This is a genomic window from Archangium sp. Cb G35 (assembly GCF_001896145.1).
GTDB classification, from domain to species: Bacteria; Myxococcota; Myxococcia; order Myxococcales; family Myxococcaceae; genus Archangium; species Archangium violaceum.
Map to the genome: position 1 here is coordinate 113,253 of NZ_MPOI01000023.1, position 53,110 is coordinate 166,362.

Here is a 53,110-nt window from a genome sequence, read left to right on the forward strand (position 1 = left end):
TGGCCATCGAGGTGAGGGATACGGGCTCGGGAATTTCCAAGGAGAACCTGGAGCGGCTGTTCGAGCCGTTCTTCACGACCAAGCCCGTGGGTGTGGGAACGGGGCTCGGCCTGCCCATCTGTCAGGACATCGTCACCAGCTTCGGTGGACGGATGGAGGTGGAGAGCGAGGTCGGCAAGGGGAGCACCTTCCGCGTCATCCTCCGCGCCGCCAACGTCGTGCGCCCGAGCCAGGCGCCGAAGGAGGCCGTGGCGCCGGTGGCGTCCCGGCGCGGCCGCATCCTGGTGGTGGACGACGAGCCGATGATCGGCATGGCCATCCGCCGGACGCTGCAGCGGGAGCACGAGGTCATCGCGCTGACGAGCGCGCGGGAGGCCCAGGCGCGGCTCACCAGCGGGGAGCGCTTCGACCTCATCCTGTGCGACCTGATGATGCCGGAGATGACCGGGATGGAGCTGCACCAGGCGGTCGCGAGCCACTCGCCCGGGCTGGCCGGGAGGATGGTGTTCCTCACCGGAGGCGCCTTCACGGCCAATGCCCGCGACTTCCTGAACCAGGTGCCCAACCACCGCGTGGAGAAGCCCTTCTCCACCCAGGAACTGCGCGGCCTGGTGCAGTCGCTGCTGGCCGCGGCTTCGTGACGGCTCCCTCTCCCTCTGGGAGAGGGGACACCCTACGACGCGTCCGCGAGCCGCGTGCTGCTGCTGCGCCGCTTGATGACGAGCATGATGAGCGGGATGGCCGCCAGCACCAGCTGCGGGACGAACGTGAGGGCATCCGGGAAGATGCCGAGCGGCTCGAAGGTGAAGAGCGGGATGGGGCTGAGCGGCACCATGCCCACCTCCTGCAGGGCGCGCAGTCCCTTGCCCAGCAGGATGACGGCGGTGACGACCAGCAGCACCGTGGACGCCTTGAAGAGCGTCTTCATGGGCAGCTTGTAGCCCATGCGGTTGATGAAGAGCACCAGCACGGTGAGCGCCACGGCGCCCGCGGCGCAACCCCAGGCCACGCCGGATGCCGAGTCGAGGGAGAGGCCCTGCAGGAAGATGGCCGTCTCCACGCTCTCGCGCAGCGCGGCGGAAAACGCGATGGCGAACAGGCCGGTGGCGCTGCCCTTGCCGAGCGCGCCCTTCATCTTCTCGCGCAGCTCGCCCATGAACTGGCTCATGTTGGCGCGCGCGTTGAGCCACAGGGCCGCGTACAGCAGCATCACCACGGCGGCGAGCGCGGCCACGCCCTCGAGCATCTCGCGGTTGGCCCCGCCCAGCAGGTGCCGGCCGAAGATGAAGAGGAGGGCGCCCACCACCAGCGCGGAGATCCATCCGGCGTGCACCACGCGGGCGTACGTCGTCGCCTCCATCTTGCGCAGCATGGCGAGCAGCGCGGCGACGATGACCGTGGCCTCGAAGCCCTCGCGCAGGAGGATGAGCACGGTGAGCCACAGCACCGACACGAAGCCCGCGGTGGTGCCACTGCCGCGCCGCGCCTCGTCCAACAGGGACAGGAGGATGCGGCCCTCGTCCTGGAGGTGCGGGCTCTTCTTCTCGGCGGCGAGCCGCGTGTCCAGGAAGGCCTTCTCCAGCTTCAGCACCAGGTCCGGACTGCGGGCCCGCAGGGTCGACTCCACCGGCTCGAGCCCGTTCAGATAGGCGTCCAGCAGCGCGTTGCGCGCCCCGAGCGAGTCCCCGGCGGCGCCCATCTTCAGCGCCTGCTCCACGTGGTTCCGCGCCGCCAGCAGGCCGCGCTCCTCGTCCACGTCGGGCATCTTGCGGCGCAGGCACGCGAGGTGCTCCTGCCCATGGGACTGGACGAGCTCGGGGTCCGTGGTGTTGGCGAGCTTCTCCAGCGACACGCGCGGCGGGTTGCCCTCGCACGCGGGCTGGCGCAGCGTGTGGACGTAGAAGGCGACGGCCCAGCGCTCATCCTCGGTGAGGGTGGGGAAGCCGGGCATGGCCGTACCGGGCACGCCGAAGCCCACGGTGTTGAAGGCCTTGTACGGGGTGAGCCCGGCCATGATGTCCGGATCATGGAAGTTGGCCGGCATGGGCTCCATCGTCTCGGCGATGGGCACGTCCGCGTGTCCGTCCTTCCCGTGGCACGCCACGCAGTTCTGCTGGAACACCCGGGCGCCCAGCTCGAGGTCCGGAGGGGTGCGCGGGCTGCGCGCCAGGCCTCCGGCGAGCACCAGGTCTTCCACCAGATCGCCGCAGTCGCGGCTGACGCCCTCGGGATCCGCGGCCTTGTCCACGCGGGTCTGGATCTCCTTCAGGCGCGGCAGGAACCCCTGGCCCTGGGCTCCCAGCTCTCCGGCCGCCTCGACCGCCTCGGCGATGAAGCTGCGCTGCTCGGCCAGCTCGAAGTCCGACTTCGACTCCACCGCCATCGGGTAGTCGGCCTGGAGGTACTGGAGGATGCCCACCAGACGGTGCCAGGTGCGTCCCTCGGACGCGCCCTCATCGGCCGCGGCCAGGGGCGCCGCGAGTAGCAGGGACAGGATCAGGAGGCCGGTGCGCTTCACGCTCGCTGGTGTACCAGCCCTCCACCCTTTTTTTCAATTTTGAGAATCAAAATCAATTCATTTTGAGAGGGTGCCCTCATCGTTTCCAACAGAGGGGGTCGCCCGTTAGCGTCCTCGCATGAGCACGGACGGCGGCGGGCACCTGAAGATGTACATCCTCATCCGCGAGAGCGTGCCCACGGGCTTCGCGGTGCTGGCGGCGGCGCACGCGTCCCTGGCGGCGTACCTGAAGTTCCGGGACGCGCCGGAGGTGGCGCAGTGGCTGTCGGGGCCCTTCTACAAGGCCGTGTGCAAGGTGACGGACGAGGAGTTCGAGCGGGCCAAGGCCTTCGAGGACCACGTGGTCCTCACCGAGTCGGCGCTGGGAGGCCAGGAGGTGGCCATCGCCTTCAAGCCCCGCGCCGAGTGGCCCAAGGCCTTCCGCTTCTACCGCCTCTACCGCTCGTAGGTGAGGAAGGAGAAGGGCGGCTCGGTGGCGGTGGCCGGGTGGTGCTCCTCGGTGACGAGCTTCCAGCCGGACAGGTCCACCTCGGGGAAGAAGGTGTCGCCCTCGTAGTCGCGGCCGATGCGCGTGAGGTGCAGCCGCCGCACGTGCGGCATGGCCTGCCGGTAGAGGTCCGCGCCACCCGCGATGAAGACCTCGTCGCCGCGCGCCAGCTCCAGCGCCTGCTCCAGCGAGTGCGCCACCTGCACGCCCTCGGGCGCGTAGTCCCGCTGGCGCGTCACCACCACCATGGTCCTGCCCGGCAGCGGCCGGCCGATGGACTCGTACGTCTTGCGGCCCATGACGAGCGTGTGGCCCATCGTGAGCTGCTTGAAGCGCTTGAGGTCCGCCGGCAGCCGCCAGGGCAGGGTGTTGTCCCGGCCGATGCACCGGTTGGTGGCCATCGCCACGATGGCGGAGACGGTCCTCATACGGCCACGGGCGCCTTGATGGCGGGGTGCGGGTCGTAGCCGCTCAGCGTGAAGTCCTCGTACTTGAACCCGTAGAGCGAGCGGACGTCGGGGTTGAGCGTCATCTTCGGCAGCGGACGAGGCTCGCGCTTCAGCTGCTCGCGGGCCTGCTCCACGTGGTTGAGGTACAGGTGCGCGTCGCCCGTGGTGTGGATGAACTCGTGGGCCTGGAGCCCCGTCACCTGCGCCACCATCATCGTCAGCAGCGCGTAGGAGGCGATGTTGAAGGGCAGCCCGAGGAAGATGTCCGCGCTGCGCTGGTAGAGCTGGCAGGAGAGCTTCCCGTCCGCCACGTAGAACTGGAAGAGGATGTGGCAGGGCGGCAGCTTCATCGCGTCCAGGTCCGCCACGTTCCACGCGCTGATGATGTGCCGGCGCGAGTCGGGGTTCTTGCGCAGCTGCTCGACGAGCTGGCTCATCTGATCGATGGAGCCGCCGCCGGGCTTGGGCCACGAGCGCCACTGGTGCCCGTAGATGGGGCCGAGGTTGCCCTCCGCGTCCGCCCACTCGTCCCAGATGGTGACGCCGTGCTTCTGCAGGTCGCGCACGTTGGTGCCGCCCGCGAGCATCCACAGCAGCTCGTGGATGATGGACTTGAGGTGCAGCTTCTTCGTCGTCACCAGCGGGAACCCCTGCGTGAGGTCGAACCGCATCTGGTGGCCGAAGATGCTCAGCGTCCCGGTCCCGGTCCGGTCGCTCTTCTTCGTTCCGTGGTGGAGGACGTGCTCGAGCAGGGCGAGGTACTGTTTCATGGTTGGATCGATCACCCGCCCCTTGCCAGACGCAAAGGGGGGACGGGCTTGTAGCCCAGGCGCTGTGGAACGCGCGACATTCGGGCACACGGGGGATGCCGGATCCACAACGAAGGCACCCGGTACGAGCCCGCCGTACACACTGGGGGCTCCTTCCGGTGGCGGTGACGCACTGGAAACCATTAGAAGGGCGCGGCCATGAAGATCTACACGAAGACCGGGGATACGGGAGAGACGGGTCTGTTCGGCGGAGGCCGGGTGCGCAAGGACAGCGTGCGCGTGGACGCCTATGGCGAGGTGGATGAGCTGAACGCCTCGTTGGGGCTGGCGCGCTCGCTGTCCATGCCCTCGGATCTGGATGCGCTGCTGCTGCGGTTGCAGGACCAGCTCTTCACCGTGGGTGCGGTGCTGGCCACGCCGGTGGGCACCAAGGCCTCCGAGCACATCCCCCAGCTCAAGGCCGAGTGGGTGACGGACATGGAGAAGGCCATCGACGCCTTCGAGACGGAGCTGTCGCCCATGACGCACTTCATCCTTCCGGGAGGCAGCGTGGCGGCCGCCGCGTTGCACCTCTCCCGTACCGTGTGCCGCCGCGCCGAGCGCCGGGTCGTCGCCGCCCTGCGCGAGGGCGAGGCCCAGCAGGAGGCCGTCGTCTACCTCAACCGCCTCTCGGACCTGCTCTTCGTCATGGCTCGCATCGCCAACCACCGGGCGGGCATCCAGGACGTGAAGTGGATACCGGAGAAGTCCTCGAAGTAGCGGTTATGTAAGGGGACCGTGACTCCGCTGCCCACCGCCCACCTCCGCCAGCTCTCCGAACAGGCCGGCTTCGACCTGGTGGGATTCGCGCGCGCCGAGCCCATCCCTCCCGAGTACCTCTTCGGCTGGCTGGAGTCCGGCTGTGCGGCGGACATGGACTGGATGGGCTCGCGGGCGGCCGAGCGGCTGGATGTCTCCAAGCTGCTCCCCGGTGCGCGCACCGTCATCGCCTTCGCCACCAACTACTACCGGGATGAGCCCCGGGCGGAGGATTCGCCCATCGCCCGCTACGCGCGCAGCCGGGACTACCACTCCACCCTGCGCGACAAGCTGAAGGCCTATCGTAAGCTGTTCTCGGACGCGTACCCCGGCGTGCAGCACTACGGCAGCGTGGACTCGGGCCCGCTGATGGAGAAGGTGTGGGCCGCGCGCGCGGGTCTCGGCTACGTGGGCAGGAATGGGTGCTTCATCACCGAGCCCTTTGGCTCGTGGGTGCTGCTGTCCGCGCTCATCCTGGACGCCGAGGTGGATGCGTACGCGGGCGGTCCCGCCAGTGACCGCTGCGGCCACTGCCGCAAGTGCCTCATGTCCTGTCCCACGGGCGCGCTGCTGGGCCAGGGACGCGTGGACGCGCGGGCCTGCCTCTCCTACCAGACCATCGAGAACCGCCACGCCGAGGTGCCCGAGTCCTTCCGCGTGGAGATGGACAACATCGTCTTTGGCTGCGACATCTGCCAGGACGTCTGCCCCCTCAACCGCAGCCCCGTGTTCACGCCCAACGAGCGTTTCTCGCCCCGGGCCGTGGCGGAGCTCGGCGTGATGGAGCTGGCCGCGCTCACCCCGGAGCAGTACGAGCAGCTCATCCCCGGGACGCCGCTCGCGCGGGCCAAGTACGACGGCCTGCGCCGCAATGCCGTGTATGCCCTGGGCGCCATGAAGCAGGCCGAGGCCCGCTCCCTGCTGGAGACGCTGAGCCAGGACCCGAGCGAGCAGGTGCGCCACGCCGCGCAGTGGGCGCTCCGGCACCTGGACGCGTAGCTGCCTCGTTCCGGCTCGTGGTACGGGAGGAGCATGAGCTCCACGTCCGAGACTCCCGCGTCCTCCTCCGTGTCCCCTGGCCGCCCGCGCCGGCGCTGGCTGCGGCGCCTGTTGTGGACGGGCCTCGGGTTCGCCGTGCTGTTGGTCATCGGTTCGGTGTACCAGGCCGTGTCCGCGGCGGCGGATGCGCGCGACTTTCCGCCTCCGGGGAAGATGGTGGATGTGGGCGGCCACCGTCTGCACCTGAACTGCACTGGAGAGGGGCACCCCACCGTGGTGCTGGAATCGGGAGCCAGCACCATGTCCTCCGGCTGGGCCTGGGTGCAGTCCGAGGTGGCGAAAACCACGCGCGTCTGCTCGTACGACCGGGCGGGCACCGCCTGGAGCGAGCCGAGCCAGGGTCCTCACGACGCGGCCCATGTCGCCGCGCAGCTCCACACCCTGCTCGTCAACGCGGGGGAGTCCGGTCCCTTCGTCCTCGTGGGGCACTCGCTGGGCGGGCTCTTCGTGCGTGTCTACGCGGACCGCTACCCGGGCGAGGCCGCCGGCATGGTGCTGCTGGATGCCTCGCACCCGGACCAGCTGGAGCGGCTGCCGGAGTCCGTCCGGAAGCAGTTCGAGGCGGGCATCAAGGTGATGGCCGTCGCGCCCGTGCTCGTCCATGTGGGCCTGGTCCGCGCCACGGGCCTCTTCGACCAGATGGGGCGCGGGCTGCCCGAGCGCGCCTTCGCGGAGGTCTCGGCCTTCGGCTCCACGGTCCGGCCCCTGGAGGCCGCGCATGCCGAGATGCGGGCCTGGGCGGACACCACGGCCCAGGTGCGCGCCTCCCGGGAGCTTGGGGAGATGCCCCTGCTGGTGGTGAGCGCGGGCTCCGCCATGTCCCCGGCGGCAGCGGATTTCCTCCCTGGATTCCAGGCCCTGCACCGCGAGCTGGCCTCGCTCTCCTCCCGCGGTCAGTTCCGCCTCATCCCCGAAGCCAATCACCTCTCGCTCGTCACGGATGAGTCACATGCCCGGCAGACGAGCGCCGCCATTCTCGACGTGGTGCGGCAGGTGCGCGCCACGCGGATGTCCGGAGCGGCCTCGCCCTAGCCGTTCCGCACCTCGGGACTCGCCTCGCGCGGACTCGCGGTGTGCCGGTGACTCGCTATCGGACAGATGCGGCGCGTCACCCGCTCGCAGTGCCCGGTGCTGTTCCGGGCCACCGGGCAATCTGGTACGGGGTGCTTGGCGATGCGCGCATCCTCCTTTGAAGCCGTCTCTCCTCGTCAGGCGCCGCTCGGCCCCGTCTACGCCGCGCTGCTCGTCCAGGTGTTGATCAACACGGGCACGTACCTCGCCGGCAAGCGCGCCATGGAGGAACTGCCTCCCGTCACCGTCGTGCTCTGGCGCTTCCTCCTCAGCGCCTTCGTCTTCTGCCTGCTGCTCCTCTTCACGCCCGGCCCCAAGGTGCCGCCTCGCTCCGAGTGGCGCCGCGTTCTGATGCTCGGCCTGCTCGCGGGGCCCATCAACCAGATGCTGTTCTTCTACGGGTTGTCGCAGTCCACCGCCGCCCATGCGGCCCTGCTCTATGCGCTCACGCCGCTCGGCGTGTACCTGATGAGTCTCGCTCGCGGGCACGAGCCGCCTTCCCTTCGCGCCTCGCTCGGCATCCTCACCGCGCTCGCGGGGGTCGTGGTGCTGCTGCTCGGCCGTGGACTGGCCTCGGCTCGCGGCTCGCTCGTGGGCGATGTGCTCATCCTCGCCGCCGTGAGCGCCTGGGTCGTCTACACCACCGAGGGCAAGCCCTTCGCCGCCGCGCATGGTCCCCTTCGCTCCACCGCCTGGAGCATGGTCGCCGCCGCCGTGCTGCTGCTTCCCGTGACTCCCTTCGCGCTGGCTCCCGTCCGCACCTTCTCCGCCAGTCCTTCAGCGCTCGGCAGCATCGCGTACCTCGCCGTCCTCACGTCCGTCGTCGCGTACCTCATCTGGTACTACGCCCTGTCCAGGGTGCCCGCCTCCCGCGTCGCCGTCTTCTCCAACCTCCAGCCCGCTACCACCGCACTCGCCGCCTGGGTGTTGCTCGGTGAGTCCCTTCACTGGGGCCTGGCTCTGGGTGGCGGGTTGGTGATTGCGGGTGTCCGGTTGACGCAGAGTGCTCCCCTCGTGCCCGTGCCTCGGCGCGAGGTGGAGGTGGTGGGGGAGGCGTAGGTTCCACGGCCGGTAGACCCTCACCCCGACCCCCTCCCGGGGGGAGAGGGGAAATGGGCTCAGCGCTCGTTGGGATCCCAGTCCGCGATGTCCTTCTTCTTCGGTTCCGGCGGCGGTGCCGGACGCGGCGGCGGCTCCACCCGCTTCGGTGCCGGCTTCGGCGCCGGTTCCGGTTCCGGCTCGGCCTCGGCTTCGGCGTCGTCATCGCCGAAGATGCGCATGTCACCGCTCTTCGCCGACGCCTTCTTCACCTCGTTCTTCTGCTTCGGCTCGGGCCGGACCTCGGGCTCCGCTCTCGGCGCCGGTTCCGGCTCCGCCATCGGCTCGGGCTCCGGCTCCTTCGTCACGGCCGGCTCCGCCTCGGGCGCCGGTTCCGATTCCTCGGTCCGGTACACCCCCCGGCGCACCCCGTCCCGCGGTGTCTCCGGACGCCGGGCGGGCTCCTCGGTGTCTCTCTCGGGCATGTCATAGCCCGTGTCCCGCAGTGAGTAGTGCCGGGTGGTGCACTCCGACTGATCCTCCGCACAGCCCTGAAGGCACGTGCGGAGCTGGCGGTACTTCGTCGTGCTGCCACCGTAATCGATGGTGCAGTCCTCACGGCAGGTCTCGAAATCCTCACGGCACCCCACGGGCACGGTGCGGTCGGATCCTGCGGCGAGCGTCAGAAGGACGACGAGGGGGAACGGAAGCATGGTGGAGGGAAAGGCTAGCAGGTCCAGGGCAGGGACGTGGATGGCGAGGGCTTGCCTGGTCTCTTGCTGCACGAAGGCCCACCCGTCCCCACCTTCGATGCTTCAATCCGCGTCAGTGCGGGGGAGGCCATGCCGTTCCGAAAGCCCAGGCACCTGACATGGCGCGAGCTCGCCCGGCGCCTCTGGGTGGAGCTCGAAGAGGACGCCGTCACCGAGTGCGCCGCCCAGCTCGCCTTCTACTTCCTCTTCGCCCTCTTTCCCTTCCTCTTCTTCCTCGTGACGCTCGCGGCGTATCTGCCGTTCGCCCCGGGCGCCGTGGAAGCCATGATGGAGCGGCTCGGCCCCCTCATGCCCGCCGAGGCCCTTCAAGTCGTCCAGGGCCACCTCCAATCGCTCGTCCAGGACAGCCAGCCCCGCCTCATCACGATTGGTTTCCTCGTGGCGCTCTGGAGCGCCTCGCGGGGCGTGGACGCGTTCCGCCGCGCGCTCAACCTCGCCTACGACGTCCCCGAGTACCGGCCCTTCTGGAAGACCCAGGGGCTCGCCATCCTCATGACCGTGGCGGGCTCCCTGCTCATCCCCCTCGCCTTCGCCCTCTTCCTGCTGGGCGGTCAGGTGGGTGAGTGGATCGCCGGGCGTCTCCACTTCCTCAACGTCTACCACGCCGTCTGGTCCTGGCTGCGCTGGCCCTTCACCGCGTGCCTCGTCATGCTGGCCCTGGCCCTGTGCTACTGGCGCCTGCCCGCCGTCCGGCACCGTTACAATTTCCTCTCTCCCGGCGCGGTGCTCGCCACCGTCCTGTGGCTCCTCACCACCTGGGGCTTCACGCAGTACGTCGAGCACTTCGGCCGCTACAACGTCACCTATGGCTCCATCGGTGGTGTCGTCGTGCTGCTGCTGTGGCTCTACCTCACCGGCCTCATCTTCATCCTCGGCGGCGAGGTGAATGCCGTCCTCGAGTACGCCGAGGCCGAGGCCGCCCAGGCGGAAGGAAAGCCTCCACCCATCGAGGCGCCCCACCTCCAGGGCGCTCCCCGAGGGCCCCGCTCGGGCCGGGAGCGGCTGGCCTTCTGGCGCTGGCGCCGGCGCATGGCCGAGCGCGCCGCTCCCGAGGTCCTTCCCCCCGCCGAGGTCCAGGAGGACTCCGGCGAGGGCTCGCCCCGGCGGGAGGAGCCGGATCAGCACTCCCCCCTGCATTGAGGGCCTACTTCTTCAGGATCGCCTTGATGGCGGCCAGACGATCCGTTCCCACGTTCGAGCCCGTGAGGTTGTTCTTCGCGATGTAGCTGTTGAGGTGCTGCACGCGGTCCGCGCTGGGCGGGTGCGTGCTCAGCCACTTCATGAAGCCCGGCGTCTTGCTCTCGGCCGACGCCAGCTTCTGGAAGAAGGACACCAGCCCGCGCGGGTCATAGCCCGCCGCCGAGGTGTACTTCGCGCCCAGCTCGTCCGCCTCCGTCTCGTTGCCCCGGCTGAAGGCCAGCCCCGTGCCGGTGCCCGCCAGGCTCGCGGCGATCTGCGCCGCCGTCCCCGGGTTCTTCCCGAGCGCCACTCCGATGAGCGCCTCCTGGCCATACTGGAGCATCAGGGCCTGCGCCGAGTGCCGGCCCGTCACGTGGGCGGCCTCGTGTCCGAGCACTCCGGCCAGCTCCGCCTCGTTGTCCGCCGCCAGCAGCAGGCCCGTGTACACGTACAGGTAGCCGCCCGGCGTGGCGAACGCGTTCACCATCTTCGGGTCATCGATGACGTGCAGCTTCCACTTCACGTTCGCCCGGTCCCGGTTCGCCGCCTGGAGGATGGGCTTGGCCACGGTGTTCACGTACTCCACCACCGCCGGATCCTCGACGTACTTGATCTTCTCCTTCGTCTCGAGCTCCTGCTTCACCTGCTTGCCCAGCTGCGCCTCCTGCTCGTCGGAGATGAACAAGGACGCCGCCGTGCGCCCCACGTTGACCTTCTTGCCCGCCGCGCAACCGGTCGTGAACCCCATGGCCAGCGAGAGGGCCATGACCACCGAGAGAATCCGCTTCATGTGTCGCCTTCCTTGTTCTGGGTGCTGCCGGAATGACCCGGGGGTCGTACTCAGCGTCCCGGGGGCTCGGCAAGCGTCCGTTGCCGGGTGTCTTCTCGTGAGACGGCGGCCTGTGGACGGAGATGCAATGTGCGAGGCAGCCGTCCCTGCGGGCCCCCGGCCGTGAGCGCGGAGTGCCTTGCCGCTCTTCCGGACACTACGGACTTTAGGAGACGGCGCCCCTGCGGGTGCCAGGGAGGCCCCACATGTCTCGTCCCGTCTGGACCGGCGCCCTCGGTTTCGGGCACATGCACGTCCCGGTGCGGCTCTACGGCGCCGTGTCGCCCCGGCAGGTGCAGTTCCATCTCCTGCACGACGCGGAGGGTGCCCGCATCCAGCAGAAGCGCGTGTGCTCGGCGGATGGCGGGGAGGTGCCTTTCGAGCACGTGGTGAAGGGCTATGAGATCCGCCCCGGCCGCTACGTGGAGGTGACGCGCGGCGAGCTCGAGGCGTTCGATCCACAGTCCAGCCGCACCGTGGACCTGGAGGACTTCATCGAGCTGTCGGCGATCGACCCCATCCTCTTCGACACCACCTACCATGTGATGCCGGGGGAGAAGGCATTGAAGCCCTATGCCACCCTGGCCATGGCGCTGCGGGCCTCGGGCCGTGCCGGCATCGGGCGGCTGGTGATGCACCTCAAGGGGCACCTGTGCGTGGTGTGGCCGCATGAGCGGGGCCTCGTCCTCTCCACGCTGCACTACGCGGACGAGCTCATCCCCCAGGACAGTTACCCCGAGCTGTCCCTGCCGGCTCCCCGCCCCAACGAGACGGAGGTGGAGGCCGTGCTGCGCGCCGTCGAGGCCCGCACCGTGGACTTCGAGCCCCAGCGCTACCAGGACACGCACCGCGAGCGGCTGCTCGGCTTCCTCGAGCGGCGGGCCCGGACGCATGGTGTCCGCGAGGTGCCTCCCGAGGCTCCGGCACCCGTGGAGGAAGAGGTGCCGCGCATCGGCCGGGAGGGCAGGGGAGCCCGGCGCGGCGAGGTGCGGGAGCCCGCCACCCACGGCTCGCTGCGGGTGCGTTCTCAGGCCGCTCGCGAGGCGCGGGAACGCACCGGGCGCCAGAAGCCGGTGGGAACCACCGCGAGGACCCGCGGCAAGGGCGGCTCCGGTACAGGGAAGAAGAAGAAGGCCTGACCTCTACTTCTCAAGTAAGCAATGCGTGGGACGTGCCCATGGTGTTATGCCGCACACCCGCATGCCCGAGCTTCCGGAAGTCGAAATCGCCCGGCGCAACCTCGTCCATTGGCTGGACGGCCGCCGCGTGGTGCGGGCCGAGGCGGACGACTCGCGCGTCTTCCGCGGGGCCCGCCACGAGGACTTCGCCTCCCTGCGCGGCCGTCTGGTGTCGCTGGAGCGGCGCGGCAAGTACCTCCTCTTCACCTTCGAGGGCGGCCGGGGACTGATGGCCCACCTGGGCATGACGGGCCGCTTCGTCCGCCGCCCCGAGGGCGTCTCCGTCCCCTACAGCCGCGCCCGCTTCCACCTGGACTCCGGTGACGTCATCCACTTCGCCGACTCGCGCCTCTTCGGCCGCATGGAGCCGTGCGCCGCCTCGCGCCTGTACGAGCTGGACGCGGTGAAGGAGCTGGGGCGGGATCCCCTCGCCGATGGCCTCACCGCCGGGCAGCTCCAGGAGGCGGTGGGCCCGTCCAAGCAGGAGCTCAAGGTGGCCCTGATGGATCAAGGCCGGGTGACGGGGCTGGGCAACATCCATGCCGCCGAGGCCCTCTACCGGGCGGGCCTGCACCCGGCGCGCAAGCCCGGCTCCCTCACGCCCGGGGAGTGGCAGCGGCTGGCGGACGCCATCCACGCCTCCATCACCTTCGGCCTCGAGGAGCAGCAGGGCGAGGAGCCCGCGTACCTGGAGGACGGGGCGGAGAACCGTTTCCTGGTCTACGGCCGCGCCGGGACGGCTTGTGCCCGGTGTGGGACGACCGTGGAATCCTTCCCCCAGGGAGGCCGCACCACCCATTGCTGTCCGCAGTGCCAACCGAAGCACCCTGGCCGTAAACCCCCGGACGGACGAAGGAAGACAACCGCTCGCCGTCGTTGACACCCCTGGCCGGGTCCGCTTGACTCGCCCGCCCTTTGCACCCGCCGCACTCGCGCGGCCCCGGAGAAGAATCCCCTATGTCGTCCAACGCCCTGCTGGCGGCACTGCTCGTCGCCTCCGCCACGGCCACCGCCCAGACTCCCGCGCCCCAGTCCGGGACGCCGGCTCCCGCCCAGGAGAACGCCGCTCCCGCCGCCACCCCGGAGGCCGCTGACTCCCTCGAGGAGCGCATCCGCCAGGAAGTGGACAAGCGCGTGGAGGCCGCCCGGCAGGAGATGCGCGAGGAGATCCGCGCCCAGCTCGCCACCCAGTCGCTCGCCACCGACTGGCAGGAGGAGTGGGTCGAGGAGAAGCGCAAGCTGGAGATCTTCACCCTCGACGGCTACTACCGGATGCGCCCCAACCTGTACTACCAGTTCAGCTTGGGCAAGCCTCTGGGCAGCGAGCTCTTCCCCCGGCCCCGGCCCACGGAGAACACGCAGGCCTTCGCCGACATGCGCCTGCGCCTGGAGCCCACCTTCAACATCTCCGAGGAGGTGCGGGTGAAGCTCCAGCTGGACGCCCTGGACAATGTGATCCTCGGCTCCTCGCCGTTGAGCGGGGTGGACCGCAACTTCTACCTCTTCGACATCTTCAATGATGGGCAGGTGTCTCCGCGCTCGGCCATCAACAGCCTGAAGGACTCGCTGATGCTGCGCGAGGCCTACGGCGAGGTGTCCACGCCGGTGGGTCTGCTGCGCTTCGGCCGCATGACGGCGCACTGGGGCCTGGGCGTGCTGCGCAACGACGGCAACTGCCTGGAGTGTGACTTCGGCGACGTGGTGGACCGCGTCATGTTCGTCACGGAGCCCTTCGACGGCTTCTACGTGACGCCCATGTTCGAGTTCAACGACGAGGGCATCTACGCCTACCCCAACGGCGAGCAGGGCCAGCCGGTGGACATCACCGGCGCGGATGACAGCCACAGCTGGGTGCTGGCCGTGGCGCGCCGGGACACCCCGCAGCAGGTGCGGGCCAAGCTGGACAACAACCAGGGCGTGCTCAACTACGGCCTGCACTTCAGCTGGCGGACGCAGCGCTACAGCCCGGCGCGTGACGAGAGTGGGCAGGTGCAGCCGGGCCAGTTCGTCCCGCGCGGCGCGTCGCTCTACATCCCGGACGTGTGGCTGCGTTACGAGGAGCGCAACTTCCGCGTGGAGCTGGAGCTGGCGGCCTACCTCGGGCAGATCAACGGCCTGGCGCAGACGGCGGCCCAGGCGAACGACCCCAGCTTCAACCAGACGCTGGACGTGATGGCCTTCGGCGGCGCGGCGGTGGGCGAGTACCGGCTGCTCAACGGGCAGCTCAACCTCCAGATGGAGCTGGGCTTCGCCTCGGGTGACCGGGCGCCGGGCTTCGGGGCCTACCCGGGCATTCCGGGCACGGGGGAGAACGGCGCCACCCAGCCGGGCAACGTGGAGGGCCCGCAGTTCCGCTGCGGCACCGGCGGCTGCAGCGACAACACCATCCGCAACTTCCGCTTCAACCGCGCCTACCGCGTGGACAGCATCCTCTGGCGCGAGCTGGTGGGCACTGTCACCGACGCCGTCTACGTGAAGCCCACCATCCGCTACACGCTGACGCAGGGCTTCGACGTCTTCGGCAGCGCCATCTACTCGCAGTCCATCTACTCCGAGTCCACGCCCTCGAGCACCGAGCGGATGCTGGGCATCGAGACGAACCTGGGCGCCCGCTACGAGACGGAGGACGGCTTCGTGGCGCGCGTGGACTGGTCCGTGCTCTTCCCGCTCAACGGCCTGAACGAGACGAACGTGAACTCGCGGGTGGAGCTGGGGACGGCCCACGCCGTGCGCGGCACGCTGGGCATCCGCTTCTAGCCGCGCGCCATGCCTGGGCCGCGCGGTCTCATCCTGTTGCTCGCGGTGCTGGCCGGGGCGGCCTGCGGTATCAAGGGGCCGCCGCGTCCACCAGCCCGTGCTCCGGAGGCGCAGCCGCAGCCTCCGGCGAATTCCTCCCCTGACGCTGGGAAGCCGTGAATCACTTCAGCTATCGCAAGCGTGTCCTGCACGCCGAGGACGTGCCCCTGCCGGCCATCGCCGGCGCGGTGGGCACCCCCGTGTATGTCTACTCCACCGCCACGTTGCGCCGGCACTTCCGGGTGGTGACGGAGGCCTTCGGCAAGCACCCTCACCTGGTGTGCTACGCGATGAAGGCCAACTCCACCCTCGCGGTGCTGCGGCTGCTGGCGGAGGAGGGCAGTGGCTTCGACATCGTCTCCGGCGGTGAGCTGGCGCGGGTGAAGGCCGCGGGTGGCCAGCCCGGCAAGACGGTGTTCGCCGGCGTGGGGAAGACGGCCGACGAGATGGCCCAGGCCCTCTCCGCCGGCATCCTCTTCTTCAACGTGGAGAGCCCCGAGGAGCTGGAGCTGCTCGACGCCGTGGGCCGCGCCCAGGGCAAGCGCGCGCCCTTCGCCCTGCGTGTGAACCCCAACGTGGACGCACGCACCCATCGTCACATCTCCACCGGCCTGAAGACGTCCAAGTTCGGCGTCCCCTTCGAGGACACGGTGGCGCTCTACGCCAGGGCCAAGAAGATGAAGGGCCTGCGGGCGGTGGCGGTGGACTGCCACATCGGCTCGCAGATTACCCGCACCGCGCCCTTCAAGGCCGCGCTCACCAGGATGGCCGGGCTCTACAAGGAGCTGAAGGCCCAGGGGCACGCGCTGCAGTACCTGGACATCGGCGGTGGCCTGGGCATCACCTACACCGAGGAGACGCCCCCCACGCCCGCCGAGTACGCGCGCACCGCCATCGCCGCCACGGGCGATACCGGCGCCACCCTCGTCTTCGAGCCGGGCCGCCTGCTGGTGGGCAACGCCGGGGTGCTCGTCACCCGGGTGCTCTTCCGCAAGAAGACGCCGGCCCGCCAGTTCGTGGTGGTGGACGCGGGCATGAACGACCTGATGCGCCCCGCCCTCTACGACGCCCACCACGGGCTGCAGCCGCTCGTGCAGCGGCGCGGCAAGGAGGTGGAGGTGGACGTGGTTGGGCCGGTGTGCGAGTCCACCGACGTGTTGGCCCGTCAACGCAAGCTGGTGCTGCCCCAGGCGGGCGAGCTGTACGCGCTGATGACGGCCGGGGCCTACGGCATGAGCATGGCCTCCAACTACAACTCGCGGCCCCGGCCGGCCGAGGTCCTGGTGGACGGGGACGCCTGGCGGGTGGTGCGCGAGCGGGAGAGCGTCGAGGATCTCTGGCGCGGCGAGCGGCCCTGAACATATAAGCCGCAGCATGAGGACCTTCGAAGGCTCGATGACCGCGCTCGCCACCCCCTTCCGGGAGGGAGCGTTCGATGAGGCTTCCTTCCGTGCGCTCGTCCGGCAGCAGATCACCGGAGGGACGAACGTGCTCATCCCCATGGGCACCACGGGTGAGGCGGTGACGATGTCCGCCGAGGAGCGCTTCCGCGCCATCCGCGTGGCGGTGGAGGAGGCGGCGGGCCGGGTGCCGGTGGTGGCCGGCGCGGGCTCCAACGGCACGGCGGAGACGGTGGCGAACGTGAAGAGCGCCCGCGAGGCAGGCGCGACGGGCACGCTCATCGTCACGCCCTACTACAACAAGCCCACGCAGGCGGGCCTGGTGGAGCACTTCCGCGCGGTGGCGAAGGCGCACCCCGGCTTCCCCATCATCGCCTACAACGTGCCGGGCCGGACGGGCGTGGACCTGCTGCCGGAGACGGCGCTGCGCCTGTGCGACGAGGTGCCCGAGGTGGTGGCCATCAAGGAGGCCACGGGCAACATGGCCCGCGCGGTGGACCTGGTGGAGAAGTGCGGCGACCGGCTGACGCTCCTGTCCGGCGATGACTTCACCGTGCTGCCGTTCATCGCCTGCGGCGGCAAGGGGGTCATCTCGGTGTCCTCCAACGTGGCCCCGCGGATGATGGCGGACCTGGTGGCCGCCGCTCGCGCCGGTGAGCTGGCGAAGGCGCGGGAGCTCCAGGTGCGGATGAACGAGCTGCACCGGCTGTTGTTCATCGAGTCCAATCCGATTCCCGTGAAGTGGGCGCTGCACAAGATGGGACTGTTCGGACCGGAGCTGCGCCTGCCCCTGGTTCCCATGTCCGAGCCCAACGCGAAGAAGCTGGAGGCCGAGCTGCGCAAGCTGGGCCTCGTCCAGGGTTGAACCCGGGATGCGTGGCACCCTCACCCCGTCCCTCTCCCGAGGGGAGAGGGGAGTGGCGCGAGGGTGCGACGCGCTGTGAATCGAGCACTGTGAATCGAGCGCTGTGAATCGAGCGCTGTGAACCGCCCACTGTGAACCGAGCACCGTGGACAGAGGGCCAACACATCCCCTCTCCCTCCGGGAGAGGGACGGGGTGAGGGTATTGAGGACACCATGATCCGCACCGTCATCACTGGAGTCACTGGCCGCATGGGCGGCACCCTGCTGCGGCTCGTCCGTGAGTCCAAGGACCTGGAGCTGGCCGGAGCCACCACGCGCCAGACCTCACGCCTGGAGCAGCTCGGTGTCTCCGGGGGCGATGACCTCGGCCGGGTGCTCGACACGGCGCGGGCGCAGGTGGTCATCGACTTCACCAGCGCGGAGGCCAGCGTTGCCCACGCGCGCCAGTGCGCCGAGCGCGGTGTCGCCATGGTCATCGGCTCCACGGGCTTCACCCCGGAGTCCCGTGCCGAGCTCGCCGCGAGCGCGAAGTCCATCCCCGTGGTGCTGGCCCCCAACACGTCGGTGGGCGTGAACGTGGTCATCCGCATGGCCGCCGAGCTGGCCCGCGTGCTGGGCGAGGGCTACGACGTGGAGGTGCTCGAGGCGCACCACCGCATGAAGAAGGACGCGCCCTCGGGTACGGCGCTCAAGCTGGCCGAGGTGCTCGCCTCGGCGCTGGGCCGGAGCCAGGACGACCTGACGTTCGCCCGGCACGGGCAGATTGGCGCGCGCCCGAAGCAGGAGATCGGGGTGCAGACGCTGCGCGGCGGAGACGTCGTGGGCGAGCACACCGTGTACTACTTTGGCGAGGGCGAGCGCATCGAGCTCACCCATCGGGCCACCAACCGGGACCAGTTCGGCCTCGGGGCGCTGAGGGCGGCGCGCTGGGTGACGGGCCGTTCGCCGGGGCTCTACGACATGGCCGACGTGCTCGGCTTCCAGAGGACGTCATGACGACGCGTTATTGCCGTTTCCAACACGAGGGCGGTGCGCACCACGGCCGCATCGAGGGTGAAGAGGTGGTGGTGCTCTCCGGCGCGCCCTGGGCCGGCGGAAAGGACACCGGCCGGCGCGTGGCGCTGAGCGCGGTCCAGCTGCTGGTGCCCTCCGAGGCCTCCAAGGTGGTCTGCATCGGGCAGAACTACCGCAAGCACGCCGAGGAGATGGGCAAGCCCGTCCCGGCCGAGCCCCTCATCTTCATCAAGCCCTCCACCGCGCTCAACGCGCACCGCTCGCCCATCCAGATTCCTCCGGTGAGCCAGGAGGTGCACTACGAGGCGGAGCTGGGGCTCGTCATCGGCGAGCGCCTGAAGAACGCCGACGAGACCACCGCCGCTCGCGCCATCTGGGGTCTCACCTGCATCAACGACGTGACGGCCCGCGACGTCCAGCGCCGGGAAATCCAGCACACCCGCGCCAAGGGCTACGACACCTTCGCGTGCGCCGGGCCTTGGATCGTCACCGGCCTGTCTCCGGCGGACCTCCAGATTCTCTGCCGGGTGAATGGACAGGTGCGACAGGACAGCCGGACGTCCGACATGGTCTTCAGCCCCGCCAGGCTGGTGTCCTTCATCTCCCACATCATGACCCTCCTGCCGGGCGACCTGGTGAGCACGGGGACGCCCTCGGGGGTGGGCCGGCTGGTGGCCGGGGACGTGGTGGAAGTGGAGCTGGAGGGAATCGGGACCCTGGCCAACCCTGTTGAGATGGGGCCTTGAGCGCCACCGTCTATGTAGGGCTGGGCTCCAACGAGGGAGACCGCGAAGCCCAACTCGTCTCCGCCCTGGAGGCGATGTCCCGTATCGATGCAGTGGCGGTCCTTCGCTGCTCGTCTCTCTTCGAGAGTGCGCCCGTGGGTCCGCCCCAGCCGCACTACCTCAACGCCGTGGTGGCCCTGGAGTGCGGCCTGCCGCCGCAGCGGCTGCTGTGCATCCTCAAGCAGATTGAGCGCGACCTGGGCCGCGAGCCCGGAGGACCGCGCTGGGGACCCCGGCCCATCGACCTGGACATCCTCCTGTGGGAGGGTGAGGTGGTGGCGGATCCCAACCTCCAGGTGCCCCACCTGGAACTGCACAAGCGCCGATTCGCCCTGGAGCCGCTCGCCGAGCTTGCTCCCCAGGCGGAGCACCCGGTGCTCTGCATGACGGTGGTGGAGCTGCTTTCCCAGCTGGCGCCCCAGGATGTGCGCCGGTGCGAGGCCACCCAGTGGCCCGAAACCCTTCTCCCGGTAACCGAGTGATGACCCTCTCCCTCGCCCTGACCGCCGCGGCCCTGCTCGCGGCCGAGCCCACCAACCTGCCCGCCGGTCACCCGCCCCTCGGCTCGGACTCCCAGCGTCCGGCCGCCTCCCAGGGCCTGCCCGAGGGCCACCCCAACTTCGGTTCGAGCCCTTCGGGCGCCGCCGCCACGGGCGCCATGCCGGAGGGCCACCCGCCGATGACGGGCCGGGCGCCTCCCTCCGCGGCGGAGCTGCTCCAGCAGCTGGACAGCATGCAGGGGCTGCGCGAGCGGGAGAAGACGTTCGAGATCGCCTCGTCGCTGGGCAAGCTCTACTACACAAACGGCCGCGCGGCGGACGCCATCCCCTACTTCATGCAGGCGGAGGAGAAGGGGAAGGCGGCGCGCGAGCTCTTCCTGGCGCAGCGCAAGAAGCTGGGCAAGGCGGCGGTGCAGAGCCCCACGGAGGCGAAGTGCGGCTTCTCGCCGGCAACGCCGGTGGAGGAGATGGCGGCGGTGGCGGCGGAGCGTGCGAAGAAGGGCGACACCGCGGGAGCGGCGGCCTGCGCGCGCGCGGCGCTGGAGCCGGTGCTGGACGTGGAGTCGATGCGCGCCAACGCGCACTTCCTCTCGGGAGACGCGGCGGGGGCGCTGAAGACGTACGAGCGGGTGCTGGAGGTGGAGCCCACGTCGGCGGAAGCGCTCTTCGGGCGCTCGGCGCTGCTGTACGAGACGAAGGGCGAGAGCCTGAACTCCCTGCGGACGGCGTACGAGGGCTTCGAGGCCTTCCTGGCGGCGCACCCGGACTCGCCGCGGGCGGCGCTGGCGCGCAAGCTGGCCCGAATGACGGACGAGGCGGTGAAGGCCGGAGGCATGGCGAAGTGGCAGGCCACGCGGGCCGAGGACCGGCGCATCCGGGCCTCGAAGCTGGACCTGAGGCCTGGCGGGCCGATGATGGCGCAGGGGCCGATGGCGGGCGGTGGCCTCCGGGGCGGCGGCGCGGCCGGGCCGATGGCGGGTGGCGGTGACAACACGGCGGCGCCGACGATCTCGCAAGAGACGGTGCAGGCGATGCAGAACGTGGAGCGCACGCCGGAACTCGAGGCCCAGCTGACGCAGACGGTGGAGCAGGGCGAGGAGTTGCTGGCGAAGGGGCGCTACGACGAGGCGCTGGCGGCGTACCGGCAGGTGATGCCGCTGCGGCCGGATGGGCGGGTGAAGGCGGGCCTGGCGTGGACGCTGGTGGGGCTGGGCAAGCCCACGGCGGACCGGGTGTGGGGCGTGGCGGTGGGCTCGGACCCGGCGGCGGTGGACCAGCTGGGCGAGACGCTCAAGGCCAAGGGCGACATGAAGGGCGCGAAGGCGCTCTGGACGAAGCTGGCGGCCTCGGCGCCGGACTACGCGGCCCAGGCCTCGCTGCAGGCCAAGCTGAGCCAATAGCCCCGGAAACCCATACAGCTGCAAGAAGTCCAAGAACCCCCGGCAGCCAAGAACCCCTCTCCCTCCGGGAGAGGGACGGGGTGAGGGTGCCACGGACCCCAGGTTGAATCCGTGGCGCGTGGCACCCGAGTTGAAGAAGTGCATTGCGACGGTGCCCGGCCGCGCGGGTTGGGTAAAACACACGCGAGCACCTTGCTGAACAATGGGACCGCCTCCACATCATGGCTCCCATGAATCGCGCGGCCCCCTTCACCTTCGATGATTCTCTCTGGCCCCTGCTGGGCGTGCGTCTCACCGGCGAGCTCTCTCGCCAGGAGTTCGAGGCCTACCTCGACAGGTCCACTCAATATTTGCAGCGGGGAGAGCAGCACGTCTGCATCTTCGACTTGAGCGCCCTGTGGCTCCTGTCGAGCGAGCAGCGGCAGCGGCACGCGTTGTGGCTCGAGAAGAACGCGGCGTTGATGCGCCGGACGCTGCTGGGGCTGGCGTACGTCATCACCTCGCCCACGGTGGTGCTGACGATGAGTGTCATCTTCCACTTCCGGCCGCCGCCGGTGCCCTACACCCTGGTGACCCGCCTGGACGCGGCGAGGGCCTGGGCGGCGTGGCACCTCGACGAGGCGGGACTGCGGGCCCAGGCCGAGCGCGTGCGGAGCCAGCTGTACGAAGGCACTTTCGTGGGGACGGGGTCCGGCCGCGGCCCCGCGCAGCTGTCCGGGCCGTGTTAGATCCTCCCACGGGAGGCTCTTCACATGCAGACCCTGACGCAGCCCGATTTCAAGTCGCAGCGCTTCAAGGCCAACCCGTATCCCCTCTACGCGCGCTTGCGCGAGGAGGCGCCGGTCTTCCGCATCCAGGCCCCCGGCAACGAGGTGGGCTGGCTGGTGACACGCTACGAGGACGTGGCCCAGGTGTTGAAGCACGGAGGCATCAGCAAGGATCGCCTCGGCAGCATGAACGAGGAGCAGCGGGCGAAGATGCCCTGGTTCTTCAAGTTCTTCACGCCGCTCGTGCAGAACATGCTGAGCCGGGATCCGCCGGACCACACCCGGCTGCGCGCGCTCGTGCACAAGGCCTTCACGCCGAAGTACGTCGAGCGGCTGCGCTTGCGCGTCCAGGCCCTGTCGGACAGCCTGTTGGACGCGGCCGCGCGCAAGGGCTCCATGGACCTCGTCGAGGAGTTCGCGTTCCTGCTGCCCGTGACCATCATCGCCGAGATGCTGGGCGTGCCCCCGGGCGACTACCGGAAGTTCCAGCACTGGTCCAACCGGCTCGTCTCGAATACGGACATGACGGACGTGCTGCTCTCCGTCCCGAGCGTGGTGATGTTCACGCGCTACCTGCGCAAGCTCATCGCGCAGCGGCGCACGTCGCTGGGAGACGACCTGCTCTCGGCGCTCATCCAGGCGGAGGAGGCGGGTGACAAGCTGACCCCGGACGAGCTGGTCAGCATGGCGTTCCTCCTGCTCGTGGCGGGGCACGAGACCACGGTGAACCTGATCTCCGGAGGCACACTCGCCCTGCTGCAGAACCCCGAGCAGTTGGATCGGCTGAGGAAGGAGCCGGAGCTCATCGGGCCGGCGGTCGAGGAACTCCTGCGCTACGCGAGCCCGGTGGAGGTCTCCACGGAGCGCGTCACGCGAGAGGACATCACCGTGGGCGGGGTGACGATTCCGCGCGGGGACCTGGTCTTCGCGGTGCTCGCGTCGGCGAACCGGGACGAGCGCCAGTTCAAGGACCCGAACACGCTGGACCTGGGGCGGGAGCCGAACAAGCACGTGTCCTTCGGGCTGGGCATCCACTACTGCCTGGGGGCACCGCTCGCGCGGCTGGAGGGACAGATCGCCATCCAGACGCTGGTGAACCGGTTCCCGAACCTGCGCCTGTCCAAGCCGGCCGAGTCACTGAAGTGGCGCACGGGCGTCCTCATGCGCGGGCCGAAGCAGCTGCCGGTCAAACTGTAGCGCCCGGCTCTGGCCGCGCGCCTACCCGCGTCCCTGGCGGGAGCGCCGGGGCTGTGAACGTCTCTTGGGCCCGCGCTCACCCGCGGGCTCCTCGAACAGGGTCGGGCCGAGCAGATCGAGGTACTCGGCGAGAACCTCACCCGGGTCACGCTTCCTCCCCGCGGAGGATGGCTGCTCCAGCGCGAGGCGTCCCGCGGTGACCAGGACGGCTCCGGTCAGGCGCGCCCGCTGCGAGTCCGGGGAGAGCCCCAGCCGCTCGGCGGCGGCGTGCGCGAGAGCGATCTCCGCGTTGGTGAGGATCTGCAGCCACACCGCGCGGAGACTGTCCGTCTCGTTCAGCACGGAGAGGAGGTTCTCCCAGTTCATGGCGTTCTCCTCCGTGAGGGACCGGCTGAGCGCCTCCACCATCGCCTCGCGCAGGGTCTTGCCGCGAGGGACGGCGCGCATGTCGGAGACGATGCGCGCGAGCGATGCATCCACGGCTGGGCGGATGGCGTCCTCCTTCCGGGGGAAGTACCGGTAGAAGGTCCGCTCGGAGAGGCCCGCGTGGGCCGCGAGCTCCTTGACGGAGAAGTCGCTCGTGCGCTCCCTCAGGAACAGGGTGATGACGGCAAGCGAGGCCTCGAGCATCGCCTGGTCGCGCCCCTCGCGCGGGGCAAGGGTGAGGGGCGGCTCCTGGTCCGCACCCGTGGCTGGCCTTTCCTGGGGGGGGCGGCGCACTCGCTGGGGCATGGCGCGGAGCCTAACAATCCGTGGCAGGAACTGTCACACCCCGGAGCATGTGGCGGTTTCTGCCAGTTCCGTGGCATAAACTGCCACGGTCCTGGTGCCCCCCCACCCACGGAGAACCGAGATGAGCTTCAGCTCACCCACCGCACGCATCGAAGACGGCCTTTTCCTGCCCGAAGGTGCATCCCTGTTCACACGGCTGCGTGTGGCCGTCCGGGCCTTGAAGGTCCTCGAGAAGCGCCCCGATGACGGCATCGCGGCGCCGCTGTTCAACGCGAGCCTCGACGGCGATGTCTTCAAGCGGCACTGCACGGAGCTGGCGAAGAGCGAGGATGGCCGGGAGCTGCTCACCCAACGCCCCAGCCTCCAGCGCAGCAACATCGACCTCGCGACGCTCGGCCAGCTCCCTGAAGGGACGCTCGGGAACGCGTTCGCCCGCTACTTCTCGGACAACGGCATCAGTCCGTTCGAGAGCCCATACGAGGTCCGCAACGAGGTGGACTACCTCGTCAAGTGGTACCGGGAGACGCACGACCTCCACCACGTGGTGACTGGTTACAAGACGGACTCGCTCGGCGAAATGGAGCTCCAGGCCTTCGTGGCCGGCAACATGGGACTCCGCACGAGCGTCCTCATCCTCCTGTTCGCCGCGCTGCTCCGGCCGCATGGCCTCCCTCCCATCTGGAAGTACGCGCGGAAGCTGCGCGCGGCGTACCGGCGGGGCCGGCAGTCCGAGAAGCTCGTCCGCCTCCGGTACGAGCGCTTCTGGGAGGCGACGGTCGAGACGGTGCGCCAGCAGCTCAGGATTCCCCCTCCGACCCCGGCTTGATCCAGGACTCCACGACCATGACTACAGCCCCCTCCATCGACAGGCTCCGTACCCTGACGGAGTACGCCCCCTCCACCCTCGAGCTGCTCACGGCGACCCGGCGAGAGGGGTTCCTCGGCTGGCTGATGAGCACCTGGCGCAAGCACGGGGATCTGATCCGCATCCAGATGGGCTCGCGGTCGCTCCTGATGGTGACCCACCCGGACCACGTGCGCCACGTCAACGTCACGGGCCGCGAGCACTACGACAAGGGCGAGAGCTACGACTCCCTCCGCGAGCTGCTGCTCGGCCATGGCATCGTCACCGCCACCGGAGAGGACTGGCGCCGGCAGCGCAGGCTCATGGCGCCGTTCTTCACCCCTCGCGGCGTGGAGAAGTTCTTCCCCATCTTCACCTCCGACACGCAGAAGCTCATCGAGCACTGGCAGTCCAAGCACCAGGGCTCTGGCCGCCCCGTCGAGATGCTCGACGAGATGATGCAGGTCACCGCCGCCGTCATCCTCCACTCGGTCTTCAGCACCGAGTCGGGCGACACCCTGATGCGCGTCAAGAACTCGATCGAGACGATGGTCTCCCACATCTCGAACAAGCAGATGCGTCCCATCCAGGTGCCCATGTGGATGCCCACCCCCGGGAACCTGCGGTTCAACCGGGCCAAGAAGCTGGTGACGGCCTACATCCAGGAGCTCATCGCGGGGCGCCGGGCTCTCCCCGCCGAGCAGTGGCCGGATGATCTGCTGACGAAGATGATGACGACGAAGGACGAGGAGTCGGGGACGTTCATGGCCGAGCAGCTCCTCGTGGACAACGGCCTGACCATGTTCGCCGCGGGGCATGAGACCACGGCCCGGACGCTCTCGTTCTTGTGGTACGCGCTGTCCCAGAACCCGGAGGTGGAGCGGCGGCTGCATGCCGAGCTGGACTCTGTGCTGGTGGGAGATGGGCCTCCGACGATCAACGAATTGAAGAGGCTCCCGTACACCCTCCAGGTCGTGAAGGAGGTCCTCCGGCTCTATCCGGCCGCGCCGATGTACGCCCGTGACGCCGTTGCCGATGACGAGCTGGATGGCATCCGCATCCCGGCCGGCACGAGAACGATTGTCTTCAGCTACGCCACCCACCGGCACCCGGAGTTCTGGGAGGATCCGGAGCGCTTCGATCCCGACCGCTGGTTGCCCGAGCGCGAGGCGGCACGCCATGCGCACGCCTACCACCCGTTCGCCATCGGGCCGCGCATCTGCCTGGGCAACAACTTCTCCCTGCTGGAGACGCACGTGATGACGGCGATGCTCGCACGCCGCTTCAAGCTGCGCATGAAGCCCGGCCACGTGCCGAGGTTCGACATGTTCGGCACCCTCGGCTCGGCCAACGGCTTGCCGATGCTGATCGAGGCGCGGTGAACCCCTTCATCCTGATTCTGGTGAAACACCCATGGCGAAAATCAAATTCATCGAGGCGAGCGGGGCGGAGCACGAAGTCGAGGCGCGAGAGGGACAGTCCGTCATGCAGGCGGCGATGGACAACCTCGTGCCAGGAATCATCGCCGAGTGCGGGGGCTTCGCCAGCTGCGCGACCTGCCACGGCTACGTCGATGAGGGCTGGTTGAAGAAGCTCCCTCCTCCCGAGGCGGCCGAGGAGTCGATGATCTCGAGTGCCTTCCACGTGCGGCCCAACAGCCGGCTGACCTGTCAGATCAAGGTGACGCCCGCGCTGGAGGGTCTGGTGGTCCGTCTTCCCGTCTCGCAGACGGAAGAGTGAGGAAGGGAGGCTCGAACATGCACGCCGACAGCGGAAGCCAGAAGTTGGACAAGATTCCCGCGCACGTCCCGCCGGAGCTGGTCTACGAGTTCGACATCGCCAGGGATCCGCGGATGCTCGAGGACCCGCACGCCCGGATGCGCTCCCTCCTCTTCGAGGCCCCACCCATCTTCTACTCCCCGAGTAATGGTGGCCAGTGGATGGTGACCCGGAAGCAGACCATCGTGGACATGACGATGAAGCCGGAGGTCTTCAGCAACGGCAGCGCGGGGGAAAAGAAGGATGCGACGGGAGGGTTGACGCTGCTGCCCATCTCGGTGGATCCGCCGCAGCACACGATGTATCGGATCCCTCTCAACCAGTCGCTGTCGGCCAAATCCGTTGCCGGACTGGAGCCGTCGATCCGGGCCATGACGAACGAGCTCATCGACAAGGTGCTCGCCGCGGGACGCTGCGACTTCCTCTCGGACATCGCCGAGCCGCTGCCCGTCACGTTGTTCCTGAAGCTGGCCGGCATGCCGACCAACCGCCTGACGGAGTTCCGTGAGCTGGCCCTGCGGGCCTCGTCCGCCACGGTGGAGCCCGCGACCCGCGCGGAGACGTTCAAACACATCGCGGGAATCCTGGCGGAGACCATCATGGCCCGGCAGCAGAAGCGCGAGGATGATCTGATCAGCAGGCTGCTCGACGCGAACCTCGACGGCCGCAACCCCAACTTCCAGGAGATGATGGGCTACAGCATCCTCCTGTTCCTCGGGGGGTTGGACACCGTGGTGAATGCCTTGAGCTTTGGCGTCCGGCGTCTGGCGCGCGATCAGGAGTTGCAGGCGAAGCTCCGGGCCGAGCCTGGCCTCATTCCCGGAGCCGTCGAGGAACTGCTGCGGCTCCATGGTGTCGTGTGCATCCCCCGGCGGGTGGCTCGCGATGAGGTCTACCAGGGCGTCCAGTTCAAGCAGGGAGACGCGGTGTTGTTGCTCCTGCCCGCGGCCAACTACGACGAAGCGGCGTTCCCCAACCCCGAGCAGTTCGTCCTGGGCCGGAAGGAGCAGCACCAGACGTTCAACACGGGTCCGCACCGGTGCGTCGGGCTGAATCTGGCCCGCCTGGAGATGAAGGTGTTCTACGAGGAGTGGTTGAAGCGCGTCCCGCCGTTCCGGCTGGATCCCCAGGCGCCGCCAAGGTTCATGGGGGGCTTCTCCCTGTCCGTTACGAGTCTGCCGCTGGTCTGGGGCTAAGCCAGCCGAAATAAGTCCGTTCAGGGGTCTGTCCGCAGCTCGAAAGCAGGAGGGACCCCTCCGGGCACGGTCTCGCCAGACTTGTCCAACAGTTGGACAAGTTCGTGAAGAGCGCGCCCGGAAGGCGGACTCACTCATCCCTGAAAGGACTTTGTTCCGATGGCTTAGACTCGTATCGCGAATGAATCCGAAGACCCTGTGTTCTCCTGTCCTGCTGTGCCTCCTGCTCCTCTCCGGGGCAGGGTGGGCCCAGGAACCTTCCGCCGAGACGGACGAGCGGCTCGTCGAGGGGTCGGCCTCAGATGGGCTGACCCAGCATCACCAGCTGGTCTGTGGCGGCAGGTTCTGTGTCTGGTCCCGCACCGAGACGATTGGCCCCTGCTTCGTGGGGACCTGCTACTCGTACAGCCTGGTGGTGACCGATCGGAAGGGAAAGCCACTGGGGGCCTCCTCGGATGAAACCGGCCTGAGCAATGGGCGGGCGCGTTTTGTCGGTCCCCGCCAGGTGGAGTTCGTCGGTCTGGTCAGCCTGGAGGAGGACAACGGGGACGATCCGGAGGGGCGGCGCAGGGAAGTGGGATTCGGTGCCGCGATGATGTGGCGGCGGTTGATCACCCTCTCCCAGGATGGTTCGAAGATCACCTCCGATACCCGGGAGTCGTTGTCCCCCAAGCACCAGGCCTTGCTCGAGCGCCGGCTCGAGAAACAACGCGCTCCCGCCGAACCGAAGATCAAGGGCCGCATTCCCGAGGCCGTGCTCGCGAAGGCTCGGACGCTGTGTGCGGACGGCAATACGGAAGGCAATGAGGAACTGAAGCCGACGCTCTACGAGTGCCACGGTGGCGGCGCCTGCGTGCTCGTGTTGGAAAAGACCTCGGAGTCTTCGTACAAGGAGCTCTCCTGTGCCTTGAAGGTGAAGAACGGCAACGTGGAGCACCTCGAGCTGGGGACGTTGCTGGGTGAGGATGAGCAGCAGTATGTGTTCTCCCTGGATGCGACCCGCTATTGCTTCACCTGCACCCTCTGCGGTTACAGGGGAAGCAGCGGCGGGACGCAATGCATCTCGCGCGAGCGGCCAGGCCACATGGCCTTCCTGGCGACGGCCGGGCTGCATGTCGACAGTGCTCAGTCCTATCCGGTTCAACAGGCCAGCTCGGCTTCGGCGGGGGCGGCGTCCGCGCTGACGGTCCATGCGCATACCGTGGGCCACGTCAGCTGGGGGCTCGACAACTGGCGGGACGCGAAGGACCTTTCGCTGGCGTGGCAGGCGATGCGTGTCGGCGAAGACCTCCGGTTCCAGGTCGAGGTCGAGGACGAGCTGCTCCAGCCCGCCGGAGACGGCCCGGCCGTGCATTCGGACCACCTGGAGCTCGACTTCACGGGACCGCGCGCCCATCTCAAGCTGGGAGTGCTCCTGGCAGAGGACGGGAAGGTCCAGCTCCGGCTCTGGAAGCGGGGCGAGGGGACGAAGGCCCAGGAGGTGGATGAGCCCTATGCCGCGGCCGGCACGTGGTCGAAGACGGAGCGTGGCTACCGGGTGGAGGTGTCGCTGCCCCTCGCTCCGTTGCGCGAGGCGTTGGGAGACACGAAGACGTATGGCTTCGCGATGGTGGCCTCCGACGCGGACGAGAAGAAGCGGCAGGAGACGTTGTTGGGGAACAGAGGCTCGCTCGACTTCTGGGACGAGTACCCTCCGGCCATCGAGGAATACAACCGCGTGCGGACGAGGTAGTGGCAGGGGTGCCTTCACGAGATGCCGTGACGTACTTCGAGCCGCAGCCGGCTCCGGCCGAGGTGCCGGTGCGGCTCACGGATCCGTTCGCGGGCGGCCCTCCGCATCCCCTGGCTCGCCGGGCCGCCGAGGAGTTGATGGCGTTCCTGCGCCACGGCGGGTTCGAGCCCGGGGCCCTCGATGCCCCTGGCCAGGGCAAGATGTTCGGGGTGCTGGTCGTCGCGGCTCCGGACGGCCGCATCGGCTACCTCCGCGGGTTCTCGGGCATGCTCGATGGCCGCTGGCGGATCGATGGGTTCGCGCCGCCGCTCTTCGATCCCATCGCTCGCGACGCGTTCCTGCCCGCGGGTGAGGCGGAGTTGCGCGCGCTCGGGGAGCGCCACTCCGAGCTGGTCGAGGGGCCGGAACCCACCGCTCTCCGCGCGAGTCTCGCCGAACTGACCGCGCGCCATGGGGCCGCCATGGAGGAAATGCGTGCTCGCCACGCTGCGAACCGCGGCCTCCGGCACGATGCACGCCAGCGTCTGGCCAACGGAGAGGTCAGCGACGACGAGCGGCATGCAACGCTTCAGGTGCTCGGGGAGGAGAGCCGGGCCGACGCCGCTGAGCTCCGGCGGCTGGAGGTGGCCCACCACCAGGAGCGTGAGGTCCTGGTGTCGGCCCTCCGAGCGCTCGACACGGAACGTGCCGGGCTCGAACACCTGCGCGCCGAGCATTCGAGGCAACTCTGGCGGCGGATCTCCGAGAGCTACGTCATCCCGAATGCGCGCGGCGAGAGCCGGACCGTGGGAGCGCTCTTCGCGCCCGATCCGCCGCCGGGAGGGGCGGGTGATTGCGCCGCACCGAAGCTGCTGGGTCACGCCTACCGTCATGGCCTGCGACCGCTGGCGCTCGCCGAATTCTGGTGGGGGGCGCCGCCTCTCACAGGCGGCCGGCACGCGGGAGCGTACTACCCGGCGTGCCGGAGCAAGTGCGGCGGAGTCCTCCCGTACATGCTCGAGGGATTGCACGTCGAGCTGGAGCCGCATCCCGAGGCGGGACCGGGCCCGGTGGATGAGCTTCGAGTGCTGTACGAGGACTCGTGGTTGCTCGTCGTGGACAAGCCGCGCGGTCTCCTGTCGATTCCCGGCCGTCATGAGCCGTCACGGGACTCGGTGCTCGTCCGCCTCCGGCGGCGAGACCCGGGCGCAACCGGACTGGCCGTGGTGCATGCCCTCGACCCGGACACCTCCGGGTTGCTGCTCGTGGCCAGGGACCCCATGACCCACGCGGCGCTCCAGCGGCAGTTCGCGCGGAGCGATGCCGGCAGGCGCTTCGTGGCATGGCTCGAAGGTCAGGTGGCTGGAGACGAGGGCGTCATCGAACTGCCCATCCGGCCCGATCGGGAGGACCGTCGCCGCCACCTCGTCGATCCGCTTCACGGCAAGCGTGCCGTCACCGGTTGGCGCGTCACGCAACGGAGTGGCACCCGCACCCGGGTGTCGCTCTGGCCTCGCACCTGGCTCACGCACCAGCTGCGCGTCCATGCGGCGCATCCGCTCGGCCTCGGCGCTCCGGTTTCCGGTGACCGGTTGTATGGCGGCGGCGACACGCACCTGATGCTCCACGCCGAGGCTGTGACCTTCGTCCATCCGCACACGGGCGTGCGCGTCGAGCTGGAGTGCCGTGCGCCGTTCTGAGGCGGGGTATGCTGTGCGGCCATGGCGAACGCCGGACGCAAGCATCTGGAGCTGGGGACCCTGCGTGACAGGCGGGCCGTGATCCTCCTGGCGGTGGTGGCGCTGGGTCTGTCGACGCCCGTGGTGGCCCGGCTCACCTTTCCGGGTTGGGTCGAGGCCTCGGAGCTGGCGCAAGTGCGGCTGCTGGTGAGACTGGGCGGGCTGTTCGTGTTCGCCGGCGCCTACCCCGGGTTGTTGGTGCTGGTGCGGTTGGGCCTCACCGAGGTGTCGGTGTACCAGCACCGCGCCGCGTTGCGTGTCTATCCCGTCTTCTGCAGCCTCTTCCAGGTGTTGGTGGCGCTCGACGGCTTCCTGCTCGTCGCCTGGCCCGAGCGCTTCGCCCTGCCGAGCCTGTGGGCCGATCTCCTGCTCGCGGTGGTGGGGGTCGGGTTGCCGCCGCTGGTGCTGCACCAGCAGAGCTGGCTGGTGGGCTTCGACCCGCGGGTGGTGCTCTCGGCGCGGAGCGAGCTCGGCGAGGCCCTGCCGCTGCCGTCCACCCGCACGCCACTCGATACACTCGACTACCGGGTGCTGCAATTGGTGGCCCAGAGTGGCAGTGACGTGGCGGCGGTGATGGTCAACGACATGGCCATTGGTGCGAGGGATCTCACCCTGCGGCTGCGCAAGCTGGTGGCGCTCGGCTACCTGGACGTGGTGGACGAGCAGCACGGCGCGCAGCTCACCCTCACCTCGCTGGGGACCGACACCCTCGCCCTGCCGGTCTCGTTGTTCACCTGGCGGACCGATGACCTGGAGCTGTTGCAGGAACTGGCCTCGGCCCGCCTGGCACTGGAGGAGCGCCAGTCGCAGAAGGTGGTGGTGGCATGCGCGCGCTGCTGCGAGCGGATGCTGCGGGGGCTGCTGGCCGCCCACGAGCCGCCGGTGACGAGCGTGGGTAACAAGGACGTGGGCCGCGCGACGCTGGGCGAGCTGGTGGGCGCCTGCCGTCAGTACCGGCTCATCGGCCGTTTCGAGGACAACATCTTCTCGGCCCTCAACGAGCGGCGGAAGAAGATCCACGCCCTGCAGGACGAGCGCCCCATCGACGACCAGGACGCCTTCATCCTCTACACGCTCACGGAAATCGCCGCCCGGGCGCTGCTGTCACAGCCTCAGAGGGCTGGGGCGCAGCCGCTCGCGGTGGGCGAGGGCGGGCAGGGTGAGCCGGCCGGATCCTGAGCGCTGTCACACTTTCGCGCGTGCTCCGTATTTCCCGTCGGCACTCAACGCCAAAGGAGGCGCACCATGCGCGCGAACCCGTGGAGCCGTATCCTCGTTGCCCTCTGTTTCTTCTCTTTCACCGTGCAGGCGTCCCCGCCGTCCCAGGAATCGGGCACGCGCGTGGCCATCCACCTCCCCGAGTCGAGCGGCGAGCTGCCGGACCCGGAGAAGCTGGTCGAGTCGCTCATGGCCGTGGGCGGTGGTGAGCAGCGTCAGGTCCGGGTGACGCGCCGCAACACGTCTGGCCAGCAGGAGCTCACCGTGGACCTGTGGGGCAGCACCGTGCCCCAGGCGGACATCCCCCAGTCGCTCCGGGATGCGTTCCCCGTGCTGGCCTCAGCGGACATCCAGGTCTCCACGCTCGATCCGAAGGACCGTCCGAAGCCCCGGGGGGAGGGCCAGTTGGAGCGTGAGCTCCACGGCGAGAAGGGCACGGTGGTCAAGAAGGTGGTGAAGATCATCAAGAAGGAGAAGGAATAGGGGGCGCTGTCACGAAAACCAGCCGTTTTCGTATTGAATGCCCGGGAGACCCTGGCGATGCCCCGACTTCCCTGGCCAATACGCGATGCATGGTTGTCCCGCCTGGCCGTCCGCAGCCAGCGCGGGGACCGTGAGGCGTTCCGGGACCTGTACCGGGCGCTGTACGACCCGGTCTCGCGCTACGTCCATCGGCGTGTCCCGAGCAAAGCGGACGCCGAGGACATCGTGGGCCAGGTGTTCTTCCGGTTGCTCGAGTCACTCGAGCGCATCGATACGCGCCGGGGCAGCGTGCTCTCGTACACGCTGTTCATGGCGCGCAACGCGCTGGTGGACCATGTCCGCGGCCGGGCGGGGCAGGTGCCCGAAGAGGCCGCCGCGGCTGTCCCCGACTCAGCAGTGGGACCGCTCGAGCGCTTGATGGGTCAGGAGGACGTGGAGCGGGTACGGCGGGAGCTGGCGAGGCTTCCGGCCGAGACCCGCGAGTTGTTGATGCTGCGCTTCGGGGACGGCCTGCGCTTCGCGGAGGTGGCCCAGGTCATGGGACTGAGCGAGGCGGCGGTCCGACAGCGCACCTCGAGAGCGGTGCGCGAGCTGCGGGCACGGTGGGATGCCGGCCCGGCGAGAGGAGAGCTGGCCAATGACGGATGAAGAGCTTTCCCGATCGCTTCGCGGCCACGAGCCGAAGCCGGACCCGGAGCACCGGGCGCGGCTCGAACAGGAGCTGCTCGCCGCCTATGACACGCGGGTGGAGCGCCGGGCCCGGCGCGTCCGGTCTCCCCTGTGGAGGTATGCGACGGCCGTTGTCCTGTTGCTGGGCCTGGTGAGCGCCACCCAGGTGTCCGCCGAGTACAAGGTGGAGGTGGGCAAGCGCATCCGGCTGGTGCTGCCGGTGGGCCGCGAGGTTCCCCCTGGATTCGGTGACAGGGTGGCCCGGGCCTTCGTGTCCGGCTCCAGCCGGCTGGTGGATGTCGGAGTCATGCTCCGCCGCACCCCGGAGGGACCCTCCACGCTGGTGGTGGACGTCTGGGGCGATCGGCTCGCGCAGGGAAGCGAGGCGATGGAGCGGCTGCACGCCATGCCCGAGCTCGCGGGCCTCCCGGTGGAAGTGACGAACCTGGAGGGGCGTGTGCGCGACAACCTGCTCGGGCTGGTGGGCCACTCGTTGTTCCGTGCGGGCGCCTCGCCCGAGGAGCGTGAGCAGGCGCGTCAGCGCGTCATCGAGGAGCTGCGGCGTCAGGAGGGCGATGGGGCGCAGATCGACGTGGACGTCGAGGAGGATTCCCAGAAGCAACGGATGCGCGTCCGGGTGCGTAAGCAGATGCCGGCGCCGCAATCACCTCCCGAGTAGCCACCCCCGGGCGCCGCTCTCCTCAGAAGAAGCGCGCGGCGAGCAGATCCTGCACGTCGAGCAGGCCCACGGCCTTGCCCTCGGCGTCGACCACGGGGAGCTGGTCCACGCGGAACTCGCGCATCAGCTTCGTGGCCTCGAGCACCAGCACCTCGGGGCCCACGCACCGGGGCCGCTTGCCCATCACCTCGCGGATGGGCATGTCGAAGTTCGTCCGCCCCTGCTCGACGAGCCGGCGGAGGTCTCCGTCCGTGAAGATGCCCACCAGCCGTCCCTGCCGGTCCACCACGTTGGTGGCGCCGGGCCGGCCCGGGGTGTTGGTCATCACCACCACGGCATCGGAGAGCTTCGCGTTGTCGCGCACCACGGGGTTGGATGGGCCCGAGCGCATCAGCTCGAAGACGCGCATGACGGAGCGGCCAATCTTCCCGCCCGGGTGGAGCAGCGCGTACTCGGCCGAGCCGAAGGGACGCGCGCGCAGCACCGCCATGGCCAGTGCATCACCGATGGCGTGCAGCGCCGCCGTGGACGCGGTGGGCACCATGCCCATGGGGCAGGCTTCTTCGATGCGGCCGATGTCCAGCACCACGTCCGCGCCCCGAGCCAGCGGGCTCTCCGCGTCGCCGGTGATGGCGATGACGGGGGCACCCATCCTCCTGAAGGAGGGCAGCAGCCGTACCAGCTCCTCGGTGGCGCCGCTGTTGGACAGGGCGAGGATGACGTCGCCGCGGCCCACCCGGCCCAGGTCTCCGTGCACGGCCTCGGTGGGGTGCAGGAAGACGGAGCGGATGCCCGTGGAGGCCAGCGTGGCGGACAGCTTCTGGCCGATCAGCCCCGCCTTGCCCACGCCCGTCACCACCGTCTGCACCGAGTCGCGCACCAGCTCGAGTGCCTTCAGGAAGGAGTCGCCCAGCCGCCCCATCAACCCGAGGATGGCCTGGGCCTCGGCCTCGAGCACGCTGCGCGCGTATGCGAGCGTGGCCTCCCGCTCGTCCTGGGATGGCACGGAGGAGGGCGGGGGCGTGGGCCCGGCGGCGGGCGTGGCGTGTCCGGGGATGGCGCGGAGGCGGGGCTTCCGGGCAGTGCTTCGAGTGGCTCGGGCCATGGGCCGCCCTTGTACCCCCAGCCCGCCCGGGCCTGCCAGCTTGACGCACCGGGGGGCATCGGCTACGCGCCTCCTCGCCCGGCGGGCAGACGGGAGCGCACCTCCTGCCACCGCGCGTTGTCCATGACAGGCTCATTGCCTGAACTCACAGGCTCATCGCCTGAACTGAACCAGAGAGGGGACGAGATGAAGTTCTTCATCGATACCGCCGACGTCTCGGAGATCCGCAAGGCCCACGACATGGGCGTGCTGGATGGCGTCACCACCAACCCGTCGCTGCTCGCCAAGGTGGGCCGTGGCCTCGAGGAGACCATCCGCGAAATCTGCTCCATCGTGGATGGCCCCGTGAGCGCCGAGTGCGTCTCGCTGGAGGCTCCCGAGCTCATCAAGGAGGGCCGTGGGCTCGCCAAGATTCACGACAACGTCGTGGTGAAGATTCCCATGGGCGTGGAGGGCATGAAGGCCGTCAAGGCACTTACCGCCGAGGGCATCCGCACCAACGTGACCCTCTGCTTCTCCGCCAACCAGGCGTTGCTATCCGCCAAGGCCGGCGCCACCTACATCTCGCCCTTCGTGGGCCGCCTGGATGACATCTCCCAGGATGGCATGGAGCTCATCGCCCACATCATCGAGATCTACCAGAACTACGACTTCACCACGCAGGTGCTGGTGGCCAGCATCCGCAACCCGGTGCACGTGCTCCAGGCCGCTCGCATGGGCGCCGACGTGGCCACGCTGCCCTACAGCGTCATCACCCAGCTGGCCAACCATCCGCTGACCGACATCGGCATCAAGAAGTTCCTCGCCGACTGGGAGAAGGTCCCCAAGTCCGCCAAGCCGTAGTCCGGGCGCCGTGTGCTGGCGCAATTTCCCGGTCCGGGGTATTCGTTGATTCTGGAATCAGGGGACGTGTAGTCCCCTCTCCCACATCAGCGAGGAACCATGGACTTCCAGCTCACCGAATCCCAGCGTGCCCTGCAGGACACCGCGCGCAAGTTCGCCCGCGAGGTGATCCGCCCCAAGGCGGCGCACCACGATGAGACCTCCGAGTTCCCTCGGGAGATCATCGCCTCGGCCTGGGAGAACGGCCTGCTGAACATGGCCACGCCCGAGGCGTACGGCGGCCTGGGCCTGACGCACCTGGATCAGCTCCTGGCCTACGAGGAGCTGGCCTGGGGCTGCGCGGGCATGGCCACCTCCATCACGGCCAACGACCTGGCCAACCTGCCCATCATCGTGGGCGGCAGCGAGGAGCAGAAGCAGCGCCTGCTCAAGCCCTTCACCGAGAAGTTCAAGCTGGCCTCCTTCGCCCTCACCGAGCCGGAGGCGGGCTCGGACGTGGCCGGCATGAGCACCACCGCGGTGCGCGACGGTGACCACTACGTGCTCAATGGCGCCAAGTGTTTCATCACCAACGGCGGCCACGCGGACCAGTACACGGTGTTCGCGACCCTGGACAAGGCGAAGAAGCACAAGGGCATTACGTGCTTCGTGGTGGAGGGCCGTCCCAAGGGCCTCACCGTGGGCAAGCACGAGAACAAGATGGGCCAGCGCGCCAGCGACACCGTGGCGCTCACCTTCGAGGACGTGCGCGTCCCGGTGGCCAACCGCATCGGCGAGGAGGGCGAGGGCTGGCGCATCGCCATGGAGACGCTGGACAACAGCCGTCCCATCACCGCCATCCTCTCGGTGGGCATCGCCCGCGCCGCGCTCGAGTACTCGCTGGAGTACTCCGCTCAGCGCAAGACGTTCGGCAAGCCCATCCGCGAGCACCAGGCCATCCAGTTCATGCTCGCCGACATGGCCATGAACATCCAGGCCGCGCGTCTGCTGTGCCACCAGAGTGCGTGGCTGCTCGACCAGGGCCAGCGCGCCTCGCTCCAGTCCTCCTACGCCAAGTGCTTCGCCGCGGACATGGCCATGAAGGTCGCCACCGACGCCGTTCAGGTCTACGGCGGCTACGGCTACATCAAGGAGTACCCGGTGGAGAAGCTGATGCGCGACGCCAAGCTCATCCAGATCTACGAGGGCACCAGCCAGGTGCAGCGCCTCGTGATCGCGCGCGAGCTGTTCAAGTAGGGAAGAAAAACTGTCCGTTGCCGACGCTTCTCCGTTGCCGATGGGGGGTGTTGATGCGTAAATCAACGCCCCCCGTGACACAGCGCGTTGCGTCATGAACCAGCGCAGTGTTGCGCCATTTCTGGGAGTACCCGCTCTAAGGAGAAGGACGTGAAGATCCTCGTCACCGCCAAGCGCGTGGAAGACCCCGAGTCCAAGATCAAGGTGAAGCCGGACGGCTCGGGCATCGTGCAGGAGGGGCTGAAGTACAAGATCAACCCCTTCGATGAAATTGGTGTCGAAGAGGGACTGCGCCTCGTGGCCAAGCATGGCGGCGAGGTGGTGGTGGTCTCCATCGGCGGCAAGGAAGTGCAGGAGCAGCTGCGGCACGCGCTGGCCATGGGCGCCACGCGGGCGGTGTGGGTGAACCACACGGGCCCGTTGGACCAGATGGGCGTGGCGGGGCTGCTGCAGAAGGTGGCCGAGAAGGAGAAGCCGGACCTCGTCATCCTGGGCAAGCAGGCCATCGACGATGACCAGAACCAGGTGGGCCAGTATCTGGCCGAGTTCCTGGGCTGGGGCCAGGCCACGTTCGCCTCCAAGGTGGAGTCGCTGGAGAGCGAGCAGGAGAAGAACAAGGTGCCGGCGCTGCAGATGGGCGCGGACAACAAGAGCGTGCGCGTGGTGCGCGAGGTGGACAACGGGCTGGCGACGCTCGAGTGCGCGCTGCCGGCGGTGGTGACCACGGACCTGCGCCTGAACCTGCCGCGCTACGCGAGCCTGCCGGGCATCATGAAGGCCAAGAGCAAGCCCATCGAGGAGCTGACGCCGGCCAAGCTGAGCGTGGACGTCACCCCGAAGGTGCAGGTGCTGAAGATGGCCTCGCCGCCGCCGCGCAAGGCCGGCATCAAGGTGCCGGACGTGGCGACGCTGGTGGAGAAGCTGCGCAACGAGGCGAAGGTCGTCTGACCGGGGCCCGTTCCCTCATACTTCGAGATTGGAGCCGAACATGCCGATCGTTCTCATCGTTGCGGAGCAGCAGCCGGACGGGAACCTGCGCAAGGCGACCCTGAACGCCATCAGCGCGGGCAAGCAGCTCGCGGAGAAGGCGGGCGCGGAGCTGCACCTGGTGCTGCTCTCCAAGGATCCTTCCAAGGTGTCGGGTGAGCTGGCGGGCCTGGGGGCCAAGGCGGTGCACACCGCCGCGGCGCCCGAGTTCGAGCACTACCTGGCCGAGACGTACGCCCCGGCCATCGCCGAGCTGGCGAAGTCCATTGGCGCCAACTACGTGGGCATGGCGTCCACCGCGCAGGGCAAGGACTTGCTGCCCCGCGTGGCGGCGCGCCTGCAGGCGGCCATGGCCACGGACGTGATGGGGTTCAATGGCGGTGGCGCGGACGTGACGTTCAGCCGGCCCATGTGGGCGGGCAACGTCTTCGCCGAGGTGAAGCTCACCACGCCGGTGAAGGTGTTCACGCTGCGCGCCACCGAGTTCCCCGCGGCCGCGGGTGGCCAGGGCGCCGCCGAGGTGAAGACCTTCTCGCCCAAGGTGGAGACGGGCAAGACGAAGTTCGTGGACTTCAAGGAGGTCAAGAGCGCGCGTCCCGAGCTGACCGAGGCGCGCGTGGTGGTCTCCGGTGGCCGCGGCACCAAGGGCGACTTCAAGGAGATTGAAGCGCTGGCCGACGAGCTGGGCGCCGCGGTGGGTGCCTCGCGCGCGGTGTGTGACGCGGGCTGGGTGCCGAACGACTTGCAGGTGGGCCAGACGGGCAAGGTCGTGGCGCCGCAGCTGTACATCGCCGCGGGCATCAGCGGAGCCATCCAGCACCTGGCGGGCATGAAGAGCTCCAAGACGATCGTCGCCATCAACAAGGACGCCGAGGCCCCCATCTTCCAGGTGGCCGACTACGGACTGGTGGACGACCTCTTCAAGGTGCTGCCCGCGCTGCGCGAGGCCATCCACAAGGCCAAGGGCTAGTGACTCGGGCCTGAGTGGCCTGGGCTCACGGAGGGGCGGTGGCGGGGGGAACATTCCTCGCGGCCGCCCCTTCGCCGTTGCGGGGCTGAGTGACTCGAGGGTCGTGAGCGAAGAGGGTCCCAAGAGTCCCTCGCCCTCCGGGAGAGGGTCAGGGTGAGGGGGCCTGGGTCCGTTCTTCAACCCGTGGGCCACAGTGGGCACAGGGGGTTCAACCCGGGATGCGTGGCACCCTCACCCCGTCCCTCTCCCGAGGGGAGAGGGGATGTCAGAGCTGGATGTCCTCCTGCCCCTGCTCCGTCTTGCTCCGCTCGGGTTTCCGCGGAGCGGGCTCCTCGTTTTCCGGCAGCGGTTCCACGTCTGGCAGCGACTTGGGATCGAAGGGAACGGTATCCGGAGCCGGCTCGACCGCGGGGCCGAGCAGGTTGATGACGGGATGATCCGGCACCTCCACCTTCAACGTGGTGAACGTCCACGCCTCCTCGCCGTCCTTCTTGTGGCCCTCGCCGTACAGGGTGCCGCTGGCCTTGGGGCCCTTCACGCCCACGGCGAAGCGGGCCGAGCTCCCGTCCGACCCGGTGAACATGTTGTACTGCTGGGGTATCGCGCTCGACTCGATGGGCTCACCGAGCGCCTCGCGGACCTCCACTGACTGCTTCGCCTGCGTCACCGCGTCCACGAGGACGCCCGTGCCCCGCAGCGACTGCCAGGCCGTGGCGCTGAAGAGCAGGGCGCCCAGGCACCCACAGGACAGCAGCAGCCCCAGGCATCCCGAGGGCACCGCCCACTTCCAGTTGCGGCTCCACCAGCCCGGCTGGGGGACCAGTTGCCCCTCTGTCGTCGTGTTCATGAAATTCCTGTCTCCTCGCGCCACCGGGCGGGCGGCGCACCCCTCGTCATAGCGGTTACCGAGTGGTCGACAACAGGGCCAGCGAGCGGGCCGCGTTCCTGGCCCGGGAGGCCGTGACCGGGTAGCATCCCACCCATTTCGTCGAGGACAGGCGGGGTGAGAGCCTGGTGAGCACGCGCGGGGATGACGTGATGGATGCGGTGCCGCGTCTCCACCCGGAGGCGGGGCTCCAGCGGGTCGGAGACCGGATGCTGGCGGTGGGCCCCGATGACACCCTGCACACGTTCGAGGACGAGGGCGGCGAGGTGTCCGAGGTGGCCGAGCGCATCCTCGAGCTGGTCGATGGGGGCCGGACGGTGGGCGGCATCGTGGCCGTGCTGTGTGAGGAATTCGAGGTGGAGCCGGCGCGATGCCGTGAGGACACGGTCTCCTTCGTGAGGCTCCTGGTGGACAAGAAGGTGCTGGTGCTCGGGCCGTGAGCCCGGGGAGGCCGGAACCAGCACAGCGAGAGGCGACTCATGCATCGAGCGGGATGGCAGTGGCTTCTGGCGGTGTGTGCGCTGTGGGTGGCGGGATGTACGTGCGGCACGCCGCCGGTGGAATCCGAGCTGACGGTGGCGTTCACGCAGCCCGTGGACGGCCAGCGGCTGGCCCAGGGGGATGACGCGGACCCGGCGGCCGCCGGCTTCCAGTACGACGTGGTGGCGGAGGCCACGGACTCGTCGGGCCGGGCGGTGACGCTGGCCCGGGCGAAGCTGGAAGTGCAGATGCCGGGAGAGCCCTCGTGGCGCGAGACGACGGTCGCGTTCATCGACGGGGGCCGGGTGAGCTTCCCCTCGGTGACGCTGCCGGGGCGCACCAACGTGCTGCGCATCACGGTGGAGGAGGCGGGCTCCAAGCGCACGGCCACGCACAGCCAGAGCGTGACGGTGGGCGGGGAGACGTGGAGCGTGGACATCTCCGGCCCCGCCGAGGGCCAGGTGCTGCGCGAGTCGGATGACGTGGACCCCGCCACGCCGGGCTACCAGGTGCGGTTCACGCTGCGCAGCAGCGGGCTGGCGGGCCGGACGGGCACGCTGTACTGCGGCAATGCCTGCGGGATTCCCACGGCGGATTTCACGGTGGCGCCGGGCGGTACCACCGAGGTGCCGGTGACGCTCACCGAGGCCGCGTGCGAGGCGCAGGTGGCCGAGTGCTACGCGGTGGTGCGCTATGGCGACCAGGACGTGGCGAGCTCCAAGCGCAGCTTCACCCTGGACTCGGTGGCGCCGCGCGTGGAGCTGTCCTCGCCCGTGGCGCCCGTGCCCTCCTCGACCTTCAATGTGGAGGCGGTGGTGGGCTGCTGCGAGGACGGCACGGTGGCCACGCTGTCCCGCGAGGGCCAGACGCCGCTGTCCGCGAAGGTGTCCGGCGGTGTCGTCTCCTTCCCGGAGGTGGTGGTGCCCACGGGAGGCGTGTACCCCTACACGCTGCGGGTGACGGACTCCGGTGGCAATCCGGTGGAGCGGCCCTTCGACGTGGTGGTGGCGTCCACGCCGTATGCCGTCGAGCTCTCCACGCCGTCGTCCGTGGTGGACGTGGATGGTGACCCCACCAACGGCGTCCAGGTGGACGTCACCGCGACGACGAGCGCGAGCGATCTGGCGACGGTGGTCGAGTTCTCCACGACCGTGACGAGCACGCCCGGCACACCGGTGCGGGTGGCCACCGCGGCGGCGGAGGGGGGCGGACGTATCGCCACCTGGCGCGTTTCGCTCGCCGAGGGCAGCAATGCCGTGCAGGCCTGCGTGCGTAATCCCGCGCTGCCGCCCTCGTGCAAGAGCGCGACGGTGAATGTGAGCACCGGGCGCGCCGCCTGCCGCATCGTCTCGCCCCTGCCGGGAGTGGCGGTGTCGGACCCGGCCCTGTCCGTGCGCGTGGAGACGAGCACGGGTCCGGTCACGGTCCGTCTACGGAATTCGTCTGACGAGGAGACGCGGACGACCGGGAGCGTGACGGGCGGCAGCGCCCAGGTGTCGGTGGCGCTCGGCGCGGATGGCGTCTACCAGCTCGTCGCCGACTGCGGGACGCTCGGGGTGAGCCAGTCGCTCACCGTGACGCGGGACACCGTGAGCCCCGAGGTGCTGGTGTCCGTTTCCAGCGAGGACGGCGGGAGTGGCGTGCTGGGCACCCAGACGCGCGACACCTCCGCGCTGCCGGGCACGCAGGTCATCGTCTCCGCCCGCACCGAGCCCTTCGCCACGGTGGCCGTCACGGGCTGCGATCCGGGCAACAACGTGCGTGCGGTGGCGGATGCCTCCGGACTCGCTCTGCTGCGCGAGGTGACGGTGCCCGCGGCGGGGACGTGCGCGCTGGCCGTCAAGGTCACGGATGCCGCTGGCAACAGCTTCACGCGGGAGAAGACGCTGACGCTCGGCCTCACGGGCGCGCACCTGGCCATCGTCGCTCCCACCGCGGGCAAGGCCCTGGGCTCCGCGGACGGGACGGTGCGCCCCGGCGGCGGACTCACGGTGGACGTGCGCGTGTCGGTGTCCGCGGGCAGCGCCGGGCAGCTCAAGCTCTTCCTGGGCTCTCGCGAGGTGGGCTCCCTGCCGGTCACCGCCTCGGATGCGGCTCGAGAGATGGTCTTCTCCGGTGTGGAGCTGAACGAGGGCGCCAACCCCCTGCGGGCCACGCTCGTCAGTGCCACGGGTGTGTCGGCCTGCGCCACGGAGTTGCTCACCGTGGACACCGCGACGCGCACCCTGACGCTGCTCAGGCCCGTGCCGTCGACCCAATTCAATCTGGCCTCGGATCGCAATGCCGAGCAGCCCGGTGTCCAGGCACCCCTGCAGTACTCGCTCTCCGGCGCTGGCGCGGGAGGGCGCGTGGACATCTGCACGAGCATCGCCCTGGTGCCGGCCGCCACGCCGTGCCGGGATGGCTCGGGCTTCTTCACGCTCGCCACCGACGTGCCCGCCTTCGTGGCGGACTTCACCTACCCGGATGGCAGGTACGCCCTCAAGGCGGTGTTGAACGACGCGGCCTCCACGGACACCCCGGCGGTCTCGCTGGTGGTGGACTCGGTCCGCCCGCGCGTCACCAGCATCGTCCTCGACGACGATGACAACCAGGATGGGCAGCTCAACCTGGAGGAATCGCCCGCGAGTGTTCCCCCCACCCTCACCGTGTCCTTCACCGGCGTGGAGGATGGGCGCAAGGTGCAGGTGCGCGATGCCACGGGCGTGACGCTCTTCGGGCAGGCGGATGTGTCCGGTGGCGTGGCCCGGGTGCCGCTCACCAGCCTGCCCAATCAGGTGGAGGCCAGCTACTCGCTGGTGGCGGCCGTCTCCGACGCGGCCGGCAACTCCAACAAGATTTCCAGTCCCGCCCCGCTGGACCCGGTCAACCTCGCGGCGTTCGCGCAGTTCCGGTTGGATCGCTTCCCTCCGATCCTCGCGGACGTCCTGCCCGCGGACAGGGCCGTGCTCGGTCCCTCGGATGACATGGTTCCCGCCACTCCGGGCTATCAGCTCCTCCTCTCCGCCCGCACGAGCGCCGACGTGGGCACCGACGGTGTGGAGATCCAGGTCACCCCTCTGGGCGAGACCCGGACGAGCACGCCCGCCTCGTTGAGGATCTCCGAGCCCTTCACGGTCTCCACCTCGGGCCTCACGGCCTATACGTTCCGCATCCAGGCCACGGACGAAGCGGGCAACCAGACCGTCGTCACGCGGACCGCGACGGTGGACTTCGAGCCGCCCGTGCTGGTGCCCGTGGCTCCCACGCCGGCGCCGGGCTCGGAGCTGGCTTCGTCCATCGTGGAGCTGCGCGCCACCGTGAGTGGTGCGACGGGCCGGCCGGTCAGCATCACCAGCGTCCCGAAGGACGGGCGTGCGCCCGTGCCGCTCGCGTCTCCCGTCGTGGGCAGTGACGGGCAGATTGACGTGAAGACGAATCTGGTGCTCGGCCGGCAGGACATCCGCTTCGAGGTGAGTGATGTGGTGGGCAATGTCACCGTCGCCCTCGTGGAGGACCTCAACGTCACCTTCGAGGGGTGTGACCAGCGCTTCACGAAGCCCTCGGGCACGGCGGTCACGTTGATCCAGAAGGATGACCTCAATCCGGCGGCGGCGGGACTGCAGTACCGCATCGAGGGTGTGACGAGCGTGTGCAAGGGACGTCAGGTCCGCCTGTTCCGCGGCTCGGCGACGGCGGCCGAGGCCACCACCACGGCGGACGCGGACACCGGCGCCTTTGGCTTCAACGTCACGCTCCCGGATGCGGCGGCTACCACGCTGCGCCTCGAGATGGACGATGGCCGCACCCCCACCTCCGTCTCCGCCAGCATCTCCGTGGACCTCACGGGGCCGGGCCTCGCGAGCGTGGTTCCCTCCGCGACGACGCTCTTCTACGTGGCCGACTCCAACGAGGCCTTCTTCCGCACTCCCGTGCCTTCCAGCTACATCGCCGACCTCACTCCGGACGGAGACGCCGAGGCGAAGCTCTCCTTCCGGGTAACCAACGGCAACAACGGCACGGTGCGCATCCTCTACAACGACGTGGACCTGGTGAAGCCGGCGGTGGTGCTCGACTCGGATGACAAGCCGCTGGAGCTGCCCATCACCCTGCCGCATGGCACGACGGGCTCCCTGGTCATCGTGGCGAGCGATGCCGCTGGCAACGAGACGCGCCGGAGCGCCACCGTCACCGTGGACGTCCGGCCACCGGCGGCCCCGGCGGTGACGGCCAACGTCGTGGCGGGGGCCGAGCGCACCGCCTCGGTGGCCGTCAACTGGACCGCCGTGAAGGACGATGGCTCGGACACCGCCTCCGGTGAGCCCGCGGGATATGACCTGCGCTGGACGACGTCCGTTGCCCAGGCGGGAGGCATCACCACGGATGCGATCTTCTTCAACGGCAAGGTGAAGCAGGCCAGCGCCACGCCGCTGCCCGCTTCCTCCACGTCCTTCACCCTCACGCCGCTGCCGCCTCTGACGTCCTACTCCCTCCAGCTCCGCGCTCGCGACGAGGTGGGCAACTACAGCCGCATCGCCGCGCCCGTGGCGTTGGACAACTTCCTGCGCGGCCGCGAGGTGTCCGGCCCGGGAATCGGCGCCCGCTTCGGTTACCTCGTGGCCTCCGGCAACCTGGACAGCACACCGGGCGATGACCTCGTGGTCGCCAACTTCGACCAGGATTCCAACCGGGGCGCGGTGTACGTGTACTCGGGGACGAACCTCTTCCCCTCGGGAAGCAGCGGCCCCATGCAGGTCCTGCAGCCACCGGATACCCTGGTGCAGTACTTCGGTATCGATCTCGCCGTGGGCAACGTGGGGGACGCTTCCACCGAGGGGAAGGCGGACCTGCTCGTGGGGGCGTCCGGCTGGAGCAGCAACCTCGGCCGGGCCTTCCTCTACTTCGGCGGCTCCCTGGACCCGTCGCAGGTCGTGGACCCGACGCCCATCCAGTTCCGGGGAACGGTGGCGGGCGGGCGGCTCGGAGTGGCGGCGCGCATCATCGGCGACATCAACGGGGATGGCCTCGGCGAGGTGGTGCTCAGCTCCTCCTACGAGAGCAGCGGCTTGGGCCGGGTGTACCTCTTCTTCGGCCGCAGCCGGGCGCAGTGGGACGCCCTGCGGATTGACTCCAGCTCGGGGTCGCCCTGCTCGGTGGGCAGTGTGAGCTGCCACGTCCCCGCCACCCGGGCGGACCGCATCTTCACCGGCGAGTCGCCACCGGTCTCTGGCGCCATCAACTCCTTCGGCCGTCAGCGCGGCATTGTCGGGCTGGGAGACATCACGGGCGACGGCTACGGGGACTTCGCGATCCCGGCCTCGCGCGAGCTGCTCAACCGGTTCTACCTCTTCTCCGGCAAGGCGGTGGTCGATGCCACGGCTTCCATCCCGGCCAGCTCCGCCCTGCAGATTCTCTCCCAGTCGACGACCTCCGACACCCGGTTCGATGGGTTCGGCACGGAGGCGTGCGCCAACGTGAACCTGGTGGGCGGCTCGGGGCGTGACCTGGTGGTCAGCTACCCCTTCGCGAACCGTCTCCACGTGTACGCGGATGGCGGGGCGGTGGGCTATCCACCCGCCTCGACGCTGACCATCTCGGGAGGCAACAACTTCGGCAACGGGCTGGCCTGCGCCGACATCAACGGGGATGGGCGGACCGACATCATCGCCGGGACGAACATCCTGTCGGGCGGCTCGGTCTGGGTGCTCTACAACCAGGCGACCCCGGGCTCGGAGTTCGAGCGGGCCATTGGCGGGTTGAGCCAGGGGCGTGTCACCTACTCGGGTGCCGGGGCCTTGGGGATCAGCGTGACCACGGGTGACTTCAACGCGGACGGCCGGCCGGACATCGCGGCGGGAGACAACCTCGATACCCGAGGCGCCCGGGTGCAGATCTGGTATTGAGAGGAGATGGCGATGCCCGACGAGACCAGGAAGCGCAAGCGGCCCTACCGGCCTCCGGCGATCCGTTCGGAGAAGATTCTCGTGGCCAACCTCTTCGCCTCCACGGGACAGGAGTGCGAGCCCAACTGCGACTTCCGAGCCCCTGACGGCGAGTCCTGATGGGCCGTGAAGTGCGGGTGGGGGAGGGCGTCATCGAGGTGGAGGACGGGCTCGTTCCCCTGCTCGAGCGGCGGTGCGTCTGGTCCCACCTCCAACCTTCCGAGCGGGCGGGCGCTCCCCGGGTGTACCTGAGTGCCCATCCCGCGTCCCCCGAAGCCGCTGCCCGGGGCTTCCTCCTGGATGCCCAACGGCCGGTGTGGGGCTCCGTGGAGGTGGAGGCGGAGCGGGTGGTGGCGCACATCCCCCCGGACCCCTTCGCGGCGGAGGCGGCGCTCCGGGCGGCGGTGCTGGTGAGCGTGCTGCGCCAGGGCGGCCTGCTGCTCCATGCGGCGGCGGTGGCGTTCTCCGGAAACGCGCTGGCCGTCGTGGGCCCGAGTGGCGCGGGCAAGTCCACGCTGGCGCGCAACGCGGTGGCGGCGGGAGGCGCGCTGCTGTCGGACGAGACGGTGGGGCTGCTGCCCTCGGGCGAGGTGTGTGGAAGCCCGTTCCGCTCGGATGCGGACCTGGTGCCCACGTGCGCGGCGGCGCGGCTGGCGCGCATCGTCTGGGTGGTGAAGGGCCCGGCCGAGTCGGTGAGTCCCGTGGAGGCCCCGGAAGCGGTGCGCCTCCTGCTGCAACAGGCCTACCGGCCGCCTCCGGGAACGGTGTCGCGCCCGGAGCTGACGGCGCGAGCGGCGGCGCTGGCCGGACGCGTGGGCCTGTTCCGCTTCACCTGCCGCAAGTCGCCGGACGCGGGCCGCTTCGCTCGGGACTTCGTGGAGGCGGCGTGACGTCCATGGCCGTGGGGCAGGTGCTGCGCCAGCTCCCGGAGGGCAGGACGCTCTGGGTGCGAGGGCTGGGCCGCAGCATGTGGCCGCTGTTGCGCAGTGGCGACTCCATCCAGGTACTCCGGTGCGCGGTGGATGCGGTGGCCCCGGGAGACGTCGCCGTGCTGCTCCGGACGGATGGCGGGCTGACCGCGCACCTCGTGACGGGGACGTCCCCGGTGCGCACCGCCTCGTTGCTGGGACGGGAGGATCCTTCCGCCGAGCTGCTCGGACGGGTCATCCGCGTGCGGACGCGGGGCGTGGAGTTGCCCGTGCCCGTGCTCGCGCGCCCGTGGTTGCGTGCCGTGCAGCGCCTGGGCACCACGGCCTTCCGCAACCCCGTATCGCGAGGCGCCGTGCGGCTGGCGCGTACGTGGGGAACGTCCGCGTGGACGAGACCCGCGCGAGCCCGGTGGCTGGGCGCGTGGACGGTTCGCCCGCTGCGTCCCGCCGAGGCACACGCCCTGCTCGTCTTCGCGGGGCACCACCTGCCCCACGCGGCGGCGGAGCTGGGCGCGGCGCTCGCCCGGGGCGCGGGGCTGGTGGTGGGGGCCTTCGATGCGAGGGGCCGGCTCCGGGGCTTCGTGTACGCGGAGGAGGGGAGCGCGCGGGAGCGGTGGCTCCTGGTGGCTCCCGTGGCTCGAGGGCTCGGAGTGGACGGAGCGCTCCTGCGGGAGCTCGCCCGGGAGGCGAGGGCTCGGGGCTGGGAGGTGCCGTCTCCCCCATTGCATCGGTCCGGTGGGTAGGCCAAAAGCAGCCCCGTGAGCAGCACTTCGTCACCCACGCAGACGACGGGAATCCCGTCCCACCCGGACGCCCGGGCGCGCCTCCGGGCGGACGGGGCCCTGGCCCTCATCACCGCCTTCTGGGGCATCACCTTCGTGGTGGTGAAGGGAGCGCTCAGCCATGGAGACCCCTTCTCCTTCGTCGCGCTGCGCTTCTGCATCGGCGCGCTGGCGCTCACGGCCATCGCCCGGCGGGAGATGCTCGTCCCCCAGACGCTGCGCCGGGGACTGTTCATGGGCGTCTTCCTCTTCCTCGGCTTCGCCCTGCAGACGATGGGACTGGTGTCCACCACGCCCTCGCGCTCGGCCTTCATCACCGGGCTGTACGTGGTGCTCGTCCCTGTGTTGGGGCTGATCCTCTTCCGGCGGGTGCCGCGCATCTCCTCATGGGTGGGCGTGGTGCTGGCGGCGGTGGGCATGCGCTACCTCACCGGCGCGGAGCTGGACGCGGGACAGGGGCTCTCCCGGGGCGACTGGCTGACGCTGGGCTGCGCGCTGGCCTACGCCTTCCACATCCTCCTCACCGAGCGGTACGCGCCGAAGTCGGGCGTGGTGGCGCTCGTGGGGGTGCAGCTGTGGGTGGTGTCGCTGCTGTCCGTGCTCTGCCTGCCCTTCGCCGGGGCGCGGGTGGAGTGGACGCCGTCCTTCGTGGGCGCGGCGGCCTTCTGTGGCCTCTTCGCCAGCGCGTTGGCCATCTGCATCCAGACGTGGGCACAGGCCCGCACCACCGCGGTGCGCGTGGCGCTCATCTGCTCCATGGAGCCCGTCTTCGCCGGCGTGTACTCGGTGGCGCTCGGTTACGAGGTGCTCGGCCCGCGCGAGTGGATCGGCGGAGGCCTCATCGTCCTGGGCGTGCTGGTGGCCGAGCTCGGAGGCCATCTCTGGGAGAAGGTGCGCGCGCGCACGGCCCCCCGGCTGCCGGACGCACCGGCCAGCGAGTAGGGCGAGAAGACGTGCATGCCCGCCGGGACGCGCTATACCCAGCGCTTCCCATGAGCGTCGAGCTGCGAAGGAACGGACTGCACCTGACGGGGACGCCGCTGTCCCTGGACGCGAAGCGCAAGTCCCCGCTGTCCTTCGTCAGCCACGCGCATTCTGACCACATCGCCCGGCACGAGCGCACCATCGCCACCGCCGCCACGCTGCGGCTCATGGCGCACCGCCTGGGCACCCTCAACGCACCGCTGGCCGTGCCCTATGGCCGCCCCTTCGCGCTGGGCTCGCTCACCCTGGAGCTGCTGCCCGCGGGCCATGTGCTGGGCAGCGCGCAGATTCGTGTCACCCGCGAGGACGGCAAGCGCATCGTCTACACGGGGGACATCAGCCTCGCGCCCTCGCTCACCGCCGAGCCCACGCAGGTGGCCGAGTGCGACGTGCTCGTCATCGAGTCCACCTTCGGGCACCCGCGCTACGTCTTCCCGCCGCGCGAGGAGGTGCTGGGGCAGGTGGAGTCCTGGGTGCGCCGTCACCTGGAGCGTGGCGCGGTGCCGGTGCTGCTGGCCTACGCGCTGGGCAAGGCCCAGGAGGCGATGAAGTACCTGGCGGACCGCGGCTTCTCGCTGGTGGCCCACCCCTCCATCTACGAGGTGACGAAGCTCTACGGCGAGCTCGGTGTCCCCATCGAGCCGCTGCGGCGTTACGAGGGCCGTGTGGAGCCGGGCGAGGTGCTCTTCTTCCCGCCGCACCTCAATCGGGGTGGGGCGCTCGCTCCGCTCTGGCCGCGTGCCACCGCCGTGCTCACCGGCTGGGCGGTGGATGGGGCCGGAGCCACGCGGCGCTATGGCGCGGACGTGGCCTTCCCGCTCTCGGACCATGCGGATTGTCCCTCGCTGGTGCGCTACGCGAAGGCCACCGGGGCCCGGGACGTCATCACCCTGCACGGTTTCGCCGAGGAGCTGGCCGAGGTGCTGCGCGGGCACGGCCTGGATGCGCGTGCGCTCGGCGCGCCCAAGCAGCTCTCGCTCCTCTGAGCCCCGCAAGGTCCGAACGGGGATACGGTGCCGTGCCGTATCCCCGTCCGGTACAACTGAGGGGGGGTACTACTGGGAAGTACTCATACTACGAGTCCGTGTGGGACTCTTCCATTTTCTGAGGAGCCGCTAACTAGCGCACCGTGATGGAGGCCGAGGTCAGCACGAAGGCCTTCGACTGGTCCGTGCCCGAGCCGATGGTGACGGAGGCCGGGATGCCGGGGTTGGTGGTGAAGCTCAGGCCCTCGGGGCCCACGAAGCTCAGCTCGTAGTTGCCGGGGACGAGGAACTTGAAGCTGGCCTCGTACACGCCGTCACCGTTGGCGTCCGTCAGGGCGAGCTCCTCGGCGGCGGGCTCGGCGGCGCCATCGGCGGCGGGCTCGGTGCTGCGGAGGGTGGCGCGGAAGGCGCCCAGCGTCAGGGGCGCGCCATCCACGGTGGGCAGGGTCACGCCCTCGCCCTGGGCCAGCGTCACGTTCACGCTGCCGCTGAAGACGATCTCCGCGCCCTTGATGACCGGCTTCATCACCCACTTGTCGCCCTGGCCACGGTCCTTGCCGAAGCTCTGGGACACGTCGAAGTCCACCAGGATGACCTTCTGCTCGCCGGCGACCTCCACCGCGTCACCCTCGAACTTCACCTTCACGCCGGAGGAGCTGAAGCTCGGCGTCTGGAGGATGCCGGCGACGGTGGCGCCCTCGGGCAGGCCCGCGTAGTCGTTGGAGGTGGCGAAGATGGCCGTGCTGCCGTCCTCCTGCTCCACCTCGATGTACGCGCCGGAGATGACGAAGCGCAGCTCGGAGTAGCTGCCCGCGGGGACGATGGCGTCCTTGACGATGTCCTTCGTGTCGTTGGCCAGCGTCAGCAGGTTGGTGGTGGTGGCCTCGTCGCTGAGGACCACGCGGCCGCCCTCTCCCTGGAGGTAGACCTCGGAGATGGTGACGACGGCGGCCTTGAAGTCGCCCGGGGCGTCGGTGAGCTTGATGGTGACGCTGCCCTGGTTGCCGCAGCCGTTGGTGACCAGACCGAAGGCCAGCGCGAACAGGCTGAGCGTGAGAAGCTGGAGGCGTTTCATGGAAGAGGACTCCGGGGTGTGGTGAAGGAACTCATGAGCCCGTGGGCTCACGTGTCCTCCCCAAAGCACCCGGCGTGCCGCGTTCCCGGGCCCCGGATTCCGGCCACTTGCGTGACCGGGGCCGGGCGGGTGTACCAGCTGGGACAGGGGGAGTGTCCCGGACCGTTCACTCCCCCCGTCCACGGGCGCCCGTCACACCTTCATGACGCGCCCCGTCACCCGCCGCTCACTCGTCCGCGGGAGACTGGACGATGAGCTTCTCCTTGCCGCACACGTCGCAGCGCAGGTGGACGAAGAGATCGTCCTCGCTCTCCTCGGGCACCTCGCCCTCGGGCACGCCCAGCTCGGCCTTGGCCAGCGCGGCCACCTTGCGGGGGATGTCGTCCGCGCGCAGGGCCTGCACGTACGTCATCTCGCGGTCGTGGCACTCGCGCGTCTCGGGGCCGGAGAGCCAGGCCGGCTCCATGCCCTCGGGCAGACGGCCCAGGAGCTCCAGGTGGTTGAGGGACTCGGCCAGGTAGGCCAGACGGCGCAGCCGGGCCTCCTCGGGCAGGGCGGAGAACACCTGGAAGCCCTCGAGCAGGGCCTGCCGGTCCTCGCCGGTGGCCAGTTGCGCCAGCTCCATCGAGGCCTCGGCGGACTCCAGGGCCTCCTCCCAGTTGTTGTCCGGGTTGAAGCCGGCCTCCAGCAGGGCGGTGTACAGCTGCGTGGCGGCGAGCCGGCGGCGCACCTCGTGCGTGTGCTCCACCACCTCCTGGGGCAGCCGCAGCTCCAGGAGCGCGCCGGTGGTGCGCGGATCCACCGAGCCGGTGAGGTCATCCACCGCCAGCTCCTCGCGCAGGGAGTCCTTGAGCACCTTGGCCGCGGAGAAGCGGAAGGAGGGCACCACGCCCACCTCGCGCAGGTACATGGCGGCGAGGTTGGAGTCCTTGGCGCCCATGCGCAGCGAGCGCTGGGCGCGCTCCACCGCACCGGGGTCCGCCGCGGGCTTCTTGTTCTCCAGGCGCGTCTTCACCGCCTCGCGGTAGAGCGTCTCCAGGGAGCTGCCCGGGGGCAGGCGGGCGGGGAGCAGGGGGCGCAGGCCGGCCACGTCCAGCACCCAGAGCGGGGGAGCGCCCAGGCGCTTGAGGGCGCGGAAGAAGAGCTGGCCCGGGTTGTCCTGGGGCTTGAAGGGCGGCGGCTCGCCCTCGCCGGGCTGCTGCGGCAGCTCGGTGGAGGGGGAGAGCAGGGCGCCCGGACCCATCACCTTGTCGCGCTGCTCGCGGGTGAAGGCGGTGATGCCCTGTACCGGCGGGGGCGGGGGAGGGGGAGCCTCCTCTCCGTCCAGGCCGGTGACGCGGTCCATGTCCACCTCGTCGAAGTCGGCCTCCTCCAGGCCCCTGGCGCCGGTGAAGTCGCAGCGCAGGAGCTTGAGCTTCTCGAAGGTGGCGCCTTCCAGGTTGGCGCCCCGGAAGTCGCAATCCTGGAGGCGGCCGCCGTGGAAGTAGGCGTTGGAAAGGTCCGTATCACGGAAGTTCACCTTGGACAGGTCGCAGCGCTCCCACTCGCTGCCCACCAGTCCCAGTCCGGACAGGTCCGCATTGGCGGAGAAGAGCTGCGCGAAGGTCGCGCCCGTGTGCTCGGTGGGCACCTTGCCCGACTTGCGCAGGCGGTTCCACTCGGCGCTTCCGTTCTGCAGGAGCTGTTCAATCGTGGGGGCTTTCGGCATGGACCCGAATTTATCGGTGTGGTGAGGTCCGGGCGCCAGTCAAATGATCGAGTTCCGAATCGAGGAAGACAGCGCGGGCATGCGGTTGGACAAGTTCCTCCGCAAGAAGCTCGCGAACGTGCCCACCTCCCACCTCTTCAAGATGATTCGCGTGAAGAAGGTGCGGGTGAACGGCAAACGCGCCCAGCCAGAGCAGCCCCTGGCCGCCGGCGACACCATTTCCATCCGGGGGACGGAGGAGCAGCTCCTCGCCCCCGCCGCCCCCGAGGAGCGCAAACCCCCACCCCCTCCCCCC

Annotated in this window: 50 protein-coding genes (1 of these 50 running past the window's edge); 40 read left to right on the forward strand and 10 right to left on the reverse strand. The window is 69.5% G+C overall.

The genetic code is table 11. The features are described 5' to 3' along the window. Positions 1-641: the final stretch of a response regulator gene (locus BO221_RS49040; RefSeq protein WP_073567845.1), read on the forward strand. It extends 1,291 nt beyond the left edge of the window; the window shows 641 of its 1,932 coding nt (coding positions 1,292-1,932); the start codon falls outside the window, past its left edge; the stop codon is at positions 639-641. A gap of 32 nt (positions 642-673) precedes the next feature. Here BO221_RS49040 and BO221_RS49045 read toward each other — a convergent pair whose 3' ends face one another. After that, on the reverse strand, positions 674-2,518 hold the full coding sequence (locus tag BO221_RS49045) for a cytochrome c/FTR1 family iron permease (RefSeq protein ID WP_073567846.1): 1,845 nt from the start codon (positions 2,516-2,518) through the stop codon (positions 674-676). A 118-nt stretch (positions 2,519-2,636) separates the two neighbouring features. Between BO221_RS49045 and BO221_RS49050 the strand changes: the two genes are divergently transcribed. Further along, positions 2,637-2,966, forward strand: a complete 330-nt coding sequence (locus BO221_RS49050; protein WP_052517911.1) for a hypothetical protein — start codon at positions 2,637-2,639, stop codon at positions 2,964-2,966. Here the strand turns inward: BO221_RS49050 and BO221_RS49055 are convergent. Further along, a complete protein-coding gene (locus BO221_RS49055; protein ID WP_073567847.1) occupies positions 2,954-3,433 on the reverse strand; it encodes a dihydrofolate reductase in 480 nt (159 codons plus the stop codon). The two genes, BO221_RS49050 and BO221_RS49055, sit on opposite strands and share 13 nt — an antisense overlap. Next, on the reverse strand, positions 3,430-4,224 hold the full coding sequence (locus BO221_RS49060) for a thymidylate synthase (protein WP_073567848.1): 795 nt from the start codon (positions 4,222-4,224) through the stop codon (positions 3,430-3,432). The genes BO221_RS49055 and BO221_RS49060 overlap by 4 nt, the downstream gene beginning before the upstream one ends. 198 nt (positions 4,225-4,422) lie before the next feature. Here BO221_RS49060 and BO221_RS49065 point away from each other — a divergent pair, with 198 nt between their 5' ends. The 4 genes from BO221_RS49065 (at position 4,423) to BO221_RS49080 (ending at position 8,211) form a co-directional block, all read left to right on the forward strand. Beyond that, positions 4,423-4,983 (forward strand): cob(I)yrinic acid a,c-diamide adenosyltransferase, encoded by a 561-nt coding sequence (locus tag BO221_RS49065; protein ID WP_043392651.1) that lies wholly within the window; start codon positions 4,423-4,425, stop codon positions 4,981-4,983. 18 nt (positions 4,984-5,001) lie between these two features. After that, positions 5,002-6,021: a tRNA epoxyqueuosine(34) reductase QueG gene (gene queG, locus BO221_RS49070; RefSeq protein WP_073567849.1), complete on the forward strand. Its 1,020-nt coding sequence runs from the start codon at positions 5,002-5,004 to the stop codon at positions 6,019-6,021. 33 nt (positions 6,022-6,054) lie between these two features. Then, positions 6,055-7,113 (forward strand): alpha/beta hydrolase, encoded by a 1,059-nt coding sequence (locus BO221_RS49075; RefSeq protein ID WP_073567850.1) that lies wholly within the window; start codon positions 6,055-6,057, stop codon positions 7,111-7,113. A gap of 141 nt (positions 7,114-7,254) precedes the next feature. Continuing rightward, on the forward strand, positions 7,255-8,211 hold the full coding sequence (locus BO221_RS49080; RefSeq protein WP_073567851.1) for a DMT family transporter: 957 nt from the start codon (positions 7,255-7,257) through the stop codon (positions 8,209-8,211). 59 nt (positions 8,212-8,270) lie between these two features. Here BO221_RS49080 and BO221_RS49085 read toward each other — a convergent pair whose 3' ends face one another. Then, the gene (locus tag BO221_RS49085; RefSeq protein WP_143196137.1) at positions 8,271-8,903 is read right to left on the reverse strand and encodes a hypothetical protein; all 633 of its coding nucleotides are present in this window, start codon (positions 8,901-8,903) and stop codon (positions 8,271-8,273) included. A 129-nt stretch (positions 8,904-9,032) separates the two neighbouring features. On the opposite strand from BO221_RS49085, the gene BO221_RS49090 reads away from it, so the two are divergent. Continuing rightward, positions 9,033-10,103 carry a YihY/virulence factor BrkB family protein gene (locus BO221_RS49090; protein WP_073567853.1) on the forward strand — a complete coding sequence of 357 codons (1,071 nt, stop codon included), beginning with the start codon at positions 9,033-9,035 and terminating at the stop codon, positions 10,101-10,103. Positions 10,104-10,107: 4 nt separating this feature from the next. Here BO221_RS49090 and BO221_RS49095 read toward each other — a convergent pair whose 3' ends face one another. After that, positions 10,108-10,932 (reverse strand): M48 family metallopeptidase, encoded by an 825-nt coding sequence (locus BO221_RS49095; protein ID WP_073567854.1) that lies wholly within the window; start codon positions 10,930-10,932, stop codon positions 10,108-10,110. A 245-nt stretch (positions 10,933-11,177) separates the two neighbouring features. Between BO221_RS49095 and BO221_RS49100 the strand changes: the two genes are divergently transcribed. The 11 genes from BO221_RS49100 (at position 11,178) to BO221_RS49150 (ending at position 22,873) form a co-directional block, all read left to right on the forward strand. Continuing rightward, positions 11,178-12,110: a Ku protein gene (locus tag BO221_RS49100; protein ID WP_073567855.1), complete on the forward strand. Its 933-nt coding sequence runs from the start codon at positions 11,178-11,180 to the stop codon at positions 12,108-12,110. A gap of 61 nt (positions 12,111-12,171) precedes the next feature. Continuing rightward, complete coding sequence (mutM, locus tag BO221_RS49105; RefSeq protein WP_073567904.1) at positions 12,172-13,029, forward strand: bifunctional DNA-formamidopyrimidine glycosylase/DNA-(apurinic or apyrimidinic site) lyase; 858 nt, start codon at positions 12,172-12,174, stop codon at positions 13,027-13,029. Between the two features lie 77 nt (positions 13,030-13,106). Continuing rightward, entirely contained in the window at positions 13,107-14,906 is a 1,800-nt protein-coding gene (locus BO221_RS49110) for a TIGR04551 family protein (protein WP_073567856.1), read from the forward strand. 155 nt (positions 14,907-15,061) lie between these two features. Then, the gene (lysA, locus tag BO221_RS49115) at positions 15,062-16,303 is read left to right on the forward strand and encodes a diaminopimelate decarboxylase (protein ID WP_073567857.1); all 1,242 of its coding nucleotides are present in this window, start codon (positions 15,062-15,064) and stop codon (positions 16,301-16,303) included. A gap of 16 nt (positions 16,304-16,319) precedes the next feature. Further along, on the forward strand, positions 16,320-17,210 hold the full coding sequence (gene dapA / locus BO221_RS49120; RefSeq protein ID WP_073567858.1) for a 4-hydroxy-tetrahydrodipicolinate synthase: 891 nt from the start codon (positions 16,320-16,322) through the stop codon (positions 17,208-17,210). A 213-nt stretch (positions 17,211-17,423) separates the two neighbouring features. Next, positions 17,424-18,206, forward strand: coding sequence for a 4-hydroxy-tetrahydrodipicolinate reductase (gene dapB / locus BO221_RS49125; protein ID WP_073567859.1), 783 nt, complete (start codon positions 17,424-17,426; stop codon positions 18,204-18,206). Beyond that, positions 18,203-18,970, forward strand: coding sequence for a fumarylacetoacetate hydrolase family protein (locus tag BO221_RS49130; protein ID WP_073567860.1), 768 nt, complete (start codon positions 18,203-18,205; stop codon positions 18,968-18,970). Before dapB ends, BO221_RS49130 begins: the two co-directional genes overlap by 4 nt. Next, positions 18,967-19,491, forward strand: coding sequence for a 2-amino-4-hydroxy-6-hydroxymethyldihydropteridine diphosphokinase (gene folK, locus BO221_RS49135; RefSeq protein ID WP_073567861.1), 525 nt, complete (start codon positions 18,967-18,969; stop codon positions 19,489-19,491). The genes BO221_RS49130 and folK overlap by 4 nt, the downstream gene beginning before the upstream one ends. Next, positions 19,491-20,909, forward strand: coding sequence for a hypothetical protein (locus BO221_RS49140; RefSeq protein WP_073567862.1), 1,419 nt, complete (start codon positions 19,491-19,493; stop codon positions 20,907-20,909). The genes folK and BO221_RS49140 overlap by 1 nt, the downstream gene beginning before the upstream one ends. A gap of 221 nt (positions 20,910-21,130) precedes the next feature. Further along, positions 21,131-21,637: an STAS/SEC14 domain-containing protein gene (locus tag BO221_RS49145; protein ID WP_143196138.1), complete on the forward strand. Its 507-nt coding sequence runs from the start codon at positions 21,131-21,133 to the stop codon at positions 21,635-21,637. A 24-nt stretch (positions 21,638-21,661) separates the two neighbouring features. After that, positions 21,662-22,873 (forward strand): cytochrome P450, encoded by a 1,212-nt coding sequence (locus BO221_RS49150; protein ID WP_073567864.1) that lies wholly within the window; start codon positions 21,662-21,664, stop codon positions 22,871-22,873. A 21-nt stretch (positions 22,874-22,894) separates the two neighbouring features. Here BO221_RS49150 and BO221_RS49155 read toward each other — a convergent pair whose 3' ends face one another. Further along, positions 22,895-23,605, reverse strand: a complete 711-nt coding sequence (locus tag BO221_RS49155; RefSeq protein ID WP_083682669.1) for a TetR/AcrR family transcriptional regulator — start codon at positions 23,603-23,605, stop codon at positions 22,895-22,897. Between the two features lie 121 nt (positions 23,606-23,726). Here BO221_RS49155 and BO221_RS49160 point away from each other — a divergent pair, with 121 nt between their 5' ends. The 10 genes from BO221_RS49160 to BO221_RS49205 all read left to right on the forward strand — a co-directional run bounded on the left by BO221_RS49160 (position 23,727) and on the right by BO221_RS49205 (position 33,923). After that, complete coding sequence (locus BO221_RS49160) at positions 23,727-24,431, forward strand: Coq4 family protein (protein ID WP_073567866.1); 705 nt, start codon at positions 23,727-23,729, stop codon at positions 24,429-24,431. Positions 24,432-24,448: 17 nt separating this feature from the next. Then, on the forward strand, positions 24,449-25,831 hold the full coding sequence (locus BO221_RS49165; protein ID WP_073567905.1) for a cytochrome P450: 1,383 nt from the start codon (positions 24,449-24,451) through the stop codon (positions 25,829-25,831). 31 nt (positions 25,832-25,862) lie between these two features. Beyond that, positions 25,863-26,189 carry a 2Fe-2S iron-sulfur cluster-binding protein gene (locus tag BO221_RS49170; protein WP_073567867.1) on the forward strand — a complete coding sequence of 109 codons (327 nt, stop codon included), beginning with the start codon at positions 25,863-25,865 and terminating at the stop codon, positions 26,187-26,189. Between the two features lie 17 nt (positions 26,190-26,206). Beyond that, a complete protein-coding gene (locus BO221_RS49175; RefSeq protein WP_073567868.1) occupies positions 26,207-27,424 on the forward strand; it encodes a cytochrome P450 in 1,218 nt (405 codons plus the stop codon). Positions 27,425-27,605: 181 nt separating this feature from the next. Beyond that, positions 27,606-29,156: a hypothetical protein gene (locus BO221_RS49180; protein WP_073567869.1), complete on the forward strand. Its 1,551-nt coding sequence runs from the start codon at positions 27,606-27,608 to the stop codon at positions 29,154-29,156. 8 nt (positions 29,157-29,164) lie between these two features. Then, entirely contained in the window at positions 29,165-30,835 is a 1,671-nt protein-coding gene (locus BO221_RS49185; RefSeq protein ID WP_369866271.1) for a pseudouridine synthase, read from the forward strand. 21 nt (positions 30,836-30,856) lie between these two features. Beyond that, positions 30,857-32,053, forward strand: a complete 1,197-nt coding sequence (locus tag BO221_RS49190) for a hypothetical protein (RefSeq protein ID WP_073567871.1) — start codon at positions 30,857-30,859, stop codon at positions 32,051-32,053. Between the two features lie 66 nt (positions 32,054-32,119). Continuing rightward, positions 32,120-32,575, forward strand: a complete 456-nt coding sequence (locus BO221_RS49195; RefSeq protein WP_073567872.1) for a hypothetical protein — start codon at positions 32,120-32,122, stop codon at positions 32,573-32,575. 57 nt (positions 32,576-32,632) lie between these two features. Next, positions 32,633-33,223 carry an RNA polymerase sigma factor gene (locus BO221_RS49200; RefSeq protein WP_083682671.1) on the forward strand — a complete coding sequence of 197 codons (591 nt, stop codon included), beginning with the start codon at positions 32,633-32,635 and terminating at the stop codon, positions 33,221-33,223. Continuing rightward, the gene (locus BO221_RS49205; protein WP_073567874.1) at positions 33,213-33,923 is read left to right on the forward strand and encodes a hypothetical protein; all 711 of its coding nucleotides are present in this window, start codon (positions 33,213-33,215) and stop codon (positions 33,921-33,923) included. The genes BO221_RS49200 and BO221_RS49205 overlap by 11 nt, the downstream gene beginning before the upstream one ends. Positions 33,924-33,945: 22 nt before the next feature. Here the strand turns inward: BO221_RS49205 and BO221_RS49210 are convergent, their stop codons facing one another. After that, a complete protein-coding gene (locus BO221_RS49210) occupies positions 33,946-35,028 on the reverse strand; it encodes an SIS domain-containing protein (protein WP_073567875.1) in 1,083 nt (360 codons plus the stop codon). 186 nt (positions 35,029-35,214) lie between these two features. Here BO221_RS49210 and fsa point away from each other — a divergent pair, with 186 nt between their 5' ends. The 4 genes from fsa to BO221_RS49230 all read left to right on the forward strand — a co-directional run bounded on the left by fsa (position 35,215) and on the right by BO221_RS49230 (position 39,064). Further along, positions 35,215-35,871, forward strand: a complete 657-nt coding sequence (fsa, locus tag BO221_RS49215; protein ID WP_073567876.1) for a fructose-6-phosphate aldolase — start codon at positions 35,215-35,217, stop codon at positions 35,869-35,871. 99 nt (positions 35,872-35,970) lie between these two features. Beyond that, complete coding sequence (locus BO221_RS49220; RefSeq protein WP_073567877.1) at positions 35,971-37,107, forward strand: acyl-CoA dehydrogenase family protein; 1,137 nt, start codon at positions 35,971-35,973, stop codon at positions 37,105-37,107. Between the two features lie 150 nt (positions 37,108-37,257). Continuing rightward, the gene (locus BO221_RS49225; RefSeq protein ID WP_073567878.1) at positions 37,258-38,055 is read left to right on the forward strand and encodes an electron transfer flavoprotein subunit beta/FixA family protein; all 798 of its coding nucleotides are present in this window, start codon (positions 37,258-37,260) and stop codon (positions 38,053-38,055) included. Positions 38,056-38,095: 40 nt separating this feature from the next. Then, positions 38,096-39,064: an electron transfer flavoprotein subunit alpha/FixB family protein gene (locus BO221_RS49230; RefSeq protein WP_073567879.1), complete on the forward strand. Its 969-nt coding sequence runs from the start codon at positions 38,096-38,098 to the stop codon at positions 39,062-39,064. 265 nt (positions 39,065-39,329) lie between these two features. Here the strand turns inward: BO221_RS49230 and BO221_RS49235 are convergent, their stop codons facing one another. Then, positions 39,330-39,911 (reverse strand): cytochrome c oxidase assembly factor Coa1 family protein, encoded by a 582-nt coding sequence (locus tag BO221_RS49235; protein WP_073567880.1) that lies wholly within the window; start codon positions 39,909-39,911, stop codon positions 39,330-39,332. Between the two features lie 167 nt (positions 39,912-40,078). Between BO221_RS49235 and BO221_RS49240 the strand changes: the two genes are divergently transcribed. The 7 genes from BO221_RS49240 to BO221_RS49265 are packed head-to-tail and all read left to right on the forward strand — an operon-like array spanning position 40,079 to position 50,032. After that, complete coding sequence (locus tag BO221_RS49240) at positions 40,079-40,390, forward strand: PqqD family protein (RefSeq protein WP_233166608.1); 312 nt, start codon at positions 40,079-40,081, stop codon at positions 40,388-40,390. Positions 40,391-40,429: 39 nt separating this feature from the next. Then, complete coding sequence (locus BO221_RS49245) at positions 40,430-46,312, forward strand: VCBS repeat-containing protein (RefSeq protein WP_073567882.1); 5,883 nt, start codon at positions 40,430-40,432, stop codon at positions 46,310-46,312. 12 nt (positions 46,313-46,324) lie between these two features. Next, positions 46,325-46,471, forward strand: coding sequence for a hypothetical protein (locus BO221_RS55240; protein WP_158080052.1), 147 nt, complete (start codon positions 46,325-46,327; stop codon positions 46,469-46,471). Beyond that, positions 46,471-47,241: a hypothetical protein gene (locus BO221_RS57540; protein WP_073567883.1), complete on the forward strand. Its 771-nt coding sequence runs from the start codon at positions 46,471-46,473 to the stop codon at positions 47,239-47,241. Before BO221_RS55240 ends, BO221_RS57540 begins: the two co-directional genes overlap by 1 nt. Then, entirely contained in the window at positions 47,238-48,023 is a 786-nt protein-coding gene (locus BO221_RS55245; RefSeq protein ID WP_073567884.1) for a hypothetical protein, read from the forward strand. Before BO221_RS57540 ends, BO221_RS55245 begins: the two co-directional genes overlap by 4 nt. Positions 48,024-48,038: 15 nt before the next feature. Then, positions 48,039-49,004 carry a DMT family transporter gene (locus tag BO221_RS49260; RefSeq protein ID WP_083682673.1) on the forward strand — a complete coding sequence of 322 codons (966 nt, stop codon included), beginning with the start codon at positions 48,039-48,041 and terminating at the stop codon, positions 49,002-49,004. Between the two features lie 50 nt (positions 49,005-49,054). Beyond that, a complete protein-coding gene (locus BO221_RS49265; protein ID WP_073567885.1) occupies positions 49,055-50,032 on the forward strand; it encodes an MBL fold metallo-hydrolase in 978 nt (325 codons plus the stop codon). A gap of 133 nt (positions 50,033-50,165) precedes the next feature. On the opposite strand, the gene BO221_RS49270 is transcribed toward BO221_RS49265, so the two are convergent. Together BO221_RS49270 and BO221_RS49275 are read right to left on the reverse strand one after the other, a co-directional pair. Continuing rightward, entirely contained in the window at positions 50,166-51,107 is a 942-nt protein-coding gene (locus BO221_RS49270; RefSeq protein ID WP_073567886.1) for a DUF4382 domain-containing protein, read from the reverse strand. 226 nt (positions 51,108-51,333) lie between these two features. Further along, on the reverse strand, positions 51,334-52,815 hold the full coding sequence (locus tag BO221_RS49275; protein ID WP_073567887.1) for a pentapeptide repeat-containing protein: 1,482 nt from the start codon (positions 52,813-52,815) through the stop codon (positions 51,334-51,336). A 43-nt stretch (positions 52,816-52,858) separates the two neighbouring features. On the opposite strand from BO221_RS49275, the gene BO221_RS49280 reads away from it, so the two are divergent. Next, on the forward strand, positions 52,859-53,110 hold a 252-nt coding region (locus tag BO221_RS49280; protein ID WP_255408563.1), incomplete at its 3' end, for a S4 domain-containing protein.

Excerpts from the sequence above, each read along its gene's own strand:
- BO221_RS49050 (WP_052517911.1), top strand. The coding sequence starts at position 2,637 with ATGAGCACGGACGGCGGCGGGCACCTGAAGATGTACATCCTCATCCGC.
- BO221_RS49055 (WP_073567847.1), bottom strand. The coding sequence starts at position 3,433 with ATGAGGACCGTCTCCGCCATCGTGGCGATGGCCACCAACCGGTGCATC.
- BO221_RS49060 (WP_073567848.1), bottom strand. The coding sequence starts at position 4,224 with ATGAAACAGTACCTCGCCCTGCTCGAGCACGTCCTCCACCACGGAACG.
- BO221_RS49065 (WP_043392651.1), top strand. The coding sequence starts at position 4,423 with ATGAAGATCTACACGAAGACCGGGGATACGGGAGAGACGGGTCTGTTC.
- BO221_RS49075 (WP_073567850.1), top strand. The coding sequence starts at position 6,055 with ATGAGCTCCACGTCCGAGACTCCCGCGTCCTCCTCCGTGTCCCCTGGC.
- BO221_RS49080 (WP_073567851.1), top strand. The coding sequence starts at position 7,255 with ATGCGCGCATCCTCCTTTGAAGCCGTCTCTCCTCGTCAGGCGCCGCTC.
- BO221_RS49085 (WP_143196137.1), bottom strand. The coding sequence starts at position 8,903 with ATGCTTCCGTTCCCCCTCGTCGTCCTTCTGACGCTCGCCGCAGGATCC.
- BO221_RS49090 (WP_073567853.1), top strand. The coding sequence starts at position 9,033 with ATGCCGTTCCGAAAGCCCAGGCACCTGACATGGCGCGAGCTCGCCCGG.
- BO221_RS49095 (WP_073567854.1), bottom strand. The coding sequence starts at position 10,932 with ATGAAGCGGATTCTCTCGGTGGTCATGGCCCTCTCGCTGGCCATGGGG.
- BO221_RS49100 (WP_073567855.1), top strand. The coding sequence starts at position 11,178 with ATGTCTCGTCCCGTCTGGACCGGCGCCCTCGGTTTCGGGCACATGCAC.
- mutM (WP_073567904.1), top strand. The coding sequence starts at position 12,172 with ATGCCCGAGCTTCCGGAAGTCGAAATCGCCCGGCGCAACCTCGTCCAT.
- BO221_RS49110 (WP_073567856.1), top strand. The coding sequence starts at position 13,107 with ATGTCGTCCAACGCCCTGCTGGCGGCACTGCTCGTCGCCTCCGCCACG.
- dapA (WP_073567858.1), top strand. The coding sequence starts at position 16,320 with ATGAGGACCTTCGAAGGCTCGATGACCGCGCTCGCCACCCCCTTCCGG.
- dapB (WP_073567859.1), top strand. The coding sequence starts at position 17,424 with ATGATCCGCACCGTCATCACTGGAGTCACTGGCCGCATGGGCGGCACC.
- BO221_RS49130 (WP_073567860.1), top strand. The coding sequence starts at position 18,203 with ATGACGACGCGTTATTGCCGTTTCCAACACGAGGGCGGTGCGCACCAC.
- BO221_RS49140 (WP_073567862.1), top strand. The coding sequence starts at position 19,491 with ATGACCCTCTCCCTCGCCCTGACCGCCGCGGCCCTGCTCGCGGCCGAG.
- BO221_RS49145 (WP_143196138.1), top strand. The coding sequence starts at position 21,131 with ATGGCTCCCATGAATCGCGCGGCCCCCTTCACCTTCGATGATTCTCTC.
- BO221_RS49150 (WP_073567864.1), top strand. The coding sequence starts at position 21,662 with ATGCAGACCCTGACGCAGCCCGATTTCAAGTCGCAGCGCTTCAAGGCC.
- BO221_RS49155 (WP_083682669.1), bottom strand. The coding sequence starts at position 23,605 with ATGCCCCAGCGAGTGCGCCGCCCCCCCCAGGAAAGGCCAGCCACGGGT.
- BO221_RS49160 (WP_073567866.1), top strand. The coding sequence starts at position 23,727 with ATGAGCTTCAGCTCACCCACCGCACGCATCGAAGACGGCCTTTTCCTG.
- BO221_RS49165 (WP_073567905.1), top strand. The coding sequence starts at position 24,449 with ATGACTACAGCCCCCTCCATCGACAGGCTCCGTACCCTGACGGAGTAC.
- BO221_RS49170 (WP_073567867.1), top strand. The coding sequence starts at position 25,863 with ATGGCGAAAATCAAATTCATCGAGGCGAGCGGGGCGGAGCACGAAGTC.
- BO221_RS49175 (WP_073567868.1), top strand. The coding sequence starts at position 26,207 with ATGCACGCCGACAGCGGAAGCCAGAAGTTGGACAAGATTCCCGCGCAC.
- BO221_RS49180 (WP_073567869.1), top strand. The coding sequence starts at position 27,606 with ATGAATCCGAAGACCCTGTGTTCTCCTGTCCTGCTGTGCCTCCTGCTC.
- BO221_RS49190 (WP_073567871.1), top strand. The coding sequence starts at position 30,857 with ATGGCGAACGCCGGACGCAAGCATCTGGAGCTGGGGACCCTGCGTGAC.
- BO221_RS49195 (WP_073567872.1), top strand. The coding sequence starts at position 32,120 with ATGCGCGCGAACCCGTGGAGCCGTATCCTCGTTGCCCTCTGTTTCTTC.
- BO221_RS49200 (WP_083682671.1), top strand. The coding sequence starts at position 32,633 with ATGCCCCGACTTCCCTGGCCAATACGCGATGCATGGTTGTCCCGCCTG.
- BO221_RS49205 (WP_073567874.1), top strand. The coding sequence starts at position 33,213 with ATGACGGATGAAGAGCTTTCCCGATCGCTTCGCGGCCACGAGCCGAAG.
- BO221_RS49210 (WP_073567875.1), bottom strand. The coding sequence starts at position 35,028 with ATGGCCCGAGCCACTCGAAGCACTGCCCGGAAGCCCCGCCTCCGCGCC.
- fsa (WP_073567876.1), top strand. The coding sequence starts at position 35,215 with ATGAAGTTCTTCATCGATACCGCCGACGTCTCGGAGATCCGCAAGGCC.
- BO221_RS49220 (WP_073567877.1), top strand. The coding sequence starts at position 35,971 with ATGGACTTCCAGCTCACCGAATCCCAGCGTGCCCTGCAGGACACCGCG.
- BO221_RS49230 (WP_073567879.1), top strand. The coding sequence starts at position 38,096 with ATGCCGATCGTTCTCATCGTTGCGGAGCAGCAGCCGGACGGGAACCTG.
- BO221_RS49235 (WP_073567880.1), bottom strand. The coding sequence starts at position 39,911 with ATGAACACGACGACAGAGGGGCAACTGGTCCCCCAGCCGGGCTGGTGG.
- BO221_RS49245 (WP_073567882.1), top strand. The coding sequence starts at position 40,430 with ATGCATCGAGCGGGATGGCAGTGGCTTCTGGCGGTGTGTGCGCTGTGG.
- BO221_RS55240 (WP_158080052.1), top strand. The coding sequence starts at position 46,325 with ATGCCCGACGAGACCAGGAAGCGCAAGCGGCCCTACCGGCCTCCGGCG.
- BO221_RS57540 (WP_073567883.1), top strand. The coding sequence starts at position 46,471 with ATGGGCCGTGAAGTGCGGGTGGGGGAGGGCGTCATCGAGGTGGAGGAC.
- BO221_RS49265 (WP_073567885.1), top strand. The coding sequence starts at position 49,055 with ATGAGCGTCGAGCTGCGAAGGAACGGACTGCACCTGACGGGGACGCCG.
- BO221_RS49270 (WP_073567886.1), bottom strand. The coding sequence starts at position 51,107 with ATGAAACGCCTCCAGCTTCTCACGCTCAGCCTGTTCGCGCTGGCCTTC.
- BO221_RS49275 (WP_073567887.1), bottom strand. The coding sequence starts at position 52,815 with ATGCCGAAAGCCCCCACGATTGAACAGCTCCTGCAGAACGGAAGCGCC.